This is a genomic window from Brevibacterium rongguiense (assembly GCF_009857845.1).
GTDB lineage: Bacteria > Actinomycetota > Actinomycetes > Actinomycetales > Brevibacteriaceae > Brevibacterium > Brevibacterium rongguiense.
In genome coordinates this window covers 54,738-106,915 of the sequence record NZ_WWEQ01000001.1, presented here as the reverse complement: position 1 = coordinate 106,915, position 52,178 = coordinate 54,738, and the positions used below count along the sequence as shown (strand labels likewise).

Below are 52,178 nucleotides of genomic sequence, written 5' to 3'. Positions count from 1 at the left end.
CTGCGGCGCGGCGGGCGTAGAGCACGGGCAGCGTCGGCACGCCCTCGCGCAGGTCCGTGCCCGGCGTCTTGCCGGTCTTCGCTCCATCGCCGCTGGGCCGCCGAGGCCGTCGAGGCGCTGGCCGCGCTGCCCGCGGGCGCCGTGCGCGACGAGCTCGAGGCGTTTGCCGCCTCGGTCGTCGAGCGGGTCGCCTAGACCGAGCGCCGTTCGCGGCTCCCGCGGTTCGCGCGCGCCGCGGCCGCCGCCGACCAGGCGTTCGGGCGTCACGGCGAAGATCGTCTGGTCGTCGCCGTGGGAGAGCCGCGGGAGACAGGAGAGGCGCCGTCGTTGCCAGCGGGGCTGGTGATCCGGGATGCGGAGGCGACGGCTCAGGGGCAGACGACGAGCTTGCCGCCGCCCCTGCCCGCTGCGGCATCCGCCCACGCCTGCGGCAGCTCTGCCAGGGGGCGGACGTCGGGCCGCACCTCGAGTTCGCCGTTGGCCAGCAGGGCGGCGACCTCGGCGTAGGCGGCGGTGCGCTCGGCCGAGGCGGCCAGGAAGTTCGAATGGCCGATGAAGGAGATGCCCCGATTGCGGAAGTCCGGGGCGGCGATCTCACCGCGTGCCCCGGCGGAGTTGCCCACCTGCGCGAAGCGCCCATAGCGGGCGGTGTGCTCCACCGCAGCGCCGGCGTAGTCGCCCCACAGGGTGTCCACGACGACGTCGAAGGGCTCGAGTCCTGCCAGGCCGGTGGACATCTCGTCCGCCGTGGTGGCGTGCACCGGCCGTCCTCCCGCACGCTCGATGGCGCTGCCGGCGCCGCGGGTGGTGGCCGCAACCTCCGCGGCGCCGAGTGCCCGGGCGAGCTGGACGGTGAGGCGGCCCACGCTGCCCGTGCCGCCCAGTACGAGCACCCGTTCGCCCGCCTGCATCCGCCCGGCCTTCGTGAGCGCCAGGAAGGCGGCGATGCCGGGCACCCCGAGCGCGGCGCCGGCGACCGGGTCGACGCCCGCCGGCAGCTCCACCGTCTCCGCACCGGAGAGGTCCACCCGCTCGGCGAACGAGCCGAACGGCGGAGCCGGTGCGGAGAAGTAGACGTGGGTGTCCGGGCCGGTCTGGGCGACGCCTTCGAAGCCCAGCACGTCACCGGCGGAGAGCGGGCGGAACGGGAAGCCGCCGGCGCCGATCGCGAGGTCCACGGGGTTGAGCGCCGCGGCCCGCACGGGGGCGAGCGCGGGTTCCGCAGTGGGCGGGTCCCAGTCGGAGAGGGCGGGAGTGCCGCCGGGCTGAGCGAGGAATGCCTGCATCGTGCCGCCTTTCGGTTCCGCTGCGACGGCGTGCGGCCCGCCGCCCGGGGCCCCCGTCCGAAGCCGGCGCTCGCCGGGGCGAGCCGGCGGCGAGCGCCGTGGTACAGCGAGAGGCTGTGCGCTCGGGTGAGCGGGAGCCCGAGTCTACGCCGGTGCGATGCGGGGGCAACCCCAGCGCTGCGCCATCAGCGGCGGCGGCCCCGCCGGGAGGCGCGCAGCATGTCCGCGATGATGAGTCCGACCGTGGCCCAGATGATGATGAAGCCGATCCAGCGGGTCGTCGACATCGCCTCGTGGAAGACGAGCGTGCCGAGGACGAATTGCATGGTGGGCGCGATGTACTGGAGCATGCCCACCCAGGACAGCGGGACCCGGCGCGTGGCCCCGGAGAACATGATGAGCGGGATCGCGGTAAGGGGGCCCAGGAGCATCATGATGCCCGCGTGGCCCAGGCCTGCGCTGCCGAAGTGGGAGTGGCCGGTGGCTGCGAGGACGCCGATGACGACGAGCGCGGGCGGGGTGAGGACCGCCGTCTCGATCGTCAGGCCCTCGAGGGCGCCCACCCGGCCGCCCACCCGGTTCTTCACCAGCCCGTAGGTCCCGAAGCTGAAGGCCACGGCCAGCGACAGCCACGGCATGTGGCCGTAGCCCGCCGCGATGACGACGACCGCCGCAGCGCCCAACCCCACCGCGGCCCACTGGAGCGGGCGCAGCCGCTCGTGCAGGAAGATGACGCCCAGCGCGATCGTGACGAGGGGATTGATGAAGTAGCCCAGCGAGATCTCGAGGACGCGGTTGACCTTCACCCCGTAGAGGAACGCGAACCAGTTGCACGCGACGATCGCGCTGGCCAGGGCCAGGGTGCCCAACAGGCGGGGGCTGCGAACCGCGGCCAGGACCCGGCCGAAGCCGCGGGCGCCGGTGAGCAGGATGAGGCAGAAGACCAGCGACCACACGATGCGGTGGGCGAGGATCTCGAGGCTCGAGGCGGGCGCCGCGAGCGCGAAGAACAGGGGCATGAAACCCCAGAAGACATAGCTGGCGGTGCCGAGGAGCAGGCCAGCGCGACGGCGGGCGGCCTCGTCCTCGGGGAGGGGAGTGTGGGTCACCCGCTCAGTCTAGGGAGGCCCCGGGTTCACGGGGCGAGTGCCCGCGGGCAGAGACGCCATCCGGCGCGCACCGGGCCTGCGTCGCTGCCGCTGCCGCTGCCGCAGTGATCCCCGGAGCCGCTGCCGCAGCGATCCTGGCCCGGGTCACAGTGATCCTGCACCGGGATTCGGCAACGAAATGCTGGGCCAATTAGACTGGTCCGCGGTGCCCGTGCGGGCCTCAGACCGCGCGCGGCCGACGCAGACGCTAAAGGAGTGACATGAGCCGAGCTCTCAGGGTGGCGATCGTGGGCGCGGGCCCCGCCGGGATCTACGCGGCGGACCTGCTGACGAAGGCCGAGCGCGACTTCGAGGTCAGCATCGACCTGTTCGAGCGGCTGCCCGCCCCCTTCGGCCTGGTGCGCTACGGCGTGGCCCCGGACCATCCGCGTATCAAGGGCATCATCAACGCGCTCATCAAGGTCCTCGACCGCGGCGACATCCGCCTTTTCGGCAACGTCGACTTCGGCACGGACATCACGCTCGAGCAGCTGCAGGACCACTACGACGCCGTCATCTTCTCCACCGGCAGCTTCGTCGATGCCCGCCTCGACATCCCCGGGGTGGACCTGCCGCGCTCCTACGGCGCCGCCGACTTCGTCAACTGGTACGACTCGCACCCCGATGTGGGCCAGGAGTGGCCGCTCGACGCGCAGCGCGTCGCGGTGATCGGCAACGGCAATGTGGCCCTCGACGTGGCGCGCATCCTCGCCAAGCAGGCCGATGACCTGCTGAGCACGGAGATCCCGGATCACGTGTACGACGGGCTCAAGAAGTCCGAGGTCACGGACGTCCACGTCTTCGGCCGCCGCGGCCCGGCGCAGACGAAGTTCACCCCGCTCGAGCTGCGCGAACTGGGCCACGTCAAGGACGTCGACATCATTGTCTACCCGGAGGACTTCGAGTTCGACGAGGCCTCCATGGCGGCGATCCACTCGAACAACCAGGTCAAGCAGGTCACCAAGACCCTCACGGACTTCACGCTGCGCGAGCCCACGGGCGCCCCCCGCCGCCTGCACCTGCACTTCCTCCACGCACCGGTGGCCGTGCTGGGAACCCAGGAGGAGGGGGTCACGGGCCTGCGCACCGAGCGCCAGGAGCTCGACGGCAACGCCGGGGTCACCGGCACTGGCGAATTCGTCGACTGGGGCATGGACGCGGTCTACCGGGCGGTCGGCTACTTCGGCTCGCCGCTGCCCGGCCTGCCCTTCGATCAGGCCCGCGGCGTCATCACGAACGTCGAGGGCCGCGTGGTGGACGGCGACGCACAGGCCACGGCCGCGCAGGCCGAGACCATTCCGGGCGTCTACACGACCGGTTGGATCAAGCGGGGCCCGGTGGGCCTCATCGGCCACACGAAGGGCGATGCGCTCGAGACGATCACGCACCTCATCGAGGACCGCGCTGCCGGTGCGCTGCCCGAGCCCGCGCACCCGGGCGAGGACGACATTGTGGACTTCCTCGACGCGGCGGGCGTCGAGTACGTCGACTGGGAGGGCTACCACCTCCTCGAGGCCGCGGAGAAGGCCGCGGGCGAGCCCCACGGCCGCGAGCGCATCAAGATCGCCACGCGGGAGGGCATGCTCGCGCAGGCCCGGCGCGCGGTGGAGTCCGCCGCCGAGGCGCCCGCGGGGCACTGAGCGGCGCCGCCTCGGGCGCGGGCCGGGGCGTGGGCCGGGCCCACACGCCCCTCAGCCGGCCCGGGGGAGGGCGCCCGGGCCCGAGGCCGCTCAGCGCGGGGCGTACATGATGAGCGCCACGCCGACCAGGCAGACGAGCGCGCCGCTGAGGTCCCAGGCATCGGGCCGGAAGCCGTCGGCGACCATTGCCCACGCGAGCGACCCGACGATGAAGACGCCCCCGTAGGCCGCGAGGACCCGCCCGAAGCCGCCGTCGGGCTGCAGAGCGGCGGTGAAGCCGTAGAGGCCCAGCGCCACGACCCCGGCGCCCAGGAACAGCCACCCGCGGTGCTCGCGGACGCCCTGCCAGATCAGCCATGCCCCGCCGATCTCGAGCACGGCGGCCAGTGCGAACAGGACGATCGACTTGAGGGTGTCCATGGGGCTCCTGAGCAGGGCGGCGGGCAATCGCCTCCCACCCTTGCAGACCGTCCGCCGGCGCGCACCGGGCAGGCCGGCCGCAGGCCCCAAACCCGTCGTCCACACGCCCGCCACCCCAGCCACGGACCACCAGCCCACCAGCCCCCCAGTCCCAGACCACCAGGAGCCCCCGCACCCGTGAACCACGTCCGCGAATTCTTCCGCCTGGCACCCGCCCAGCGCGACCACATCCCCGCCTTCCGCATCGCGCTGGGCGTGGGGGCCCCCCTCCTCGCGCTGCTGGCGCTCGGCCGGCTGGACCTCGCGATCTACGCCTCCTTCGGCGCGTTCACCGGGATCTACGGCCGGTTCGAGGCGCGCCGCGCGCGGGCGGCGCGCCAGGCGATCGCGGGCGGGCTGCTCACCGCCTCCGTGGCCGTCGGCGCCGTGCTCGCGGCGCTGGGGGCGGACGTCTGGGCGCTCACTGCCGTGACCGCGCTCGTGTCCGGGGCCGGTGCGGTGACCGCGGCGCGATTCGGGCTCAAGCCGTCCGGGTCGATCTTCTTCATCTTCGCCACCGCCGCGGTGGGCTCGGTGCCGCACGGGGCTCCGGTGTGGCTCGCCGCGGGCAGCGCGGCGGCGGCCGCGGGCTTCTGCATCCTGCTGGGCACCGGGGCCCACCTGCTGGGCGAGGGCCGCATCCACGAGCCCCTCGGCCGCCTGACCTCGAACCTCGCGGCCCGCGAGCTGGCGGGGCAGTTCGGCCGCTTCACCGCCGCGCCCCTGCTGGGCGGGGCCCTGGGGATCGCCGCAACGCAGCTGCTGCCGGGCCTCTCCCACTCCTACTGGGCGATGGTGGCGGCGGCCGCGCCCATCAGCGCGCCCCACCGCTCGGCGCGGGTGACCGCGGCCTGCACAGGATCGTGGGCACGCTGGCGGGGGTCGCGGTCACGGCGCTGCTCCTCGCGTTCCCGGCCCAGCCCTGGCAGCTCGTGCTCTACGTCATCGTCCTGCAGTTCGCCGCCGAGGTGCTGGTCACCCGCAACTACGCACTCGCTCTGCTCTTCATCACCCCGCTGGCGCTCACGATGACCCAGCTGGGCAGCCCCCAGCCGGTGGGCGGGCTCGTCGCCTCGCGGGCGGCGGAGACGGCGATCGGGGCCGCGGCGGGCATCGCCGTGGTGCTCCTGGGCTTCCGCACCGAGGGCCGCGAACGGCGCCGCGCCCGCGAGGCCGCCCGCGGTCCGGGACACAGCGCACAGGGCGACCGGCACGGGTGAGGGCCACCGGATGGGGGCGGCGCCGGGGTGCTCAGCGGTATTTCGTGAACTGCACGTCGACGTCGAGGTCCTTGCCCTTGAGCAGGGAGATGACGTCCTGGAGGTCATCGCGCTTCTTCGAGGTCACCCGCAGCTCATCGCCCTGGATCTGGGCCTTGACGCCCTTGGGGCCCTCCTCGCGGATGATCTTCGAGATCTTCTTCGCGTTGTCCTGGTCGATGCCGTCCTTGATCGAGGCCTCCAGGCGGAACTCCTTGCCCGAGGGGTACGGCTCGCCCAGGTCCAGCGACTTCAGGGAGATGCCGCGCTTGATGAGCTTGGACTCGAAGACATCGAGGACGGCCTTGACGCGGTCCTCGGAGACGGCCTTCATCATGACCTTCTCGCCCGACCAGGCGATCGAGGCGTCCGTGCCCTTGAAGTCGTAGCGCGAGCCGATCTCCTTGGCCGCCTGGTTGAGGGCGTTGTCCGCCTCCTGCTTGTCGACCTTGCTCACGATGTCGAAGCTCGAATCGCCTGCCATGTGTCATCCACTCCTTCGCGTCCGCCGCGGCCGCTGCTCGTCTTGGGTGTGCGGGGCCGGCCCCCAGCCGGGTCGTCGAGGCGCGGGGCCGGTGCTCGTGCGGCCAGTCTAGGGGCTCGGGGCGGCTGCGGGCTGCGCGGCGCGGTGCGGTGACAGCGGTATGCGCGGGCGCCGGCCCCGCAATTTCACAACGGCCGCGGCGCTATGTATGCTTTCTCTGGTGTTCATGCGGGCTGACCCGCACGAGCGCACCGCGGCAGGTTACCCGAGCGGCCAAAGGGGACTGACTGTAAATCAGTTGGCTTATGCCTACATAGGTTCGAATCCTATACCTGCCACACGGAAGAAGGGCCCCGCCACCAGCGAATACGCTGGGGCGGGGCCTTCGCCGTGGATGCCCGCGCGTGACCGGTGACGGGCGCGCCGCTCGGCGCCGTCGCCCGTCCCAGCGCTGCTGTCCACGCCGTGCCGTCCCTCACGCCGGTGCCGGGATCGAGGCATCGGCACCCCGGGGCCGTGCGGTCGGCTCAGTCGGCGGCGCCCACGCGGCCGAGCGCCTCGGCGGCCCGGATGAGGCCCAGGTGGCTGAACGCCTGGGGGAAGTTTCCCGCCATGCGGCCGGCGCGCCCGTCGTACTCCTCGCTGAAGAGCCCCAGGTCGTTGCCCGCGGCCACGACGCGCTCCATGAGAGCGTGCGCATCCGCGCGGCGCCCGGAGTCCGCGTACTGCTCGACGAGCCAGAAGCAGCAGACGAGGAACGGGTGCTCGATGCCCGCCAGGCCGTCTTGGCCCTGGGCGCGGTAGCGCAGCACCAGGCCGTCGGCGGTGAGCAGGTCGGCCTCGATCCGGGCAACCGTCGCGAGCATCCGCGGGTCATCGGCCGGCACGAAGCCCGTGTGCGGGATCTGCAGGAGGGAGGCATCGACCTCCGCGGAGCCGTAGGTCTGGGTGAACGCCCCATCCTCGTCGACCCCGTGCTCCAGCACCTCCTCCCGCAGCCGGGCGCGCATCCGCCGCCACCCCTCGACGTCCGCGGCGGGCGCGGTGAGTCCCTCGTCCTCGACGGCGCGGATCCCGCAGTCGAAGGCGGCCCACACCATGATCCGCGAGTGGGTGAAGTAGGCGGGCTCCCCGCGCATCTCCCACAGGCCCTGGTCCGGATCGTCGATGTGCGCGGCGCTGTAGCGCAGCAGCTCGCACTGCAGCGCCCAGGACCACTGCGATTCCGCGAGCCCCGCGCGCCGCATGTGCGCCAGTGCGATCATCACCTCGCCCACGACGTCGCCCTGGTACTGCGCGACTGCGGCGTTGCCCACGCGCACGGGCCGCGAGCCGTCGTAGCCGGCCAGGTGGTCGAGCTCGAGCTCGGTGAGGATGCGCTCGCCGCCCACGCCGTACATGATCTGCAGGCGCTCGGGATCGCCGGCGATGGCGCGCAGCAGCCAGTCCCGCCAGCCCGCCGCCGCCGAGGTGTGGCCGTGGGTGAGCAGCGCCTCGAGCGTGAGCGCCGCGTCGCGCAGCCAGCAGTAGCGGTAGTCCCAGTTGCGCTCGCCCCCGAAGTCCTCCGGCAGGCTCGTCGTGGGCGCGGCGACGATCCCGCCCGTGGTGCGGTGGGTGAGGGCGCGCAGGGTCAGCAGCGAGCGCTCCACGAGCTCGCACCACTCGCCGGCGACCTCGGAGCGCTCGAGCCACTGGCTCCACGCCGCGTGGGTGCGCTGCCGTGCCCAGTCCGGATCCGGCGGCTCGGGCGCGGTCGACCACGAGGGGAACCACGTGAGCGTCCACGTCGCACGGGCCTGTGCCTCGGCGCTCAGCTCGTGGCGGCCCTCGTGGACGGAGTCGTGCGGGTGCAGCGCGGGGCCGTGGAGGGCGAGCGCGCTGGGGCCGCCCACCGCGGTGAAGACCTCGGTGCCCGCGGCATCGGCCTGCTGGTGGACCCAGGGGACCACCGAGCCGTAGTCGAAGCGCACGCGCAGCTCCTGTTCGACCACCACGCGCCCGCGCGTGCAGGTCACGGTGCGCATGAGGTCGGAGTTCTCCGCCACCGGGGCGCCGCTGGGCGCGTGCCCGTCCGGGGGCACCGGCGCATCGAGGGCGACGTCCGCCGCGGCGGCCGCGCCGGCCGCATCGCAGTGGTCGCCCGGGGGATGGAGCACCGGCATGAAGTCGTGGACGACGGCGGTGCCGGTGGGGGAGCGCCAGGTCGTCTCGAGGATGAGCGTGCCGGGCAGGTAGCGGCGGGAGAGCACGCGGCCGTCGGCGATCGCCAGGCGCCACGCACCGTTGGACTCGTCGCCCAGGAGGGCCGCGAACGCGGCCGGCGAGTCGAAGCGGGGCAGGCACAGCCAGTCGACGACGCCCTGCGGGTGATGAGCGCGGCCGTCCGGTTGTCCGACAGCAGCGCGTGCTCGCCGATGGGCACGCTGTGCCCGGCCGCCCGCTCATCGCCCGCCGCGGCGCCCGAGTCGCCTGCACCCGCCTCGTGTCCCGAATCGCCCGCGCGCGAGCGCTCTGCGTCCGCGCGCCGGTGCCGTGTGCTGCCCGCTGTCCCATCGCCGGTCATCGTGCGATTCTCCCGCAGGGGTCCGCCCGGCGTCGATGCGTTCCGCCGACCGGTCCTGCGGTGGCGCACCGCAGCGGTACCGCCGTTACCGGGCGGGGGCGTCCCGGCACCCGTCTCAGCCCGCGGTGAGCGGGAGGCGGCCCGCGGTCCGCGGATGGCAGACTGGGACCGGCACGGCCACTGCCCCGCGCCTCGGCGGCGGTGGGCACCGCGCGCCCGAGGCCCGGGTGGCCCGGCCGCTGCCGCGCCCGGCCCAGGCACGCCCGACGAACCGCCGACGAATGGAGAGACGATGGCCCGCGAGTCGATCGACGACCTGCTGGAGCGGGTGCTCGCCCGCAATCCCAACGAGCCGGAATTCCACCAGGCCGTGCGCGAGGTGCTGGGCTCGCTGCGCGCCATGGAAGGCCGCCATCCGGAGTACGAGGACGCGCGGATCGTCGCGCAGATGTGCGAGCCGGAGCGCCAGATCATCTTCCGGGTGCCGTGGATCGACGATGCGGGCACCGTGCAGATCAACCGCGGCTACCGCGTCGAATTCAACTCCGCGCTGGGCCCCTACAAGGGCGGCCTGCGCTTCCACCCGAGTGTCAACCTCGGCATCGTGAAGTTCCTGGGCTTCGAGCAGATCTTCAAGAACGCGCTCACCGGGCTGCCGATCGGCGGCGGCAAGGGCGGCAGCGACTTCGATCCCCACGGCAAGTCCGATGACGAGGTCATGCGGTTCTGCCAGTCGTTCATGACGGAGCTCTACCGCTACATCGGCGAGTACACCGATGTGCCGGCCGGTGACATCGGAGTGGGCGCGCGGGAGATCGGCTACCTGTTCGGCCAGTACAAGCGCATCACGAACCGCTACGAGTCCGGCGTCCTCACCGGCAAGGGCCTGAGCTGGGGCGGCTCGCTCGTGCGCACCGAGGCCACGGGCTACGGCGCGGCCGCGTTCGCGCAGGAGATGCTGGGCACGCTGGGGATGTCGTTCGACGGCCTGACCGTGGGCGTCTCCGGGTCCGGCAACGTCGCGATCTACGCGATCGAGAAGGTCCAGCAGCTGGGCGGGCGGGCCATCACCGCCTCCGACTCCTCCGGCTACGTCGTCGACGAGGCCGGCATCGACTTGGAGCTGCTCAAGCAGATCAAGGAGGTCGAGCGCGGGCGGATCGGCGAGTACGCCGAGCGCCGCTCCGGCGCCCGCTTCGTCAAGGGCGGCTCCGTGTGGGAGGTCCCCATGGACGTCGCGCTGCCGTGCGCCACCCAGAACGAGGTCGACCCCGACGATGCCCGCGCGCTCGTGCAGAACGGCGCGAAGGTCCTCGCCGAGGGCGCGAACATGCCCACGCAGGCCGATGCGGTGGAGATCCTGCGCGATGCGGGCGTCGCGTTCGGCCCCGGCAAGGCCGCCAACGCAGGCGGTGTGGCCACGAGTGCGCTGGAGATGCAGCAGAACGCCGGGCGCGATACGTGGACGTTCGAGCACACAGAGGAGCGCCTCGTGGAGATCATGAAGAACATCCATGCGGACTGCCTCGCCACGGCCGAGGAGTACGGGCACCCCGGCGACTACGTCGCGGGCGCCAACATCGCGGGCTTCCGGCGGGTCGCGGACGCGATGCTCGCGTTCGGCGTGGTGTGAGCCCCGCGGTGTTCGCCGAGTACCTCGAGGCCAGCGGCGCCGAGCGCGTGCCGGGCGCCGATGCGCCGCCGTGGGTGATCGCCCACCGCGGGTACTCCGGCGTGGCGCCGGAGAACACGCTGGCCGCCGTGGACGCCGCCCGGGCGCTGGGCGTCGACCTCATCGAGGTCGACATCAACCTGAGCGCCGACGGCACGCCGATCGTCATCCACGACCAGACGCTCAGCCGCACGACGGGCTCGCACGGGACGATCGCCCAGCTCAGCGACGAGCGGATCTCGCTCGCCGATGCCGGCGGCTGGCTGGGGCCGGGGTATGCCGGGCAGCGCGTGAGCCCGCTGCGCACGGTGCTCGCCGCGCTGCGGGCCCACGGGGGCAGCCTGCTCCTCGAGCTCAAGCACGACTGGTCGCCGGGCGCCGTCAGCCGGGTGGCCGAGGAGATCATCGCCGCGGGGATGTCCGATCGCACGATCGTCCAGAGCTTCTCCGCGCGCACGGTGGGCGCCTGCCGCGACCTCGCCCCCATGGTGCCGCGCTGCCTGCTGCGCATGGTGCCCAAGGAGGGCGACCTGGAACTGGCGGCGGAGCTCGAGGCGATCGGCATCAACGTCTCCATGCGCGGCTACGGCCTGCGCCGGGAGCTCGTCGAGGAGGCGATGCGGGCGGGGTTCGGCGTCTTCGTCTTCACCGTCGACACCGCCCGGGAATGGGAGCGGCTGCTGGCAGCCCGGGTCCACGGCCTCATCACGAACCAGCCGGGGCGCCTGCAGGGCTATCTCGCGGCGAAGTACGAGGCGGTCTGAGGCACCCGCCTGCCGGCTGGGAGAGGGCCGCGGCGGCGGGCCCCGGGGGCGGTGCCGATGGTCCCGGCGAGGTTTTGCCAACAGCCGAGTGGCTCATGTACAGTTCTTTCTCGTTGCCCCGATAGCTCAGTCGGCAGAGCATCTCCATGGTAAGGAGAAGGTCAAGGGTTCGATTCCCTTTCGGGGCTCTCGCACGTTCAGCGTGCCGAGGCGGGGTAGCTCAGCTGGTTAGAGCGCACGACTCATAATCGTGAGGTCGGGAGATCGAGCCTCCCCCCCGCTACCGCCCACACGGCCGCCGGATGCCCTCCGGCGGCCGTGTCCATTCACGGCCGGGCGACCCGTTGGCCGGCAGCCCCCTCAGCGCGAGCGCAGCTCCCGGCGCAGGATCTTGCCGGTCGCGGTCTTGGGCAGCTGCTCGAGCACCTCGACGCTGCGCGGGTACTTGTAGGCCGCCATGTTCGCCCGGCAGTAGTCGACGATCTCCTCCCCGCTGGCCTGTGCGCCCTCCTTGAGGGTCACGTACGCCTTGACCGTCTCACCGCGGTACTCGTCGGCCACGCCCACGACGGCCGCCTCGCTGATCGCCGGGTGGCCGTAGATGACGTCTTCGACCTCGCGGGGCCACACCTTGTAGCCGGCGGCGTTGATCATGTCCTTCTTGCGGTCGACGAGGAAGATCCAGCCGTCGGCATCGGCGAAGCCCACGTCGCCGGTCCTGAGGAAGCCGTCGTCAAACGCCTCTTGCGTCGCCTCCGGGCGCTCCCAGTAGCCGGGCACCACCTGGGGCCCCGCGCACAGCAGCTCGCCGTATTCACCGGCCGCGCAGTCGCGGCCGTCCTCGCCCACGACGCGCACCCGGGTGCCGTAGACGGGCCGCCCGATCGACAGGGCGCCGGAGGCGGGGTCGACCGGGGCGCGCGCGTCGCGCGGCACGCCGATGGCCGCGGAGGTCGTCTCGCTCATGCCGAAGATGTTGTGCACGTAGGCGCCGAAGACGCCCTCGAGCCTGTCCGCCAGCGCGGGGGCCACGGGGGCCCCGCCCGTGTAGACGACGTCGAGGCCGGCGAAGTCCTCGGGTCCGTTCTCACTCGCGTCCGCGAGGGCCATGAGCGCGGTGATGGCACCGATCGTGAAGACGGGGCGATGGGCGCGCGCGGCCTGAAGCATCGCCTTCGGGTGGAACCGGTGTGTCAGCGCGATGGGATGGGCGCCGCGGATGCCGAGCATGAGGTGGGCGACCATGCCGGTGATGTGGAACAGCGGGGCGACGCCCAGGATCGGCTGGCCCGGGCGCAGCCCGGTGAGCGCCTCGAACACCTCGGCGTCGAAGGCCAGGTTGCCGTGGGTGTTGCAGGCGCCCTTGGGCTTGCCCGTGGTGCCCGAGGTGTAGGTGAGCAGTGCGACATCGTCCGGCCGCGCCTGCGGTGGGGCGGGCACCGACGGCGGGTCGGCGAAGACGTCCTCGGCGAGCACGCAGCGCGGCTCGGCGGCGAGCTCGGCCGGGGCTGCGACCTCGGCGACCTCCGTGCCGTCGCCGCGCCATTCGCGGTGCCCGCCCACGATCGTGAGCGCGAGCCCGGCGCTCACGACGACATCGCGGGCGACCTCCGCAAAGAGCCCCGGCAGGGTGATGAGGGCCCGGGCCCCGGAATCGGACAGGTGGTAGGCAAGCTCGCGGGCCGTGTTCATGGGGTTGACGGGCACCGCGATGCCGCCGATCTTCCAGGCCGCGATGAGCCCGGCGACGAACAGGGGGTCGTTCTGTGCGAAGAGGGCGATGCGGTCGCCCGGGCCCAGCCCGGCCCGGGACAGTGCACCGGCCAGGGCGGCGGCCCGCTCGTCGAGTTCGCGGAACGTCAGCGGCTGTGCGAAGTCGTAGAGGAAGGGCACGTCCCCGTATTCCGCCACCGCCGCGTCCCACATGGCGACGGCGGTGGGGAAGCGGGAGCCGAGGGGCTCGTCGAACGGCTGGGCCGCGCGCAGCTCCGGGGCGGGGGTATCGGCGGTCATCGCGCTGCTCCTTCGCTGCGGACTCCGGTGTCCGCCTCGACGCCAGCCGAGCGACCGCTCGGCTCGTGTGAAAGCGTAGCGCAGGACGCCTCAGCGCCGCTGGGCTGAACCGCCCGTGCCCGCATCGCCCGTGCCCCCACTGTCTGCGGCAGAGTCCGGGGACGCGGCAGGGCCCTGGGACGCGGCTGAGCCCGGGAGTGGGGAATCGGCATCGGACCCCGCCCCGTGGCCGCCTGCCCGGTCCCGGCGGGGCGGCGGGGAGCCGATGGGGCGGAAGTCGGAGAACGGGTGGGCCCGCACGGCCTCGCGGGCCTCGCGGAGGCTCCGGGCGCCCACCGTGCGCGGGTCGCGGGCGATCATCATGGCCCGCGCGGTGCTGGGGATGAGCAGCGCGATGACCGCCAGGCCGGCCCACAGGGCAAGCGGCCAGCCGGTGCCGCTGCCGAGCACCTCGGCGGAGCTCCAGCTCAGCGGCACGCACACGGCGGCCAGCACCGCGCAGACCGCCGCCACAGCCCAGTGCGCCCAGGCAACGGCGCGCACGGTGCGCGGCGGGCGCACGAGCGCGCACGCCTGCATGGGCCACAGGAGGAAGAACGGGGCGAACAGCGAGCCCGCCCCCAGTCCCAGCACCCAGGCAAGCGCCCACTCCGGGCGCACGTTGAGCAGGTGGACCATGAGCGGGAACCCGGCGATGGCACCGCCGGCGGCGAGCCCCGCGAGCAGCCACATGCGCCCGGGAGCGGCGACGGTGCGCGCGGCGGCACCGGCCGCCTCAGGCAGCGCGGCGCTCGCACCGGCCAGCTGGGCGAAGCGCTGGGGCTCGATGATGCCCATGTCCTCCCAGCGCAGGCCGGAGCGCGCGCAGAAGCGCTTGACCGCGTAGGCGTGGTAGAGCGGCTGCGGGTCACCGCCCAGGTAGGCCAGCGGCTCCCCGGCCCCATCGAGGACGAACCAGCACCGCCGCCAGGCGGTGCGCCGCGGCTGGCCGCGCTCGGGATCGCCGCTCATGCTCCCGCCCGCGCGCAGGCGCAGGTCCGCGAACCCGATCACCGCGGGGGCCCGCGCACCGGTGCGCGGCAGCTCCACCGCGGGTCCGCGCGGCGGGCGCACGATGAGCGCACCGGCGGTGGCCTCGACGAGCGGGGCGCGCGCGGTGGGCTGCGGCTCGAGCGCGAAGCGGCGATCGGCCACGGCCCCTCCTCTTGCGGCGGCGGCCGGGGCACTCCCGGCGCACGGCACGATTCTCGCACGGCTCCGGCGGGCGGGCTGTGCCGATCGTCTACCCTGGCAGGATGACCTCGTCCCCACCGGGCGGCGCCCGCGACACGATCGGCCAGGGCATCCGCCGCGCCCGCAACGCCCGCGGCCGCACCCTGGAGCAGGTGAGCGAGGAGATCGGCGTGAGCCCGGCAACGCTCTCGCTCATCGAGCGCGACAAGGTCTCCGTCACCCGCGCGCGCCTGAAGGAGATCGCCGCCGCGCTCGGCGCGGATCCCGCGGAGCTGGGCTGGGGGACGGACCCGGAGCACGAGGCGCAGCTGCGGGTGGAACCGGAATCCGAGCGCCCCCACGTGCTCGGGGCGGCCATCGAGTGCTTCACGCGGCGCGGGTACCACGGGACGTCCATGCGCGAGATCGCCCAGGCCGGGCACATGAGCGTGGCCGGGGTCTACCACTACTACGAGTCGAAGCAGCAGATGCTCGTCTCCGCGCTCGAACCCGCCATGGTCGAGCTGCGCGATGCCGTCGTCGCCGCGGGTCAGCGCCACCCGGAGGACGAGCCGGAGAAGCGCTTCGCCGCCATGATCGAGGTGCTCGCGATCTTCCACATCACGGAGCGCGACATCGCCTTCCTGGGCGGCAGCGAGCTGCGCAGCCTGGAGGGCGCGAACCGCGAGCGCGTCGTACAGCTGCGCCGCGGCGTCCAGCACCTCGTGGACGCCGAGGCGCAGGCCGCCGCGGCTGCCGGCGCGTTCGCCAATCCGGACATCCTCTTCGCCAGCCGCATGGTCGTGAACATGTGCGTGTCCCTGGCGCGCTGGTATGACCCGGAGGGCCCCGTGGGCCCCGATGACGCGGTGGCCAATGCGGTCGCCTACGCGCTCGCCGTCATGAAGTCCACCGCCGTGGGCGCCTGAGCGCGCCCCGCGCTGCAGCCCACCCGCGCGCGTTCTGCCCTGAGGTCCTCCCGCCGCTAGACTCGGCCGCGGGAGCCCCCGCGCCGCGTGCCGGCGCCGGCGCCGCGCCGGGCGCGGCCCCCAGCCGTTGAGCGGAGAGGATGAGAATGGCAGTCAACACCGAGCTGCAGGGCACGAGCTACGCCCTGCCGGAGCCCTACGAGGTCTCCCGGGAGGCGATCGCGGCCTTCGCGCGCGCCACCCAGTCACATGATGCCGCGCACACGGACCCGCAGGCCGCCCGCGCCCTCGGCTACGCCGATGTCGTCGCGCCGCCCACGTTCGCCGTCATCCCCGCCCAGCGGGCCGAGGCGCGCTACATCTCCCTGCCCGAGGCCGGCATCGACTTCTCGCGGGTCGTCCACGGCTCCGAGCAGTTCTCCTACACCCGCCCGATCGTCGCCGGGGACGTCCTCAGCGCCGTCTGCCACGTCGACGGCCTGCGCGAGGCCGGCGGCCACGCGATGATCACGACGCGCACGGAGATCGCCGATGCGCACGCCGCGCCCGTCGTGACGGTCACGTCCACGATCGTGGTCCGAGGAGGAGACGATGACTGAATCCGCCGCGCCCCGGGACATGCCCGCCCAGTTCGCCCCCGTGGCCGCCCAGCTGCAGGTGGGCGCGCAGGTCGTCACGGCCGACGTCGAGTTCTCCCGCGCGGACCTGATCCGCTACGCGGGCGCCTCGGGCGACTTCAACACGATCCACTGGAACGAGCGCTTCGCCAAGGAGGTCGGCCTCGACGGCGTGATCGCCCACGGCATGCTCACGATGGGCGCGGTCATCGCCCCGATCGTGGAGTGGGCGGGCGCCCCCGGCGCCGTCCTCGACTACCGCACCCGCTTCACCGCTCCGGTCCTCGTGCCGGATGCCTCCAGCGGCTCGCCGGAGCAGCCCACCGCCTTCCTCACGGTGATCGCGAAGGTCGGCGCGATCGACGAGGACGCGAAGACCGTGCGCCTCGACATCGAGGTCGCCGACGGCGAGGCGAAGGTGCTCGGCCGCACCCAGGCCAAGGTGCGGGTGAAGTGAACTTCTCCGAGCTGACGACCATCCGGGTCGGCGGCCCGGCGGCCTCCGTCACCGAGGCCCGCACGCGCGCCGAGCTCATCGCCTTCTGCCGCGCTCACCCGCTCACCGCAGGCGCCGGCACCGCGCCGCCGGCCCTGTTCGTCGCCGGCGGGTCGAACCTGCTCGTCGGCGACGAGGGCTTCGCGGGCGATACGTGCCTCGTGCGCTCCCGCGGCGTGGACACGGAGCCCGGGGCCGACTCCGTGCTCGTCACTGCCGAGGCCGGCGAGCACTGGGACGACTTCGTCGCCTCGTGCGTCGAATACGGCCTGGCCGGCCTCGAGGCGCTCTCCGGCATCCCCGGCACCGTGGGCGCCGCGCCCGTCCAGAACGTGGGGGCCTACGGCGCCGAGGTCTCGGACACGATCGAGTCCGCGCTCGTCTTCGACCGGCTCACGGGCGACGCGCTGCGCCTCCTCGCGCGCGACCTGCACTTCGGCTACCGCACCTCGCTGCTCAAGCGGACCGCCGCCGAGTTCGGCCAGCCCCGCTTCGTCGTGCTCGCGGTGAGCTTCCGCCTGGCGCGGGCGGGGGAGTCCGCCCCGGTGCGCTACGGGCAGCTGGCCGGCCGGCTGGGCGTCGAGGTGGGCCAGGGCGCTCCGACCGACCGGGTGCGCGCGGCCGTGCTGGAGCTGCGCCGGTCCAAGGGCATGGTGCTCGACGAGGCCGACCACGACACCTGGTCGCTGGGCTCGTTCTTCACCAACCCCATCCTGCGGGGCCGCCCGGTGCCCGAGGGCGCGCCGGCCTACCCGGTGACCGACCCCACGACGGGCCGCGCCGAGGAGGGGGCGGTCAAGACCTCGGCGGCCTGGCTCATCGACCGTGCGGGCCTGGCCCGCGGCTACAGCGTGGGCAGCGGCCGGGCGGCCCTGTCCGGCAAGCACACGCTGGCGCTGACGAACCGGGGCGGGGCCACGGCCGCCGATGTCCTTGAGCTCGCCGCCGCCGTGCGCGACGGCGTCGAGGAGCGCTTCGGCATCCGGCTGGTCCCCGAGCCCAACCTCGTGGGCGCGACCCTGCCCGCGTAGGGCGCGGTCGGACGGCAGGGGGCGGCCGGGCGCCTGGGGCGGCCCGGCCCGGCGGTGCCGGTCTCAGCCGGCCGTCCGTGCCTCCCACGCCTCGATGTCGGCGAGCGCGGCTGCCCGGATCCGCTCCGGCGCCAGCGAGGCGCTAAAGCTCATCCGGGCCAGCTGGGCGAGACCGTGAGCGTCGAAGCCGGCCGCGTGGGCCACTGCGTACTGGTCGGTCAGCCGCGCGTCGAAGATGAGCGGGTCATCGGCCCCCAGGGCAACGGTCGCGCCCGCGTCGACGAGCGCGCGCAGCGGGACATCGCCGGCGGCGGGGTAGACGCCGAGCCGCTCATTGGATACCGGGCACGCCTCCAGCGCGATCCCGGCCTCGACGAGCGCCGCCAGCAGCGCGGGATCCTCGGCGGCCCGCACGCCGTGGCCCAGGCGCGTCGGCCGCAGCTCGCGGACGACCTCGCGGATGTGCGCGGGCCCCAGCAGCTCACCGCCGTGGGGCAGGGCCGCCAGGCCCGCCCGGCGCGCGATCGCGAAGGCGGGGCCGAAGGCGGCCGTCGAGCCGGCCCGCTCATCGTTGGACAGCCCGAAGCCCACCACCTGGCCCGCCCCGCTGCCGGCGTGCTGGGCGGCCAGGCGGGCGAGCGCGCGGGCGTCGAGGGGGTGGCGGGTCCGCGAGGCCGCGACGATGAGCGCCATCCCGAAGCCCTCGTCAGACACGGCCCGGGCCTCGTCGAGCGCGATCTCGAGCGCCGGGGTGATGCCGCCGACGAACGGCGCATAGGAGGTCGGGTCGAGCTGGAGCTCGAGCCACCGGGACCCCTCGGCCCGGTCGAGGGCGGCAGCCGTGCGGATGACCTCGCGCATCGCCTCCTCGCCGCGCACCACGGCGCGCGCAGCATCGTAGAGCCGCTGGAAGCGGAACCAGCCGCGGGCATCGGGCGACACGCGCACCGCCTGGGCACCGCTCAGCGCGGCGGGCAGGCGCACACCGGCCCGCGCGGCGAGCGCAGCGAGGGCCGCGGGGCTCAGCGAGCCCGTGAAGTGCAGGTGCAGGTGGGCCTTGGGAAGCGCGTCCAGCTGGGCTCGGGTCGCCATCGCCCCAGCATACGAGCCCGCGGTGCGAGCCCGCCGAGCCGGCGCGGTTCGACGCGCGCGCCCGGGACCGGTATGCTCGTATGCGTCTCCGGTCCGCGGATGCGCATCCGCGCGCTCCGAGGCGAAGGGGTGTGGCGCAATTGGTAGCGCAACGGTCTCCAAAACCGTAGGTTGCAGGTTCGAGTCCTGTCACCCCTGCTCTGGTCTGCTGCCGGGTCCGGCCGGGCTCCGGCAGACCGAAGCACAACGACGACCGAGTGAGGGCGAGTGGCACAGACACCGGCGCAGGCCGACGGCGCGACGAGCGCCCCCGAGCGCACGAAGCGCGGGTTCTTCGCAACGATCGTGCAGTTCTTCCGCGAGGTCTTCTCCGAGCTCAAGAAGGTCGTCACCCCCACCCGCAAAGAGCTCATCAACTACACCCTCGTGGTGCTGGGCTTCGTCATCACCATGATGCTGCTGGTCACCGTGCTGGACTTCGCGTTCGGCAAGCTGTCGGCCTTCGTCTTCGGCGGCGCGGCCCTGTGGCCGCTCTGGTGACGCACCCCTGCCGCCCGGCGCCCGCCGCCTAGCCGCAGCGCCCGCCCCGCATCACCGAGCACAGACCACAAGGAGAACTGGTGTCGGACAACACCCCGGAAACCGAGAACCCCGACGCGGCCGAGACCGCACAGGCGGACACCGCAGCCGCGGCGGCCCAGCCCGCCGAGGAGGCCCAGCCCGCCGCGCAGGGCGCGGACGAGGCCGGCGCCGGCGGCTCGCTGCCGGATGACGAGGCCTCCGCTGAGGCGACCGGGGCCGTCGAGGGCGAGCAGGCCTCGGCAGAGGCCGACGGCACGGCCGCTGCCGAGTCAGAGGCCGATGCCGATGCGGCCGATGCCGAGCCTGAGGTCGATCCCGCCGAGGAGTTCAAGGCCGAGCTGCGCATGCAGGACGGCGACTGGTACGTCATCCACTCCTACGCGGGCTACGAGAACCGCGTGAAGACGAACCTCGAGAACCGTGCGGTCAGCCTCGACATGGAGGACCACATCTTCGAGGTCCAGGTCCCCATGGAAGATGTCGTGGAGATCAAGAACGGCCAGCGCAAGCAGGTGCGCCGCGTGCGCATCCCCGGCTACGTCCTCGTGCGCATGGAGCTCACCGATGAGTCGTGGGGCGTCGTGCGCAATACGCCCGGTGTGACGGGCTTCGTGGGCAATGCCTACGATCCGGTGCCGCTGCGCCTCGATGAGGTCTTCTCCATGCTCGCCCCCGTCTTCGAGGAGAAGCAGGCGGCCGCGGCCAAGGAGTCCGGCGCCGCCCAGCAGACCGCCGACGGCCGGCCCTACGAGGTCGACTTCGAGGTGGGCGAGTCCGTGCTCGTCAAGGAGGGCTCCTTCGAGGGCCACCCCGCGACCATCCAGGAGATCCGCCCGGATCAGCAGAAGCTCGTCGTGCTGCTGTCGATCTTCGAGCGCGACGTGCCGGTCGAACTGGGCTTCAACCAGGTCGAGAAGGTCTGACCGCCGTCCAAGCTTCCGGGCCGCCCGCGCGGCGGTCCGGCACAGCCCCGCCAGGGGTGCGCGGCGCCCGGGTCCGCCCGGGCGCCGCGCGCTTCCCTTCCGCATGCGTTCGTGGAATAATGGTGTGGTTTGACTGTCGGGATCTCATCGGAGCCCGGCGGGAACGCCCCCGCGGCACGAGCCGCGGGATGTCATACGAACGAGAAGGACCAACATGCCTCCCAAGAAAAAGGTTGCTGGCCTGATCAAGCTCCAGATCCAGGCTGGTGCCGCGAACCCGGCACCGCCCATCGGCCCGGCGCTCGGTCAGCACGGCGTCAACATCATGGAATTCTGCAAGGCGTACAACGCCGCGACGGAATCCCAGCGCGGGAACGTCATCCCCGTCGAGATCACCGTGTACGAGGACCGCTCGTTCACGTTCATCACGAAGACGCCGCCGGCCGCGGAGCTCATCAAGAAGGCCGCCGGAGTGAAGTCCGGTTCCGCGACCCCGCACACCGTCAAGGTGGCCCACCTGTCCAAGGACCAGGTGCGCGAGATCGCCCAGACGAAGATGCCCGACCTCAACGCGAACGACCTCGACGAGGCCGATCGCATCATCGCCGGCACCGCCCGGTCGATGGGCATCACCACCGACATCGAAGTCTGATCGCAGACACCAATCCCGTGGCAGGGTCGGCGGACCCGCACCACGACTGCAAGGAGTTAGCAGATGGCTAAGCGCTCAAAGGCCTACGAGGCCGCTGCCGAGAAGATCGCGGCAGACACCCACTACGAACCGGCCCAGGCGATCGCCCTGGCCAAGGACACCTCCGTGGCGAAGTTCGACGCAACCGTCGAGGTTGCGCTGCGCCTGGGTGTCGATCCGCGCAAGGCGGATCAGATGGTGCGCGGCACCGTCAACCTCCCGCACGGCACCGGCAAGACCGCCAAGGTCCTGGTGTTCGCCGCCGGCGACCGTGCAGAGGCAGCCCGCGAAGCAGGTGCCGACTTCGTCGGCTCCGATGACCTGCTGGAGAAGGTGGCCGCAGGCTTCACCGACTTCGACGCCGCGGTTGCGACCCCGGACATGATGGGCAAGGTCGGCCGGCTGGGCAAGGTGCTGGGCCCCCGCGGCCTCATGCCGAACCCCAAGACCGGCACCGTGACGATGGACGTGGCGAAGGCCGTCAAGGACATCAAGGGCGGCAAGATCGAGTTCCGCGTGGACAAGCACTCGAACCTCCACTTCATCGTGGGCAAGGTGTCGTTCTCGGAGCAGGATCTCGAGGACAACTTCAACGCTGCGATCGAAGAGGTGCTGCGCCTCAAGCCGTCCTCCTCGAAGGGCCGCTACATCTCCAAGGCGACGCTGGCGACGACGAACGGCCCGGGCATCCCGCTCGACACGAACGCGCTGCGTCCGTGAGCTAGCCGCTCACCGCTCACCGCACAAGGGGCCGGGACGATCCGCTGGGATCGTCCCGGCCCCTTGTGCATCCCGGCGCCCGAGGCGCCCAGCAGGCGGGCGCCTCGGGCGCGGGAAAGCGGCGCGGCTAGAGTGGCTGGCGAATCCCCGCGGCGGCCCGCGCCGCGGCCGGCAGGGGGAGTGGCATGCAGCGGTACGCACCGGAGTCCGTCCGAGCCCAGATCGACTCGATCATGGGCGGCCTGGGGGCCGATGAGCACACGCGCGCCGTGTGCACGGAGGTCATGTACGACACGGACCTCATGGGCGTGGACTCGCATGGGATCTCGATGCTCGCCTACTACGCCCACGAGGTGCGCGCCGGCCGGATGGTCCCGGACGCGCGCCCGGAGGTGGTCCGCGACTTCGGCGCCGTGGCCCTCGTGGACGGTCGGCGCGGCTTCGGCCACCCCGCGGCGCACCTGGCCATGAGCCTCGCGATCGAGAAGGCTAAGCGCCTCGGCGTGGGGCTGGGCTCGGTGCGCGAGACCAACCACTACGGCGCCGCCGGCTACTACGCCCGCATGGCCGCTGCGGAGGGGCTCATGGGCCTCTCGCTGTGCTCCACCGCGAACGCCCTGCAGATCCCGCACGCCGCCAGGCGCCCGCTCATGGGCACCAACCCCATCGGCTTCGCCGCCCCCGTGCCCGGTGAGGACCCGCTGCTCGTGGACATGGCGACTTCGGTCGTGCCGCTGAACAAGGTGAAGGTCTACGGCCTCAAGGGCGAGGACCTGCCGGCCGATTGGGTGGCAGATGAGAGCGGCAGCGTGCTCACCGACGCGGGGGAGATCTACCGCAAGCTCGAGATCGACAAGGACGGCGCCCTGGGCCTCCTGCCGCTGGGCGGGGCGACGTTCTTCGAGGGCGGCCACAAGGGCTCCGCGCTCGCGACCATGGTCCAGGTGCTCTCCGCCGCGCTGTCCGGGGCGGCCCAGCCCGGCAATGTGGACGGCTACCAGAGCATCGGCTACTTCTTCCTCGCCATCGACCCGCAGGTGGTCGACCCGGACGGCGACGCCGGCGCCTATGTCCGCGAGCTGCGCGACACGATCCGGGCCATGGCGCCCGTGGACCCCCAGGTGCCCGTCCAGGCCACCGGCGACCGCGACTTCGCGACCCGCGCGCTGCGGTTGGCGGAGGGCGTGCCCCTGGCCCCCGCGCTGGTCGAGCAGCTGCGCGAGATCAGCGCCGACCTCGGCGTGGGCTTCGAGCTGCGCGAGCAGGGCTGACCGGCCGCGCGTGACCGGGCGCGGCTGCGCCCGCGGTCGGCCCGGGCCGGCCGCCCGCCTTGCCCGCCGGTACCTCGCCCGCCGGCCGGCGCCGTCGGCGCCCGAAGCGGGCGAGCCATGCATCGCCCAGACGGGAGAGCAGCGCGCCCAAGAGAAGCGAGACGACGATCGCGAGGCCCACCGTGAGCCATGTGGGCAGCGGGACCCAGCGGCCGGACGCCCAGCCGACCCCCACGGAGTACACCGCCCAGACGAGGGAGGCGGCGACGGCCTGACCGGCGAAGGCGCGTGCGGGCACCGCACCGGAGCCCGCCACCAGCGCGATCGTCGTGCGCCCCAGGGGGATGAAGCGGGAGATGAGGGTGAGCACGAGCCCATGGCTGCTGGCCCGCGCCTCCATCCGGTCGATGCGCTCGCGCGTGCGCTGGCCCGACAGCAGGCGCCAGGACCGGAAGCGCAGCCTGCCCGCCAGGCCACACAGGCCCATATCGCCCAGCCACGAGCCGGTGGCCATGGCGGCGATGAGTGCCCACGCCGAGGGGGCGGCGTGCGCCGCGCTCAGCGCCCCCAGTGCCACGAAGAGCGAGGTGGTGGGGATGAAGGGCGCGATGATCGAGACGAGGACGCAGAGGCCCGCAAGGGGATAGACGAGGGGATCCGCGGCGAAGCCGAGCACCCACTGGGCGAGGTTCTGCATGCGCCCAGGCTAGCCGCGTGCGGCGCGGGCCCCGCCGCCCGCGCCCGCCGGCTTCGGCCGTAGCGGCCGCCGGCGCAGCCCCCGATGGCTGTGGCGCCCGGTTCGATTTGGTCCCGTCGGCCACCTGGTCTATGCTGGTCTCTGCCCAAGACCGTCGGTCTCCGCGGGCACACCCGTTGCGAAGCGATTCGCGCCGGGCACCCGCGGGCGAAGACTCGTGAGAGTGACCTGCGCAGGTGTGAGGAGAATGCAGCCGGAGCAATCCGGTGCCAGCGTTCCGCGCCCCTGTGCGGAGCGCTTTTTTCGTGTCCGAGTCGGACCGGCATTTACGAAAGGACAACCATGGCGAGGCCTGACAAGGCAGCCGCGGTCGCGGAGATCAAGCAGCAGTTCGCTGATTCCCACGCCGCGTTGCTGACCGAGTACCGCGGTCTCACCGTCGCGCAGCTCAAGGAGCTGCGCGTCGCACTGGGTGAGAGCGCCTCCTACGCCGTGGTGAAGAATACGCTGACCGCAATCGCTGCTAAGGAAGCCGGCGTCGAGGGACTCGACGACCTGCTCTCCGGGCCGACGGCAATCGCCTTCGTCTCCGGTGAGATCTCCGATGCAGCGAAGGCGCTTCGTGACTTCGCCAAGGCGAATCCGCAGCTGGTCATCAAGGGAGGCTACTTCGACGGCAGCCTCCTCGCCGCTGAGGATGTAACGAAGCTCGCCGACCTCGAGTCGCGGGAGGTTCTGCTGGCCAAGGCCGCCGGTGCCATGAAGGGCGGCCTGTACAAGGCTGCCTACGTGGTCCAGGCTCCGCTGGTCAAGAACATCCGCACGATCGACGCCCTGCGCGAAAAGCGCCAGGGCGAAGAGGCCGCCTGAGCTTCACCCCGAACAACCACCCGGCCGCCCCGTGCGGCCACCACACGGAAGGACTAAGCCACCATGGCTAAGCTCACCCCCGAAGAGCTCATCGAGGCTTTCAAGGAGCTCACGCTCATCGAGCTCAACGACTTCGTCAAGAAGTTCGAAGAGGAGTTCGAGGTCGAGGCCGCGGCTCCGGTCGCCGCCGCTGCCGCCCCCGCCGCCGGCGGTGCCGATGCCGGCGCCGCCGCCGAGGAGAAGGACGAGTTCGACGTCGTCCTCGAGTCGGCCGGCGACAAGAAGGTTCCGGTCATCAAGGAGGTGCGCGCCCTCACCTCGCTCGGCCTCAAGGAGGCCAAGGAGCTCGTCGACGGCGCCCCCAAGGCCGTCCTCGAGGGCGTCAACAAGGAGACGGCCGACAAGGCCAAGGAGCAGCTCGAGGGCGCCGGCGCGACCGTCACCCTCAAGTGATCCCCCGTCGCTGACGGCTCGCGCCGTCCGCGACCGGCTCACCGCGAACCCCGCCGTGCATCGCACGGCGGGGTTCGCCGCGTCCGCGGGGTTCGCTGCGTCCGCGGGGGTGTGCGGACGCAGAGCCGTGCGGACGTGGAGCCATGCGGACGCCCCGCTCACGAGGCTGTGCCTGCGCCGCCGTGTGCGAGCGGGGAGGGGGCGCCCTCGAGCGCGGCACGCGGTCTTCGCGAGGCTGTGGCAGCGGGGGATATCGCGTGCCTGCGGTCTCCGGGGATCAGGCGATCAGGGGATCACGGGATGGGGCGCACCATGACAGGATGAGGCCATGTCCGCCGCATCGCCCTCGCCGGGCCCCTCGTCTTCCCCCTCCGCTCAGCCCGTGCGCACCGGCCGCGGAGGGCGCCCCGGCGGCGCGTCCACCCGGCTGAGCGCGGTGGCGCTGGCGCTGAGCATCGTGGCGCTGGTGGGATTCGCGGCCGCCGGCGCCGCCATGGGGTTCGTGACCACCCGGTGGCAGCAGTCCTCCGGGCGGTACATGAGCGACCTGCCGCCGGACTACTTCCTCGTGGCCAACGGCATCTGGCTGTCCTTCGCGCTGTGGGGTGCGCTGGGCACCGCCGGGCTCGTGTGCGCCATCGTGGCGCTCGTCAAGCGGCAGCGCAAGGGCCGGCCCATCGTCGCGATCGTCTGCAGCGTCCTGGCGCCCGGGGTGGGCTTCGCGGCCTTCGCGCTGGTGGCCCTCGTGTCGGCCTCCGCCTCGTAGCCCGGAATCACCCGGAACGGAACCGTTCGCGCCGGCCGCCCGAGTGCAGGCGCCCGCTCACCGGCGCGGGGCGCTTGTGGCCGCGGGCCGCATTCCGGCCGGCGCGGCTGGATCCCCGGTCTCGGCACCGCTGCCCCCAGCTCGAGGTGCGACCCCCAGCTCGAGGTGCGATGGGTCCGGTCACGGGGCGGCCGTGCTCCCGGGGACGGGTGTGCTGCCAGAACCGAGCCTGCGGTGCGGGCCCGGGGCCCGGCGCCGCCAGGGCCGCGCCCAGCGGCGACGAGCTCGGCCTGGGCCGCGGCGGCCCCTCTGTGGGCCGTGCGTCCGGCATCGCCCCCCGCGACGGGCGCCTGCCCGGCTCGCAGGCTCAGCGCAGGCGACGCAGGCCGGCGGTGCCCGTCTCCTCCGCCCAGGCGAAGGGCGCGGTGGCGAGCTCGCGCACCTCGGCGGCCGGATCCGCGGCCAGCTCCGCGAGGTTGGCGGCCTGCTCCTGGACGAAGGCCCGGTCGACCGGCTGGCCGTGGCCGGGGCAGAACACCGCGATGCCGGGCAGCGCCAGGACGTCGCGCAGCGCCTGCGCCCAGCGCCCGGGTGTCGCGTCCTCGCCCACGGAGGGCGGGGCGCCCTCCTCCACGAGGTCGCCCACGAGCGCGACATCGTCCACGATGAGCACGAGGTCGCTGTCGGTGTGGCCCGCCAGCTCGCGGGCGACGACGCTCGCCCCGCCCAGCTCGATCGCCTCACCGGCCCCCAGGGGGCGGACGTCCACGATGAGCTGTCCCGGATCCGGCGGCAGGTCGGGCTCGGCCTCGAGCGGCACGGAGTGGTACTGGTACCACGCGGAGCCCGCCTGGTCGCGCACGAAGCCGACGCCGGCGCGGAAGTCCTCCACCCCGGCCGCTCGGAACGTCGCGTTGCCGAAGAAGTGGTCCCAGTGGTCGTGGGTGTTCACCACCGTCAGCGGCAGCTCGGTCACGGCGCGAACGGCCGCAAGGATCCCGGCCGCCTGGCGCGGTCCCGCTCCCGTGTCGACGACGAGGGCGCGCTCCGCACCCACGACCAGGTAGCTGTTGAGGGCGGCCGGGTCGCTGGTGAAGGCGTAGACGCGGCTCACCGCGATTCCTCCGTGGCAGGACCGCCCTGGGTGCCGGGGGGCTGTGCACCGGGGCTCTGCGCTCCGGCACCCTGCGCTCCGGCACCCTGCGCACCGGGATCATGCGCGCCCGGTGCCTGGGTCCCGGGAGCGTGTGTGCCGCTGCCCGGGGCCCGGGGTGTGCCGGGGCGCCGCACTGCGCCCGGGCGCGGGGGAGCGGCCTGCGCGCCCGGGTCCGCCGGAGCCGGGCGCGCACCGGGGTTTGGCTGCCCATCGTCGTGCACGAGGCCGCGGCGGGGATCCATCCCCTGTGGGCGGGGACCCGGCCCCGCCTGCTCACGGTGGTCGGTCCGGTAGGGTGCCGGCGCTCGCCCGCCCGCCAGTCTGGGATCCCCGGCCTGCGGGGGCGCCGGGGGCGGCGTGGGCGGCGTGGCGCCGTGGTGACCGGCGGTCTGCGGATGCTGCGGCGGGTTCGCCCACTCGCCGGGCCGGCCGCTCACCGGCCCGGCGAGGGGGCCGGGTGGGATCTCCGGCGGACCCGCCGACGGCCGCCGAGGCTCCCGCGGGTCTCCGGCCCCTGAGGGCGCCATCCCCGCGGGCGGACCCTGCTGCTGGCCACGATCACCGCCCGGCACCGCACCGCCCGGTCCGCGCGGGGCCGGCGCTGGCGGCCGGAACCCGGGCGCAGGGGCGCCTGCGGGCCGCGGGGCCCAACGAGTGTGAGGATCCTGGCGCGCGCCCCCGGTTGCCGCGGCGGCGTCCCGGCGCGCCTGAGCGCCCCAGTGCGCGGCCCCGCCGTGAGGTCCCCCGGTTCCCCCGCCGGTGCCATCGCTCTGGGGGCCGGGGTCGAAGGCGGGGGGCGACTGCGGCTGCGGCTTGCGCTGTCCGCGCAGCAGCAGCCAGACGACCACCCCGATGAGCACGAGCGCCAGCACGATGAGCGCCAGCCACACGAGGTCGCGCAGGAACCAGACGATGGCCGCGACGGAGGCCGCCAGTCCCCACCACAGCGCCCACGGCCGGGAGCGAAGCGCCCCGTAGACGAGCAGCGCCACGTGGTCGGCGAGGAAGACGACCGTGTACCAGCCGCCGCCGGCCAGTGCGGCGACGAGCCCCAGCAGGGTGAGCGCGGCGAACGGGACGATCAGCCGGACGAGCGCACCGGTGCGCTCGCCCCGCGCTTCGGCGCGCAGTCCCCAGAACCAGGCGACGGCCACGACGAGGTGCCAGCCGATGACGGCGCGCACGTCGACGATGCCGTGGACCACGAGCATCGCGCCGAAGGCCATGACGTAGCTCGCCGCCTCCGGCAGCACGCGCCGGGCCATGGGGCTGCGCATGCGCACGCCGAGCAGCGCGAGCATGAGCGCCGGCGCCATGACGGTGAGCCCGGCGGCCGCCTGCGGCAGGGAGTGCAGCCAGGGCACCGAGGCGCTCAGCGTGAGGGTGGCGAGCACCGCGATTCCCACCGCGCAGAACGCCATGATGAGGAGGGTGAGACTGGGGCGCCCCAGGCGCACGAGCAGCCAGTAGGCGCCGTAGGTGACGGCCCACGCACCCCAGGCGCCCACCAGCAGCTGCACGGACCCGTCATCGGTGATGAGCTGCGCCGGCAGCGTGAACATGATGAGCAGGGGCAGGCCCCCCAGGGCGAAGAGGCCGCCCAGCCGTTCACCCAGTGCCGTCGCGGCGCTGATCGCGACGACCACGCCGCAGGCCACCACGGCCAGCGGCAGGGCGGCGGCCGAGGAGCCGAACACCACGACCGCCGCACCGGCCAACGCGCCGATGCCCAGCGAGAAGGCCGTCGTGTATCCGGTGGCCCCGGCCAGCCGTGGGCGCGGGCCCCATCCGGCCGGCGGCGCCGGTTCGGGCCGTCGCGCGGCCGGCGCCCCCGGCTGCCGCGGAGCGGCGGGCCGCTTGACGGCACCGGGGATGGCCACGGTGGCCGGCGCGGTGGTGAGCACGCGGCGCTGCACCCAGCGCGCGGCCCCCAGGACGGCTACGATTCCCGCCCCGGCGAGCACCGCCTCGCTGGGGGCCAGCTGCGTGCGCGCGGAGATGAGGGACATCGCAAGGCCGGACAACAGCATGGGCTGGGCACCGGCCGTGCACAGCATGGCGGCTGTGGCGCACGAGAGCGCGCGCTGCGCTCGCCCCCTGCGCACGAGGGGCGCGGCGGCCAGGACGAGTCCCGCCGTTATGAGCGTGAGAACGACCGCGGTGATGAGCGCCGTGCGGGCCGGCGCCTCGGACGCGGGGCCGAGCGCGCGCGCAATGCCGCTCCCGAGCGCGAAGCTGAGCGGCATCGCCCCGGTGAGGAGCAGACCGGACTTCGCGGCGCACGCGCACCCCGCAAGCGCGAGCAGGAGCGCGAGGGCGATGGCGGCGGCCACCAACGGCATGCCGGCATCCGGGGCGATCGCCGCGGGCAGGAGGAGGACGAACGGCGCACCGCCGCTCATCCAGGGGATGGCCCGCCGCGTGCGCGGCAGGCGGCGCCCGGCGCGCGAGGCGGCGAAGGTCTGCACGGCGATGACCCCGGCCAGCACGATCGTGAAGCCCGCTGCGGCGACGAGCACCCAGCGGGCCCCGCCGCCCGGCAGTGACGGGGACAGCGGCAGGAGCCTGCCGACCCATGCCACGGCGCCCAGCGCGCAGGCCGCGGCCACACCCTGTGCGGGCGGGAGGTCGAAGGCGAGGGCGATGAGGAGCGCGCATGCGGCCGCGCTCGCGCAGGCGAGGGCGAGCGCGATGGCCAGCGCCGGGACATCGGCGCGCAGCATCCCCTCGGCCGCGAAGTGCGCGGCGATCAGCAGCACTCCGCCCGTGCCCAGGCACAGGAGGGAGAACAGCCGGTTGCGGCGGCGGACGAGCACCGCCTCGGCGCCCACGGCGACGGCGGCGATCAGCGCGGTGACGGCGCCGGCGCCGGTGCGCCCCGCGAAGCCCTCGTGACCGTGAAACCACAGCGCCCCGGAGCACGCCACGACGAGGGCGACGAGGGCGGCGATGGCAGCGGCCTGGGCGGCGGCGATCCGCCACATGGCGGGGAAGAGGAGCGCCGCGACGGCGTAGTGCACGGCGAGCGCGCCGAAAAGCCCAGCCCAGGCCCCCGCGGAGGGGAACGGCATGATCGCCGTCGCGGCGAGCACGGCTGCCGGCGCGACGACCTCGCCGATGAGCACGAGGGGCTCGGTCGTCAGGGCGCTCGCCCGGCCGCGGAGCACCCGCGCTGCCAGCGCGAGGAGCGAGGTGGCGAGGATGAGCACGGCGAAGTACCAGACCACCGGCGCGGCGGTGAGGCTGGCGGCGGACATGAACAGGGAGAGGCAGAACAGCCCGGCGAACCAGGTGATCGTCGCCGAGCGCAGCAGCCATGCGGCGAGGACGAAGCACGCGAAGCCCACCAGCGAGGAGACGAACCAGGCGAGGCTGGGGGAGGTCAGCGACAGGCCGCCCAGCAGGGAGCCCGCGATCGGCACGAGGGCGAGGCCGAGCCCGGTGAGCGCGCTGCCGACGGGCCGCAGGCGCCGGGTGAGCGTGTAGATGAGCAGGCCGGTGCCGTAGACGACGAGGGCAACCGCCCAGATGCAGACCGCACGGATGCCCGGTGAGCGGGCGATGCTCGCGAACACGATCGCGGCGGCGAGCACGAAGAGGCAGGCGACGCCCAGGAGGATGTTCGGGTAGAGGGCGCTGCGGTCGGCGGCGGGGCGGGCAGCCGGCCGCTGTCCCGCGGGCGCGTAGGCCGCGGGCGCGTAACCGGCGGGAGCGGCCGCGGAGCGCGGAGTGCCGAGGGCACGGTCCGAGGGCACGGGCCCGCCCGGGTACGGCTGGCTGGCGATGGGCTGCTGCCCGGGGCCGGGGCCCCAGGCGCGGGATGCGCTCGGCCGTGGTCCTCCCGCTTGGGGCCCGCGAGGGCGGGGGCCCTGAGGCCGTGGACCCTGGGCCGCGGGGTTCGGTGCCGTGGGGTTCACGGCTGCGGGGCGTGGGGGCCCGGGGGCGGCGGCTCGTCGGCTCCCGCGGCTCCCGGGCCCCGCAGCGCGCCCGGCGGCACGCTCGGCGACGCGCCCGCCGGGGCGCCGCGAACCCGTGCCGCCCGTGGGGATCAGCCCCAGGCAGGAGACGCCGATCAGCGCGAAGGCCGCGGCGGAGGCGGCGAAGTGCAACCAGAAATACGACCCGTCCATGCTGGCAAGCTATCAGCGCGCACCGGTTCGCCGGCGAGAATCCACAGGGCCGCCGCCCGTTGTTCCCAAACCGCTACGAGGGACGCGGCGCCGCGCCCTCACCGTGCGCGGACACGCGGGGCAGCGTCCAGGGGCGCGGAGCCCAGCCGGCTCGCACCTCGCATCGGGCCCGCTGCTGGCCGGGTGCCGCCCGCGGCCCTCGCGTCGCCCCCGTGCCCTCGCATCAAACCCGCGCCCGCCGGTACCATCGCGCACATGACGAGAGCGGACGCGGCAGCACAGCCCGTGACGCTGCCGCCGGGGATGCGCCTTTTGCGAACCGCGGACTGCGGCGACCCGCGCCGCCCGGCCGGCCGCGCGCGACTCGCCGCGCTCCTGGACGGCATCGCCGGACTCGACCGGGCGCAGGAGGAGCGCCTGAGCGGCCTGCCCGCCGCGGTGGCCACCGGGGCGGAGCGACTGGCGAGGTGGCTGACGGACACGAGCTACACGCGCACGGGGGCGGTCATCGTCGGCCCCGGCGGGCGTCCCATCGCCGCCGGCCTCGCGCTGTTCTCGCAGCTGGAGAACCTCGACTTCATGGACTCGGAGGTGATCGTCGATCCGCGCGCCGCGCCGCAGCGGGCCGCGGCGGCCGTCGGCGCGCTCGAGGCGTTCCTCACCGCGGCGCGCGAGCGCGCCGGCCGGACGAAGGACCTGCGCTTCACCGAATCCGGTGCGGTGCCCGCGAGCGCGTTCAGCGAGCTCGCCCTGCCCGCGGTCCACCGCACCGGGCCGGTGTGGTGGAGCCCGGGGCTGCGCGGCAGCGGGCCGTCGGAACCCGGTGGCCGTGCTGCCGGTCCGGCCGGGCCGCGGGACCCGGCCGCGCGGGCGGTCCGGCCCGGCTCGGGCGCCGGCGCGCTGGGGGCCGATGCGACGACCGCGAGGATGCTCGCCCTCGGGTACCGGCTCATCCAGGTCGAGCGCCGCTCACTGCTGGCCCTCGCGGCCGTCTCCGCTCCCGAGGCCCCGGCCGGCCTCACCGCGCGCAGCTGGGCCGGCCTGCCGGGGGATGGGGACATGGCGGCACTGCTCGAGCTGCTCACGACGTTCAGCGCGGACGTCCCGGCCGGCGATGGGTCCTTCGAGCACGAGGCCGTTAGCGCCGACCGGCTGCGCAACGACCTCGACGTCGTGCGGGCCCAGGGCGGCGAGCGCTACTGGACGGCGCTGTTCGACACCGCAGGGCGCTGCACCGCGGCCACCGCGTTCGCCGCCGGCCCGCGGCCGGTGGCCCAGCAGGAGGAGACGGTGACGGCGCGCGCCCACCGCGGCCGGGGGCTGGCGGGCACCGTCAAGCGCCTGAATGCGGCGCACCTGCGGGAGCGGCGCCCCGATGTCGCATGGGTGCAGACGTACAACGCGTGCGAGAACGACGCGATGCTCGCCATCAACAACGCGGTGGGCTTCGAACCGGTCGCGTTCACCGGCCTCTGGGAGCGCTCCTGAGCGCCGACGACAGCCTCACCACCGCAAGCGGGGCACCATATCACAGCCGGACTTGCGCGCGGGGGCATTCGGGTCTAATGTAGATCCTTGCGTTGCTGTAGCTTGTGGTGCCTTCAAATAGCGGTGGGCCAGCAAGGACTTCACCTCCGGAGACGATCGGAGCCCGCACACCAGGGCGGGCTCGCGCACTCGATTGAGCCCACGCCGGCAATGCTCCCGGGGTGAGCGCGGCAGCGCAGGAGAGACAACCACGTGGAAGGATCCCATTGGCCGCCGCCAACGAAAACATCAGGACCGCTAACCCGCCCAAGCGCATCTCCTTTGCGAAGATCCACGAGCCCCTCGAGGTCCCCAATCTGCTGGGCCTCCAGACCGACAGCTTCGACTGGCTGATCGGCAACGAGCGCTGGCAGGACCGCGTCGCCGAGGCCATCGAGACGGGCGACGACTCGGTTGCCACCACCTCGGGCCTCGAGGACATCTTCGAGGAGATCTCTCCCATCGAGGACTTCTCCGGCGCGATGAGCCTGTCGTTCCGCGAGCACCGCTTCGAGCCGCCCAAGTACTCGATCGACGAGTGCAAGGAGCGGGACATGACCTACTCGGCCCCGCTGTTCGTCACCGCCGAGTTCATGAACAACAACACGGGCGAGATCAAGAGCCAGACGGTCTTCATGGGCGACTTCCCGCTCATGACCGACCAGGGCACCTTCGTCATCAACGGCACCGAGCGCGTCGTCGTCTCGCAGCTCGTGCGCTCCCCGGGCGCCTACTTCGAGGCCGCCGCGGACAAGACGAGCGACAAGGACATCTACACCGCGAAGATCATCCCCTCGCGCGGCGCCTGGCTCGAGTTCGAGATCGACAAGCGCGACCAGGTGGGCGTGCGCCTCGACCGCAAGCGCAAGCAGTCCGTCACCGTGCTGCTCAAGGCGCTGGGCTGGACTGAGTCGAAGATCCTCGAAGAGTTCGGCGAGTTCGAGTCCATCCGCGAGACCCTCGCGAAGGACACCGTCGAGACCCGCGAGGAGGCGCTGCTCGACATCTACAAGAAGCTGCGCCCGGCCGAGCCCGCGACCGTCGAGGCCGCGGAGACCCTGCTGCGCAACCTCTACTTCAACAACAAGCGCTACGACCTGGCGAAGGTGGGCCGCTACAAGCTCAACCGCAAGCTCGGCATCGACGCGCCGCTGTCGGACTCCGTGCTCTCCGTCGACGACATCGTCGCGACCATCCGCTACATCGTCTCGCTGCACGCCGGCAAGGACTCCATGCCCGGGCGCCGCGACGGCGAGGAGACGGAGATCCGCGTCGCGCTCGACGACATCGACCACTTCGGCAACCGCCGCATCCGCGCGGTGGGCGAGCTCATCGAGAACCAGGTCCGCACGGGCCTGTCGCGCATGGAGCGCGTCGTGCGCGAGCGCATGACGACGCAGGACGTCGAGGCGATCACGCCGCAGACGCTCATCAACATCCGCCCGGTCGTCGCCGCGATCAAGGAGTTCTTCGGCACCTCGCAGCTGAGCCAGTTCATGGATCAGAACAACCCGCTCGCGGGCCTGACCCACAAGCGCCGGCTCTCCGCGCTGGGCCCCGGCGGCCTCTCCCGCGACCGCGCGGGCATGGAGGTCCGCGACGTCCACCCCTCGCACTACGGCCGCATGTGCCCGATCGAGACGCCGGAGGGCCCGAACATCGGCCTCATCGGCTCGCTCGCGTCCTACGCGCGCATCAACCCGTTCGGCTTCATCGAGACCCCGTACCGCAAGGTCGTCGACGGCGTCGTGACGGACCAGACCGCGTACCTCACCGCGGACGACGAGCTGGAGTACAACATCGCGCAGGCCAACGCGCCGCTCGACGACGACAGCCGCTTCGCCGAGGACCACGTGCTCGCCCGCCCCAAGGGCGGCGGCGGCGAGGCCGAGCTCCTGCCGGTCTCCGAGATCGACTTCATGGACGTCTCGGCCCGCCAGATGGTCTCCGTGGCCACCGCGCTCATCCCGTTCCTCGAGCACGACGACGCCAACCGCGCCCTCATGGGCGCGAACATGCAGCGCCAGGCGGTGCCGCTGGTCATGAGCGAGGCCCCGTTCGTGGGCACCGGCATGGAGTACCGCGCGGCCGTCGACGCCGGCGACGTCATCGTCGCGCAGAAGCCGGGCGCCGTCACCGAGGTCTCCGCGGACCACGTCACCGTCATGAACGACGACGGCACCACCTCGACCTACCGGGCCGAGAAGTTCCGCCGCTCGAACCACGGCACGTCCTACAACCAGCGCATCATCGCCAACGAGGGCGACCGGGTGGAGATCGGCGCAGTGCTCGCCGACGGCCCGGCCACCGAGAACGGCGAGATGGCGCTCGGCAAGAACCTGCTCGTGGCGTTCATGTCCTGGGAGGGCTACAACTTCGAGGACGCCATCATCCTGTCCCAGCGCATGGTCCAGGACGACGTCCTCTCCTCGATCCACATCGAGGAGCACGAGGTCGACGCCCGCGACACGAAGCTGGGCGCCGAGGAGATCACGCGCGACATCCCGAACATCTCCCCGGACGCGCTGGCCGACCTCGACGAGCGCGGCATCATCCGCATCGGCGCCGAGGTCACGGACGGCGACATCCTCGTCGGCAAGGTCACGCCCAAGGGCGAGACCGAGCTGACCCCGGAGGAGCGCCTGCTGCGCGCGATCTTCGGCGAGAAGTCCCGCGAGGTCCGCGACACATCGCTCAAGGTGCCCCATGGCGAGTCCGGCACCGTCATCGCCGTCAAGGTCTTCGACCGCGACGAGGACGACGAGCTGGCTCCCGGCGTCAACCAGCTGGTCCGCGTCTACGTCGCCCAGCGGCGCAAGATCACGATCGGCGACAAGATGGCCGGCCGCCACGGCAACAAGGGCGTCATCTCGCGCATCCTGCCGGTCGAGGACATGCCGTTCCTCGCCGACGGCACGCCTGTCGACGTCATCCTCAACCCGCACGGCGTGCCCCGCCGCATGAACATCGGGCAGGTCTTCGAGGTCCACCTCGGCTGGATCGCCAAGCAGGGCTGGAAGATCGAGGGCAACCCCGAGTGGGCCCAGGAGCTCAGCCACCTGCACTTCGAGCGCGAGGCCGAGCCCGGGACGAACGTCGCCACCCCGGTGTTCGACGGCGCCCACGAGGAGGAGCTGCGCGGCCTGCTGGACTCGACGCTGCCCAACCGCGACGGCGACCGCCTCATCGACTCCTCGGGCAAGGCGCGCCTGTTCGACGGCCGCTCCGGCGAGCCGTTCCCGTACCCCATCTCCGTGGGCTACATGTACATGCTCAAGCTGCACCACCTGGTCGACGACAAGATCCACGCGCGCTCGACCGGGCCGTACTCGATGATCACCCAGCAGCCGCTGGGCGGCAAGGCGCAGTTCGGTGGACAGCGCTTCGGCGAGATGGAGGTGTGGGCGCTCGAGGCGTACGGCGCCGCGTACACCCTCCAGGAGCTGCTCACCATCAAGTCCGATGACATCCCGGGCCGCGTGAAGGTCTACGAGGCGATCGTCAAGGGCGAGAACCTGCCGGACCCGGGCATCCCCGAGTCCTTCAAGGTCCTCATCAAGGAGATGCAGTCGCTGTGCCTCGACGTGGAGGTCCTCTCCGCGGACGGCATGTCGGTCGAGATGCGCGATTCCGATGACGAGGTCTTCCGCGCCGCGGAGGAGCTCGGCATCAACCTCTCGCGCAACGAGGCCAACACCGTCGAAGAGGTCTGAGACCCGCTGACACCAGCAAACCCGAACTCACCTGAGATTTACGACGGCCCCGAGGCCGTCAATGAGAAAGAGGTTCTACGTGCCTGACGTCAATTTCTTTGATGAGCTGCGCATCGGCCTGGCGACCGCCGAAGACATCCGCCGCTGGTCGTACGGCGAGGTCAAGAAGCCCGAGACCATCAACTACCGCACCTTGAAGCCGGAGAAGGACGGCCTCTTCTGCGAGAAGATCTTCGGACCGACTCGCGATTGGGAGTGCTACTGCGGCAAGTACAAGCGCGTGCGCTTCAAGGGCATCATCTGCGAGCGCTGCGGCGTCGAGGTGACCCGCGCCAAGGTGCGCCGCGAGCGGATGGGCCACATCGAGCTCGCCGCCCCGGTCACCCACATCTGGTACTTCAAGGGCGTGCCCAGCCGTCTGGGCTACCTGCTCGACCTGGCGCCGAAGGACCTCGAGAAGGTCATCTACTTCGCCGCCTACATGATCACCTCGGTCGACGAGGAGTCGCGCCACCGCGACCTGCCCACGCTGCAGAACCAGATCGACGTGGAGAAGAAGCGCATCGTCGACCGCCGCGACGCGGACGTCGACCGCCGCGCCAAGAAGCTCGAGGAGGACCTCAAGGCCCTCGAGGCCGACGGTGCCACCGCCGCCGCCAAGAAGAAGCTCGAGGCGCAGGCGGAGAAGGAGATGGGCAATCTGCGCCGCAGTGCGGATCGCGAGCTCGACCGCATCGAGAAGGTGTGGGACCGCTTCAAGGGCCTCAAGGTCTCCGACCTCGAGGGCGATGAGCAGCTCTACCGCGACATGGTCGAGCGCTTCGGCATCTACTTCACCGGTGCCATGGGCGCCGAGGCGATCCAGAAGCGCCTGCAGGACTTCGACCTGGACGCCGAGTCCGAGGCCCTGCGCGAGCTCATCAAGACCGGCAAGGGCCAGCGCAAGACCCGCGCGCTCAAGCGCCTCAAGGTCGTCAACGCGTTCATGACCACGGACAACTCGCCCGAGGGCATGGTGCTCGACGCGATTCCGGTGATCCCGCCGGAGCTGCGCCCCATGGTCCAGCTGGACGGCGGCCGCTTCGCGACCTCCGACCTCAACGACCTGTACCGCCGCGTCATCAACCGCAACAACCGCCTCAAGCGCCTGCTCGACCTGGGCGCCCCGGAGATCATCGTCAACAACGAGAAGCGGATGCTCCAGGAGGCCGTGGACTCGCTGTTCGACAACGGCCGCCGCGGCCGCCCGGTCACCGGGCCGGGCAACCGCCCGCTCAAGTCGCTGTCCGACATGCTCAAGGGCAAGCAGGGCCGGTTCCGCCAGAACCTGCTCGGCAAGCGCGTGGACTACTCGGGCCGCTCGGTCATCGTCGTCGGCCCGCAGCTCAAGCTGCACCAGGCCGGCCTGCCGAAGACCATGGCGCTCGAGCTGTTCAAGCCGTTCGTCATGAAGCGGCTCGTGGACCTCAACCACGCGCAGAACATCAAGTCCGCCAAGCGCATGGTCGAGCGCCAGCACCCCCAGGTGTGGGATGTCCTCGAAGAGGTCATCACCGAGCACCCGGTGCTGCTCAACCGCGCGCCCACCCTGCACCGCCTGGGCATCCAGGCGTTTGAGCCGCAGCTCATCGAGGGCAAGGCCATCCAGATCCACCCGCTCGTCTGCTCGGCGTTCAACGCCGACTTCGACGGCGACCAGATGGCCGTGCACCTGCCGCTGGGCACCGAGGCGCAGGCCGAGGCCCGCATCCTCATGCTGTCCGCGAACAACATCCTCAAGCCCTCCGACGGCAAGCCCGTGACCATGCCCAGCCAGGACATGATCATCGGCATCTACCACCTGACGTCGCAGCGCACGGATGTCCCCGGCATCGGCCGCGAGTTCGGCTCGATCGCGGAGGCCATCATGGCCTTCGACCGCGGGGAGCTGGACCTGGGCGCCGAGTGCAAGATCCGCATCGACGACGTGGTCCCGGGCAAGGACCTCGAGGTCCCGGCCGGCTGGGCGCCGGGTGATCCGCTGGTCGTGCAGACCACGCTGGGCCGCGCGCTGTTCAACGAGACGCTGCCGGCGGACTACCGCTACGTCAACCGCACGGTGGACAAGAAGACGCTGTCGAAGATCGTCAACCGCCTCGCCGACCTGTACCCCAAGGTCGACGTCGCCGCGACCCTCGACAACTTCAAGGCCACCGGCTTCTACTGGGCGACCCGCTCCGGCCTCACGGTCGCGATGTCCGACATCGTGTCCCCGGCCGTCAAGGAGTCCATGCTCTCCGCGGCTGAGGACCAGGCGGCGAAGGTCCAGGACCAGTTCGACTTCGGCGCGCTCACGAACGATGAGCGCCGCTCGGAGCTCGTGAAGATCTGGTCGGACACGACGGACGAGGTCGCCGAGGCCATGCAGCACAACTTCCCCGAGGAGAACTCGGTGCTGCGCCTCGTCGAATCCGGCGCCTCGGGCAACTGGACCCAGGTCCGGCAGCTCGCGGGCATGCGCGGCCTGGTGACGAACCCCAAGGGCGAGATCATCCCGCGTCCCATCAAGTCGAACTACCGCGAGGGCCTCTCGGTGCTCGAGTACTTCATCGCCAGCCACGGCGCCCGCAAGGGCCTGGCCGACACCGCGCTGCGCACGGCGGACTCGGGCTACCTGACCCGACGCCTCGTCGATGTGTCGCAGGACGTCATCGTGCGCACGGAGGAGACGGACTCGAACAAGGGCATCACGCTGCCCGTGGCGCAGGAGACCGCCGACGGCGGCCTCGAGCCCCACGAGTACGTGGAGACCAGCGTCTACGGCCGCCTGCTCGTCAGCGATGTCCTCGACGCGGACGGCAACGTCGTCGTCGAGGCCAAGACGGACATCAACGCGGACGTCGTGGACCGGCTCGTCGCCGCGGGCATCCGCGAGGTCAAGGTCCACTCGGTGCTCACCGCCGATTCGGACGTGCAGATCTCCGCGATGCACTACGGCCGCTCGATGGCCACGGGCAAGCTCGTGGACATCGGCGAGGCGATCGGCACCGTCGCGGCGCAGTCGATCGGCGAGCCCGGCACGCAGCTGACAATGCGCACCTTCCACACCGGCGGCGTGGCCGCCGGCGGCGGGGGCGACATCACGCAGGGCCTGCCGCGCGTCACTGAGCTGTTCGAGGCGCGCACGCCCAAGGGCTTCGCGCCCATCGCCGAGGCCACCGGCCGGGTGAAGATCGACGACAGCCGCAAGACGCGCTTCGTCATCGTCGTCCCGGACGACGGCGCCGAGGAGATCGAGCACGCCGTGGGCCGCCGCTCGCAGCTGCTCGTCGAGGACGGCCAGCACATCACCGCGGGAGACAAGCTCGTGGCCGGTGCGGTCGACCCCAAGCAGGTGCTGCGCATCCGCGGTCGCCGGGAGGCCGAGCGCTTCCTCGTCGACGAGGTGCAGAAGGTCTACCGCTCGCAGGGCGTGGGCATCCACGACAAGCACATCGAGGTCATCGTGCGCCAGATGCTGCGCCGCGTGACGGTCATCGAGTCCGGCGACACGAACCTGCTGCCGGGCGAGCTGGTGGACCGCGGCCGGTACCAGGCGGAGAACCGCCGCGTCGTGGCCGAGGGCGGCACGCCCGCCAGCGCCCGCGATGAGCTCATGGGCATCACGAAGGCGTCGCTGGCCACGGACTCGTGGCTGTCGGCCGCATCGTTCCAGGAGACGACGCGCGTGCTCACCGAGGCTGCGATGGAGGGCAAGTCCGACCCGCTGCTGGGCCTCAAGGAGAACGTCATCCTGGGCAAGCTCATCCCGGCGGGCACGGGCATGCACAAGTTCCGCGACATGGTCGTGGAGCCCACGGAGGAGGCGAAGGCGGAGATGTTCAACAACTCCTACGGCGACTTCTACCCGGCGCTGGCCGGCGAGGGCTCGGCGATCGCGCTCGAGGACTACGACTTCGGGGGCTTCTCCGGCGTCTGATCCGCCCGGGGCCGGCCGCCGCGCCGGCCCCGGCAGCCCGAGGGCCCCGCCTCCACTCACGTGGAGGCGGGGCCCTCTCGCCTGTCCGGTGGGGCGCGCGGCGCACGGTTGTGCCCGGTGCGCGGGCGCACCCGGTGTGCCTGCGCCGAAACGGCCTATCCGAGCAGCACCTGCACCTCATCCCAGCGCTGCTGAGGGACGAGCTTGAGCTTGTCCACCGCGGACTCCATGGAGACGGAGACGATGTCCGTGCCGCTCAGGCTGGCCATCTGGCCCCAGCTCCCGTTGGCGGCGAGGTCCACCGCGGCCATGCCCAGGCGGGTGGCCAGCACGCGGTCGTAGGCGGTGGGCTGGCCGCCGCGCTGCAGGTGGCCCAGCAGCGTCGAGCGCGTCTCGATGCCGGTGGCGTCCTCGATCATGGGCGCCAGGTGGTTGCCGATGCCGCCCAGGCGGATCCGCCCGTCGCGGTCGCGGCCCTTGTCGGCGACCTGCTCGTCGGCGCCCGCGGGCATGAAGCCCTCGGAGACGACGACGAGCGGGGCGCGGCCGCGGTCGTGGGCGGAGCGCACCCACGCGTAGATCTGCTCGTAGTCCACGGGGAACTCGGGGATGAGGATCGCGTGGGCGCCCCCGGCCATGCCCGAGTGCAGCGCGATCCAGCCCACGTTGCGGCCCATGACCTCGACGACCATGCAGCGGTGGTGCGATTCGGCGGTGGTGCGCAGCCGGTCGATGGCCTCGGTGGCGATCTCCGCGGCCGTGTCGAAGCCGAACGTGTAGTCCGTGTTGTCCAGGTCGTTGTCGATGGTCTTGGGCACGCCCACCACCGGCAGGCCGTCGTCGCGGACCAGGCGCGCCGCGCCGGCGAGCGTCCCCTCGCCGCCGATCGCGATGATCGCGTCGATCCCGCGCGCGGCGATGACGCGCTTCATCTGCTCGGGCCCGCCCTGCGAGTACGGGTGGGTGCGCGAGGTGCCGAGGATTGTGCCGCCGCGCCCGGAGATGCCGCGCACGTCGTGGGTGGTCAGCGGGGCGATGTCGTCCTCGAGCAGCCCGCGCCACCCGTCGCGGATGCCGCTGAACGTCATGTGCTCCGAGCGCACGCCCTTGCGCACGGCCCCGCGGATCACCGCGTTGAGGCCCGGGCAGTCGCCGCCGGAGGTGAGGATGCCGATGTTCATGTGCGTCCTTTGCGTTGAGTCCACGGGGTCCCAGGTGCGATGCGCGGGCGGTTGGGCCACGGCGGGTGCCTCCTGCGAGCATACGTGCTGAGCGCGGGCCGCGGGCCCCATGCGGCCGGGTCGGGCTGAGCGCCGGGGGAGGGCCTAGGACCGGGCCGGCGGCAGTGCGGCGGCCTCGTCGAGGCGGATGTCGTGGCCCGCCATGATGCTCACGCCCTTGAGCACGAGCGTGCCGTTGGAGCCATCGCCCTTGGCCTCCGGGTGGACGTCGCTGCCGGCCAGGATGTTGACCGTCCGGTCGATGATCCGCACGCCCGGGGGCACGTAGATGTCGTGGCCGGCCATGAGGGCGTAGCAGTCGAGGACGTACTCGACACCGGGGCCCATGGCTTCGGCCAGGTAGATGTCGTCTCCGGCCATGACCGCATAGGCGCGCCGGCTGGTCTCGCCCTCCGGCACGTGGGTGGTGGAGCCCGACAGCACGGCGACCGAGGTGGAGTGCGCTCCCGCGCCCGCGCGGCCCTGCACGGTACCGGGCCCCTGCACCGCCGGTGCGCCCGTCGCTGCGCCGCGGGGCGCGGTGCCCTGAGCTGCAGCGCCCTGAATCGCAGTGCCCGGAACCGCAGGGCCCTGAGCCGCGGGGAGCCCCACGGTGGCGCGCATGTCCGCGGCGAGGCCATCGCCCTCGGGCACGTCGTCGATGGGGGCGATGAGCTCGTGGACGAACCTCGCCCCCAGCACCGCGGACTGGCGCTCGTCGAACTCCCCGGCGTCCAGCCGGCCGTGCGCGTGGGCCTGTCCCAGCACGGCGAGCACCGCGTCGCGGTCCGCGTCCGAGGCGCGCACCCGCCGCGCCGCCGCGTCACCGGCGGGCGCAGGGTCGCCCCCTACGGCGCGCTCGGGTTCAGCATCGCCTCGCTCGGCGCGCTCGGGTTCGGCATCGCCCCGCTCGGTGGGCTCGGGCACGGCACCGTCCTGCTGGGAGCGCTCGGTCGCGGAGTCGCCCTGCCCGGCGCGCTCGGGCTCTGCCGCGCTGCCGCCGGCCGGAGTATCCGGCTCGCGCGCTGCGGCGGTGCCGGGGGAATCGGGATTCTCAGTCGCCATGGTCCCATCCTACGAAGGCCCGGCTCCGCGTGCCGGTGCCACCGTGCCCACCCGGCTGCGGGGATGGACCGCACTGCGCTCCCGCCCAGCATCCCCGCGCCGCCGGCCGCCCACTCACAGCCCCGGCATAGCTGCGCCCCACAGCCGCCCTAAGCCACCGGACTGTACTGAGCGGCATGAAGACGACGCGCGATACCCACCTCGAACGCCAGCAGCCCGATTTCGATGCGCCGGATGCCGCCCCCACGAGCGGCGCGGCGCGGGATCCCGCGGCACGCGGCGACACCTCCGGCCCACGATGGGCGGGCGCACCGGCACGGCGGCCCGGTCCGGCACAGGATCCGGCCCCGGGCGCGCCCCGGACCGCGACCACCGTCGACCTCGTGGTGCCGGTCTTCAACGAGGAGGCCCAGCTCGTCGCCAGTGTCGACCGGCTCCTCGCCGCGACCGCGCACTCACCCCACGCGGTGACCATCGTCATCGCGGACAACGCGAGCACGGACGACACCCCCGTCCTGGCCTCCCACCTCGCCACCAGCCGCGAGCGGGTGCGCTGGGTGCGCCTGGGGCTCAAGGGGCGCGGCCGGGCGCTCAAGCAGGTGTGGTCCGATTCGAGCGCGGACGTCGTCGCGTACACGGACGTCGACCTCGCCACGGATGTCCGCCTGCTCGATCCCATGATCGCGGTCCTCGCGAGCGGGCACAGCGACGTGGCCATCGCCTCGCGCCTGCGCCGCGACGCCCGGGTGGAGCGCGGGGCCAAGCGGGAGATCATCTCGCGCTGCTACAACCGCCTGCTGCGCGGGTTCCTCGACGTCAACTACTCGGACGCGCAGTGCGGGTTCAAGGCGATGTCGCGGCGCGCCGCGGATGCCGTCCTGCCCCATGTGGAGGACACGGGCTGGTTCTTCGACACGGAGGTCCTCACGCTCGCGCAGTGGTCGGGCCTGCGCATCCACGAATTCGCCGCCGACTGGACCGATGACCCGGATTCCTCCGTCGACGTGGTCCGCACGGCCCTCGACGACCTGCACGGGATGTGGCGGATGCGCCGCGAGCTGCGCCGCAACACGGTCCCGCTCGAGCGGATCGCGGCCCTCGTGGGGCGCCCGCCCGCCGTGCCGAACACGGGCACCCAGCTCCTCCACTTCGTCGACGTCGGCATCCTCTGCACGGTCGTCTACTCGCTGGGCTTCCTGGTCCTCGGCCACCTCATGCCGCTGGGGGCCGCGAATCTCACGGCGCTGCTGGGCTCGGCGATCCTCAACACCGCGCTCAACCGCCGCTACTCGTTCGGGGCGCAGAACCCGCGCAACACCCTGGGCCACCACATCAAGGGGCTCGCGGTGTTCGCCCTGTGCTGGGCGCTGACCTCCGCGGCCATCGCACTGACCGCGGGGCAGCCTACGATCTGGGTACTCGTCGCCGTCACCGGCGCAAACGTGCTGGCCACGGTCGTCCGCTTCGCGCTGCAGCGGCTGTGGGTCTTCGCCGATGCCGTCCGCCCGGGCCGGCGGCGCGGCAGCGTCCTGGCCCGCGTGCGCGCCGCGCTCGCCGATCCCAGCCGCGAGGCCGAGGCACAGGTCCGCGCCCGCCAGGCCGGCGCCTCGGGCGCGGATGGGCGCACGGCGACGGGACCGGGCGCACAGGACCGGGAGGCCTGAGATGCTGCAGATGAAGAACGATCACGCGGCCCCCGCCCGCACCCCGGGTGGCAGGCTTGTCCCGTACCGCTCCCGCGCCGCGGGCTTCCTCGCCACCCGCTGGTACGGCATTGCGCTCGCAGTGCTGGCCCTCGGCACGGTCGGCGCGTACCTCCTCAACCTGGCGGCGAACGGGTGGGCCAACGCGTTCTACTCCGCTGCGGTCCAGGCCGGCAGCCAGAGCTGGGAGGCGTTCCTCTTCGGCTCGTCGGACGCCGCGAACGCCATCACCGTCGACAAGCCACCGGCCGCGCTGTGGCTCATGGAGCTCAGCGTCCGGCTGTTCGGGCTGGGCAGTGTGCAGATCCTCGCGCCGCAGGTCATCCTCGCCGGGCTGACCGTGCTCATGCTCGCCCGCTCGGTGCGGGTGGCGCTCGAGGCCAGGGCCGGCACCGCGCCCGCGCGCTGGGCAGCGCTGGGCGCGGGGCTCATCTTCGCCCTCAGCCCCGTCGCGGCGCTCATGTTCCGCTTCAACAACCCGGATGCCCTGCTCGTGGCGCTCATGGCCGCGGCCGTGCTCGCCACCCAGCAGGCGGTCCGCGCCCAGCTCGCACGCGCCGACGCCGGCCGTGCCGAGTCGGCTCGCACCGACTCCGCACGCGCCGAGTCCGCACGTGCCGAGCCCGCGAACCCCGAGCTGCGCGCGGCCGGTTCGCGGCGCGCACCTCTCGTGCGCCGGGCGCTGGGCACACCGGCCCTCTGGCTCGTGCTCGCCGGCGTGGCGCTGGGCCTGGGGTTCCTCACCAAGCAGCTCCAGGTGCTGCTCATCGCGCCGGGGCTCGTCGCCGCATGGCTCGTCGCGGCGCGCCTGCCGCTGCGCCGCCGTATCGCGAGCCTGGGCTGGCCGCTCGCAGGCCTCATCGTCTCCGCCGGCTGGTGGATCGCGCTCGTCGAGCTGCTGCCGGCCTCCCTGCGCCCCTACGTCGGCGGTTCGCAGACGAACTCCTTCCTCGAGCTCACCTTCGGCTACAACGGCCTGGGGCGGCTCACGGGCGACGAGGAGGGCTCCGTGGGCGGGGGCATGGGCGGCGGCTGGGGCACGACGGGCATCGCCCGGCTCCTCACCGGTGAGTACGCCACGCAGATCGCCTGGCTGCTGCCCGCGGCCCTCGCACTCCTCGTCCTCCTCGCGGTCGCCGGCCTGCAGGACCGCGCCGCGCGGCGGACCCGCCCGGCGCTGCCGGGCCGTTCCCCGGCCCCGGCCCACACCCCGCCCGCCGAGCACGTCACCGGCCGTGGGCGGGCAGCCGAGGCGCGACCGGAGCGGGCCGCTGCCCCGCGGCTGCCGCGCGCCGCGGGCGATCCCCAGCTGCGCGCTGCGCTCTTAGCGTGGGGCGGTTGGCTGGTCGTGACGTGGCTGACGCTGAGCTACATGAGCGGCATCGTGCACTGCTACTACACGGTGGCGCTCGTGCCCGCGATCGCCGCGGTCATCGCCATCGGCGCGCCCGCCCTCCTGGCCCGCCGCCGCGTGTGGACGCTGCCCGCGCTCGCCGCGGTCCTCGCGATCACCGGCGGCTGGCAGTTCTGGCTCCTGGCGGATGTCTCGGGTGTGCCGGAGTGGCTGCGCTGGGGCGTCCTCATCGTGGGCGTCGCCGGGGCGCTCGCGCTCATCGTCGCGAGCCTGGCCGGCCCGCGGCTGCGGCGCACGCTGGCAGCCGGAGCGCTCGCCGCAGCGCTCCTGACGGGGCTGGCCGCGCCCGCGGTGCTGACCGCCAATACGATCGGCTCGGCCGCGACCGGCTCGCTCGTCTCCGTGGCGGGCACGGGCGGCATGGGCGGCGGCCCCGGCGGCGGGGGCGGACAGGGCGGCGGCGGCCGGACGGGCACACCACCCGGCCAGACCTCGCAGGGCGGCCAGAACTCCCAGGGCGGCCAAAACTCCCAGGGCGGTCAGACCGCGAAGGGGGGCCAGGCATCCCAGGGCGGCCGCTCCCAGGGCGGACCCGGCGGCGTGGGCGGGCTGCTGAGCGGCTCCGAGCCCAGCGCGGAGCTCACGGCCCACCTGTCGGCGAACAGCGGCGACTACACGTGGATCGCGGCGACGACCGGTGCGAACAGCGCGGCCGGCTACCAACTGGCTGCGCGCTCGCCGGTCATGGCGATCGGCGGGTTCAACGGCACCGATCCAGCGCCCACGCTCGCGCAGTTCCAGCAGTACGTGGCGGAGGGCGAGATCCACTACTACATCGCGGGGCAGTCCATGGCGTCCGACGATTCGGCCGCGGGCCAGATCGCCGACTGGGTGGCGGCGAACTTCTCCTCCACCACCGTCGACGGCACCGTCGTCTACGACCTGAGCGCGGGAGCGCAGTCGTGAGCGGCGGGCGGGCGGCGGCCGCGGCGACCGTGGATAATGAGCCCATGAGCGCCAACCTCGAGCACCCGGACGGCACCCCCATGCGGATCCTCGTCGTCGACGACGAGGCCAACCTCGCCGAGCTGCTCGCGATGGCCTGCACGGTGCAGGGATGGCAGCCCACCGCGGTGGGCACGGGCCGCGAGGCCGTGCGCGAGGCGCGCGCGGAGGCGTTCGATGCGATCATCCTCGACGTCATGCTGCCCGACCTCGACGGCTTCGCGGTGCTCGAGAAGCTGCGCGCCGAGGGCATCGACACCCCCGTCGTGTTCCTCTCCGCGCGCGACGGCGTCGACGACCGCCTCACCGGCCTGCGGCTGGGCGGGGACGACTACGTGACGAAGCCGTTCAACCTCGACGAGGTCATCGCCCGGGTGGCGGCGCGCCTGCGCCGCGGCTCGGCGCCGGTGCCAGAGAAGACCTCGGTGCTCACGGTGGGCGACCTCACCCTGGACGAGGACAGCCACGACGTGGCCCGCGGCGGCACGCCGATCGAGCTCACGGCCCGCGAGTACGAGGTGCTGCTGCTCTTCATGCGCAATCCGCGCGTGGTGCTGTCGAAGTCCCAGATCCTCGACCGCGTGTGGGACTACGACTTCGGGGGCAACGGCAACATCGTCGAGCTCTACATCTCCTATCTGCGCAAGAAGATCGACGCGCCGTTCCCCGACCGCCCGGCGCTGCTCACCACCAAGCGGGGCGCCGGCTACATGCTCCGCGCCGCGGATGACTGAGCCGGGGGTGGCCGCGCAGGCGCCCGCGCGGCCGCGCCGACGCGTGACGCTGCGCGCCCGGCTCATCATCACCACCGTCGCCATCCTCGCCGTCATCGGCGTGGGCATCGGCGCCGCGGCGGTGCTCGCCGTGCGCGGCTCGCTCATGGACGACCTCGACGGCCAGCTCGAGCAGCTGTCCGCGCGCGCCCAGGCCTCGCCCCGCGGCGGCGACGCCGGCCGCCACCCGTTCCAGGACCCCCTGCGCTTCCTGTCGCTGCCCGGCCAGGGCGACGGCACGATCGCCGCGGTGACGGACGGCAGCACGGTGCAGGGCCAGATCGCCCGCGCCGGCCGCGGCGCCTCCGAGTCCCTCGACGCGCAGACCCTGCGGGGGCTCATCGGCGTCTCCCCGGACGGCGAGCCGCGCACGGTGCGCCTGGCGGGCCTGGGCGACTACCGCGTGGTGGCGGTCGAGGCCTCCGGCATGCGCGTCGTCTACGGGATCCCCCAGACGGGCGTCAACGCGGCCATGGGCGCCACGCTGTGGCGCACCGCGCTCGTCGTCGTCATCGGCGTGGCCGCCGCGGCGGTGCTCGCCGGGCTGCTCATCTCCCGGGCCCTGCTGCCCCTGCGCCGGGTGGCGCAGACCGCCGCCGAGGTCTCGCGCCTCGAACTCGAGCAGGGCGAGTCCGCGCTGCGCACCCGCGTGCCGGATGACCTCTCGCAGCCCGGCACCGAGGTGGGCGACGTGGGCTCGGCGGTCAACCACATGCTCGACCACGTCGACGCGGCCCTCCAGGCGCGCTACGACAGCGAGCTCCAGGTCCGCCGGTTCGTCGCCGATGCCTCGCACGAGCTGCGCACGCCGCTCGCGACGATCCGCGGCTACGCGGACCTCACGAAGCCGCTGCGCCCGGACTCCCCGCCCCAGGTGGCGCAGGCCCTCGAGCGCATCGACGCGGGGGCCGTGCGGATGACCGGCCTCGTCGACGACCTGCTGCTGCTGGCCCGCCTCGACGCGGGGCGCGAGCCCGTCGAGCCAGAGCCCGTGGACCTCTCCGCCCTGCTCCTCGAGATCGTCGACGATGCGCACGTCACGGCCCGCGAGCACCAGTTCGCCCTCGACCTGCCGGCCGAGCCGGTCATGGGGATGGCGGTGCCGGCCCGGGCGGTGCAGGTCATCGCCAACGTGGTCGCCAATGCCCGCGTGCACACCCCTCCCGGCACCACCGTGACGGCCAGCGCGGCCTACGAGGGCCCGTGGGCCGTGGTGCGGATCGCCGATGACGGGCCGGGGATCGCCCCGGAGATCGTCGACCGGGTCTTCGACCGGTTCGTGCGCGCGGGCGCCGACCGCGCCCGCTCGAGCAGCGCGCAGGCAGCGGGCGGTTCGAGCGGCCTCGGCCTGGCGATCGCCAAGGCGCTCATGGGCGCCATGGGCGGCGACATCTCCGTGGTCTCGCGCGACGCGGGGGAGGACCGCGGCACCGTCTTCGCGCTCCGCTTCACAGCCGCGGCATAGCTCCGCCTGCCCGGTGCTCTAGGTTGCGCGTCCAGAGTGGGTCCCACACGAGGAACCGACGCACACGAGGAGACGACAGTGAGCGACTCGAACAACCGATACGACGACGCACAGCCCTACTTCGACGGCCACCGCGAAGAGCCCACGCGGGTGCAGCCCACCGCGGACGAGGCGCCCACCCGCGCGCAGCCGGCCGCGGGCACCGCTCGCGACTGGGAAGGCGCGGGCTACGGGCCACGCACGGGCAATGGGGAAGGCACGGGTCACGGGGAAGGCGCGGGCGGGTTCGCCTCGGCGGCCTCCGGCGCCCCCAGCGGTTCCGCGCCTGCAGACGCGGGAGAGTTCGGCGGGGACGGGGGAGCCGGCCGCCTCGCGCACGGCGCCTCGGGTGCTGCCTACGGTGAGCAGCGCGGCCGCGGCACGTCCGGCGGCCCCGAAGCCCACACGGCCGGGGCAGGCGCGGACGGCATCGCCGGCTACGGCGCCGCGGCGGGCCCCGGCACTGCAAGCGGGAGCGCCCCGCAGGGCGCCTACGCCCAGGGCGGTGCCGGTGAGGACGGCGGGTTCGGCGCGACCGGTGGGTACGGCGCGGCCGGTGCCCCCGGGGAGCCCGGCCCATACGGCCAGCCCGGCCCCTACGGTGCGGCCGGGCTGCCGGCCCAGGGTCGGCCCAAGCGCAAGCGCACCGTCCCCATGCTCCCGGCCATTGCGGCCGGAGCCGCGCTCTTCGTCGTGGGCGGGGCGGCGGGCGGTGCGATCGGCGCGGCGGCCGGCCACGCGAGCGGCGCGGACTCCGGCTTCAGTCGGCAGGGCCCCGGCGGCCGCGGCGGTGGAATGCCGGGCGGCGGCCAGGGCGGGATGCCCGGCGGCTCCCAGGACGGCTCCGGTTCCCAGGACGGCTCGGGGACGGATGCCCAGGGCGGCGCCGACTCCGGCACCGGCGCCGACTCCGGGGCGGGCTCCGGTGCCGCCGGCGGCCAGCAGGTGCCCGGCGCTCCCGGCGGCCAGGATTCCTCGAGCGGGGACGACTCGTCCAGCAGCCAGAGCGGCACGGGTGCGCAGGGCGGTTCTGACGGCCAGGACTCCTCCGGTACGCAGGACGGCGCCGCGAGCGCCGACCAGACCGGCGCCTCGGCGGCTCAGACCGCCACGGCGCAGGCGGGTGCGAACCTCGCGGACGCAGCGAACCTCGGCACCGCGGTGGCCTGACCGCACGCGGGAGCCGTCCCGCCGGTCGGCGCCGGCGGGAACCCCAGGGGCCCGGGCCCTCCGATCACGCGGAGCGCCCGGGCCCGCCCGCGCCTCCGGACGGGCACAGCAGGCACGGGCAGGCGCCGACGGGCCGGGAATAGGGGCCGCCACTCCGACGTTCGAGCACCCAGAGGCTGCGCCCCCGCGGCCGACCGCGGACCGGATGCGCACCCGATGCGGACCGGGCGCGGACGAGCCCGGCGCGGCGCGCACCGTGCCCCGAGCATTTTGACCGCGCGCCGATCCCCGTCTACGCTGGACGATGACTGATTGACATCAGCCATGTCCGCGTGCGCGCAATCGAGCGATCGGCCCGGTGCCGCGAAGCCCGATGGGCGAATCGCCCCGTGCGCACGCCGACCGCGCGGAGCTCCGCGTCGGCAGGAGTTCGCTCCTTCCGACACACCCGACCTCGGGTGCGGGGAGCCCGTGCGAATGCTGCGATTGGGAAGGCAGCTTCACCCAGTCGGAGGGGACATGCTCCCCGCCGCTCGGCCCCGGCCGACGGCGGGAAGCTTAGGAACATCGAGAAGCAATGGAGAACTCTTAAGTGCCCACTATCCAGCAGCTCGTCCGCAAGGGACGGCATTCGAAGGCCGCGAAGAATGCGACGCCTGCCCTCAACGGCAGCCCGCAGCGCCGCGGCGTCTGCACCCGCGTCTACACCACCACTCCCAAGAAGCCGAACTCGGCGCTGCGCAAGGTCGCCCGCGTCAAGCTGTCCTCGCAGATCGAGGTCACGGCCTACATTCCGGGCGAGGGCCACAACCTGCAGGAGCACTCGATCGTGCTCGTGCGCGGCGGCCGCGTGAAGGACCTGCCGGGCGTGCGCTACAAGATCGTCCGCGGCTCGCTCGACACGCAGGGCGTGAAGGGCCGCCAGCAGGCCCGCAGCCGCTACGGAGCCAAGAGGGAGAAGAAGTAATGCCGCGCAAGGGACCCGCACCGAAGCGCCCGGTCGTCATCGACCCGGTGTACAACTCGCCCGTCGTCACGCAGCTGATCAACAAGATCCTGCTCGACGGGAAGCGCTCCACCGCCGAGCGCATCGTCTACGGCGCGCTCGAGGGCGTGCGCGAGAAGGGCAACTCGGACCCGGTCCAGCTGCTCAAGAAGGCGCTCGACAACATCCGCCCGTCGCTGGAGGTCCGCTCCCGCCGCGTCGGCGGCGCCACCTACCAGGTGCCGATCGAGGTGCGCCCGGGCCGCGCGACGACGCTGGCCCTGCGCTGGCTGGTCGGCTACTCGCGCCAGCGCCGTGAGAAGACGATGACCGAGCGCCTCCAGAACGAGATCCTCGACGCCTCGAACGGCCTGGGTGCCGCGGTCAAGCGCCGCGAGGACACCCACAAGATGGCCGAATCCAACAAGGCATTCGCTCACTACCGCTGGTAATATCCACGGTCCGGCCGCGGCAGCCCGCCGCGGCCGGACCGCGGGCATCACTTCACACGAGAGAGAGACACCGTGGCACTCGCAGTGCTCAGCGACCTCAACAAGGTTCGCAACATCGGCATCATGGCCCACATCGATGCCGGCAAGACAACCACCACCGAGCGCATCCTGTTCTACACCGGTGTGAACTACAAGATCGGCGAGACGCACGACGGCGCCTCGACGATGGACTGGATGGAGCAGGAGCAGGAGCGCGGCATCACCATCACGTCCGCCGCGACGACCTGCTACTGGGGCGATAACCAGATCAACATCATCGACACCCCGGGCCACGTCGACTTCACGGTCGAGGTCGAGCGCTCGCTGCGCGTCCTCGACGGCGCCGTCGCGGTGTTCGACGGCAAGGAGGGCGTCGAGCCCCAGTCGGAGACCGTCTGGCGCCAGGCCGACAAGTACGACGTGCCCCGCATCTGCTTCGTCAACAAGATGGACAAGCTGGGCGCCGACTTCTTCTTCACCGTGCAGACGATCATCGACCGCCTGGGCGCGAAGCCGCTCGTCATGCAGGTGCCGATCGGCTCCGAAAGCGAGTTCCGCGGCGTCGTCGACCTCGTTGAGATGAAGGCCTACGAGTGGCCGGACACGTTCCCCGTGGACGTCCCCGAGTTCAACGCGAAGGCCGGCGACGAGGCCCGCGGCCAGTACCAGGTCGAGGTGCCGATCCCGGACGAGCTGGCCGACAAGGTCGAGGAGTACCGCAGCAAGCTCGTCGAGGACGTCGCCGAGAGCTCCGAGGAGCTCATGGAGGCCTACCTCGAGGAGAGC

At 72.9% G+C, this 52,178-nt stretch carries 41 protein-coding genes, 4 tRNA genes and 1 pseudogene (1 of these 46 only partly in view); 31 read left to right on the top strand and 15 right to left on the bottom strand.

All coding sequences use genetic code 11. The features are described from left to right. Positions 1 to 368: 368 nt before the first annotated feature. Both GSY69_RS00530 and rarD read right to left on the bottom strand, forming a co-directional pair. Positions 369 to 1,286, bottom strand: a complete 918-nt coding sequence (locus GSY69_RS00530; protein ID WP_160951961.1) for a quinone oxidoreductase family protein — start codon at positions 1,284 to 1,286, stop codon at positions 369 to 371. Between the two features lie 185 nt (positions 1,287 to 1,471). Further along, on the bottom strand, positions 1,472 to 2,395 hold the full coding sequence (gene rarD, locus GSY69_RS00525) for an EamA family transporter RarD (RefSeq protein ID WP_160951960.1): 924 nt from the start codon (positions 2,393 to 2,395) through the stop codon (positions 1,472 to 1,474). Between the two features lie 260 nt (positions 2,396 to 2,655). On the opposite strand from rarD, the gene GSY69_RS00520 reads away from it, so the two are divergent. After that, a complete protein-coding gene (locus GSY69_RS00520; protein ID WP_160951959.1) occupies positions 2,656 to 4,074 on the top strand; it encodes an FAD-dependent oxidoreductase in 1,419 nt (472 codons plus the stop codon). 90 nt (positions 4,075 to 4,164) lie between these two features. On the opposite strand, the gene GSY69_RS00515 is transcribed toward GSY69_RS00520, so the two are convergent. Beyond that, complete coding sequence (locus GSY69_RS00515) at positions 4,165 to 4,494, bottom strand: YnfA family protein (protein WP_160951958.1); 330 nt, start codon at positions 4,492 to 4,494, stop codon at positions 4,165 to 4,167. A 338-nt stretch (positions 4,495 to 4,832) separates the two neighbouring features. Beyond that, on the bottom strand, positions 4,833 to 5,042 hold the full coding sequence (locus GSY69_RS15065; protein ID WP_328698699.1) for a hypothetical protein: 210 nt from the start codon (positions 5,040 to 5,042) through the stop codon (positions 4,833 to 4,835). Between the two features lie 45 nt (positions 5,043 to 5,087). Between GSY69_RS15065 and GSY69_RS15060 the strand changes: the two genes are divergently transcribed. After that, on the top strand, positions 5,088 to 5,753 hold the full coding sequence (locus GSY69_RS15060) for an FUSC family protein (RefSeq protein ID WP_328698698.1): 666 nt from the start codon (positions 5,088 to 5,090) through the stop codon (positions 5,751 to 5,753). A 31-nt stretch (positions 5,754 to 5,784) separates the two neighbouring features. Here the strand turns inward: GSY69_RS15060 and GSY69_RS00505 are convergent, their stop codons facing one another. Next, a complete protein-coding gene (locus GSY69_RS00505; RefSeq protein WP_160951956.1) occupies positions 5,785 to 6,276 on the bottom strand; it encodes a YajQ family cyclic di-GMP-binding protein in 492 nt (163 codons plus the stop codon). Between the two features lie 255 nt (positions 6,277 to 6,531). Between GSY69_RS00505 and GSY69_RS00500 the strand changes: the two genes are divergently transcribed. Then, positions 6,532 to 6,614 (top strand) — tRNA-Tyr (locus tag GSY69_RS00500). A gap of 189 nt (positions 6,615 to 6,803) precedes the next feature. Here GSY69_RS00500 and GSY69_RS00495 read toward each other — a convergent pair. After that, the gene (locus GSY69_RS00495) at positions 6,804 to 8,525 is read right to left on the bottom strand and encodes a glycoside hydrolase family 15 protein (protein WP_407924995.1); all 1,722 of its coding nucleotides are present in this window, start codon (positions 8,523 to 8,525) and stop codon (positions 6,804 to 6,806) included. Next, positions 8,526 to 8,615 (bottom strand): annotated as a pseudogene (locus tag GSY69_RS15300) (hypothetical protein); the annotation flags it as partial. It abuts the gene before it with no gap. A gap of 516 nt (positions 8,616 to 9,131) precedes the next feature. Between GSY69_RS15300 and gdhA the strand changes: the two are divergent. From gdhA to GSY69_RS00475, 4 genes are all read left to right on the top strand, one after another. Beyond that, entirely contained in the window at positions 9,132 to 10,472 is a 1,341-nt protein-coding gene (gdhA, locus tag GSY69_RS00490) for an NADP-specific glutamate dehydrogenase (RefSeq protein ID WP_160951955.1), read from the top strand. Then, a complete protein-coding gene (locus GSY69_RS00485; protein WP_328698697.1) occupies positions 10,469 to 11,275 on the top strand; it encodes a glycerophosphodiester phosphodiesterase in 807 nt (268 codons plus the stop codon). The genes gdhA and GSY69_RS00485 overlap by 4 nt, the downstream gene beginning before the upstream one ends. A 115-nt stretch (positions 11,276 to 11,390) precedes the next feature. Then, positions 11,391 to 11,463 (top strand) — tRNA-Thr (locus GSY69_RS00480). 21 nt (positions 11,464 to 11,484) lie between these two features. Beyond that, positions 11,485 to 11,558, top strand: a tRNA-Met gene (locus GSY69_RS00475). A gap of 77 nt (positions 11,559 to 11,635) precedes the next feature. Here GSY69_RS00475 and GSY69_RS00470 read toward each other — a convergent pair. Together GSY69_RS00470 and GSY69_RS00465 are read right to left on the bottom strand one after the other, a co-directional pair. Continuing rightward, positions 11,636 to 13,288, bottom strand: coding sequence for an AMP-binding protein (locus GSY69_RS00470; RefSeq protein ID WP_160951954.1), 1,653 nt, complete (start codon positions 13,286 to 13,288; stop codon positions 11,636 to 11,638). Between the two features lie 90 nt (positions 13,289 to 13,378). Then, the gene (locus GSY69_RS00465; RefSeq protein WP_160951953.1) at positions 13,379 to 14,482 is read right to left on the bottom strand and encodes a hypothetical protein; all 1,104 of its coding nucleotides are present in this window, start codon (positions 14,480 to 14,482) and stop codon (positions 13,379 to 13,381) included. A gap of 101 nt (positions 14,483 to 14,583) precedes the next feature. On the opposite strand from GSY69_RS00465, the gene GSY69_RS00460 reads away from it, so the two are divergent. From GSY69_RS00460 to GSY69_RS00445, 4 genes are all read left to right on the top strand, one after another. Further along, on the top strand, positions 14,584 to 15,429 hold the full coding sequence (locus GSY69_RS00460; RefSeq protein WP_160951952.1) for a TetR family transcriptional regulator: 846 nt from the start codon (positions 14,584 to 14,586) through the stop codon (positions 15,427 to 15,429). Positions 15,430 to 15,575: 146 nt separating this feature from the next. Continuing rightward, positions 15,576 to 16,028: an FAS1-like dehydratase domain-containing protein gene (locus tag GSY69_RS00455; protein ID WP_160951951.1), complete on the top strand. Its 453-nt coding sequence runs from the start codon at positions 15,576 to 15,578 to the stop codon at positions 16,026 to 16,028. Beyond that, positions 16,021 to 16,503 carry a MaoC/PaaZ C-terminal domain-containing protein gene (locus GSY69_RS14325; protein WP_235936167.1) on the top strand — a complete coding sequence of 161 codons (483 nt, stop codon included), beginning with the start codon at positions 16,021 to 16,023 and terminating at the stop codon, positions 16,501 to 16,503. Before GSY69_RS00455 ends, GSY69_RS14325 begins: the two co-directional genes overlap by 8 nt. After that, positions 16,500 to 17,573 (top strand): UDP-N-acetylmuramate dehydrogenase, encoded by a 1,074-nt coding sequence (locus tag GSY69_RS00445; RefSeq protein WP_160951950.1) that lies wholly within the window; start codon positions 16,500 to 16,502, stop codon positions 17,571 to 17,573. Before GSY69_RS14325 ends, GSY69_RS00445 begins: the two co-directional genes overlap by 4 nt. Before the next feature lie 63 nt (positions 17,574 to 17,636). Here GSY69_RS00445 and GSY69_RS00440 read toward each other — a convergent pair whose 3' ends face one another. Further along, on the bottom strand, positions 17,637 to 18,665 hold the full coding sequence (locus tag GSY69_RS00440; RefSeq protein WP_160951949.1) for an adenosine deaminase: 1,029 nt from the start codon (positions 18,663 to 18,665) through the stop codon (positions 17,637 to 17,639). Between the two features lie 125 nt (positions 18,666 to 18,790). Here GSY69_RS00440 and GSY69_RS00435 point away from each other — a divergent pair. The 6 genes from GSY69_RS00435 (at position 18,791) to GSY69_RS00410 (ending at position 22,852) form a co-directional block, all read left to right on the top strand. Beyond that, positions 18,791 to 18,863: transfer RNA gene (locus tag GSY69_RS00435), tRNA-Trp, on the top strand. 69 nt (positions 18,864 to 18,932) lie between these two features. Next, the gene (gene secE, locus GSY69_RS00430) at positions 18,933 to 19,205 is read left to right on the top strand and encodes a preprotein translocase subunit SecE (RefSeq protein WP_160951948.1); all 273 of its coding nucleotides are present in this window, start codon (positions 18,933 to 18,935) and stop codon (positions 19,203 to 19,205) included. 80 nt (positions 19,206 to 19,285) lie between these two features. Then, complete coding sequence (gene nusG, locus GSY69_RS00425; protein WP_328698696.1) at positions 19,286 to 20,170, top strand: transcription termination/antitermination protein NusG; 885 nt, start codon at positions 19,286 to 19,288, stop codon at positions 20,168 to 20,170. Between the two features lie 214 nt (positions 20,171 to 20,384). Next, entirely contained in the window at positions 20,385 to 20,822 is a 438-nt protein-coding gene (gene rplK / locus GSY69_RS00420; protein WP_160951947.1) for a 50S ribosomal protein L11, read from the top strand. A gap of 63 nt (positions 20,823 to 20,885) precedes the next feature. Beyond that, entirely contained in the window at positions 20,886 to 21,581 is a 696-nt protein-coding gene (gene rplA / locus GSY69_RS00415; RefSeq protein WP_160951946.1) for a 50S ribosomal protein L1, read from the top strand. Positions 21,582 to 21,766: 185 nt separating this feature from the next. Continuing rightward, complete coding sequence (locus GSY69_RS00410) at positions 21,767 to 22,852, top strand: Ldh family oxidoreductase (RefSeq protein WP_160951945.1); 1,086 nt, start codon at positions 21,767 to 21,769, stop codon at positions 22,850 to 22,852. Here GSY69_RS00410 and GSY69_RS00405 read toward each other — a convergent pair. Beyond that, on the bottom strand, positions 22,806 to 23,549 hold the full coding sequence (locus GSY69_RS00405) for a DedA family protein (RefSeq protein WP_160951944.1): 744 nt from the start codon (positions 23,547 to 23,549) through the stop codon (positions 22,806 to 22,808). The genes GSY69_RS00410 and GSY69_RS00405 overlap by 47 nt on opposite strands. Before the next feature lie 342 nt (positions 23,550 to 23,891). On the opposite strand from GSY69_RS00405, the gene rplJ reads away from it, so the two are divergent. From rplJ to GSY69_RS00390, 3 genes are all read left to right on the top strand, one after another. Next, positions 23,892 to 24,419 (top strand): 50S ribosomal protein L10, encoded by a 528-nt coding sequence (gene rplJ, locus GSY69_RS00400; RefSeq protein WP_160951943.1) that lies wholly within the window; start codon positions 23,892 to 23,894, stop codon positions 24,417 to 24,419. Positions 24,420 to 24,482: 63 nt separating this feature from the next. Continuing rightward, positions 24,483 to 24,872, top strand: a complete 390-nt coding sequence (gene rplL / locus GSY69_RS00395; RefSeq protein ID WP_160951942.1) for a 50S ribosomal protein L7/L12 — start codon at positions 24,483 to 24,485, stop codon at positions 24,870 to 24,872. A 328-nt stretch (positions 24,873 to 25,200) separates the two neighbouring features. Further along, positions 25,201 to 25,638, top strand: a complete 438-nt coding sequence (locus GSY69_RS00390; protein ID WP_160951941.1) for a hypothetical protein — start codon at positions 25,201 to 25,203, stop codon at positions 25,636 to 25,638. Between the two features lie 367 nt (positions 25,639 to 26,005). On the opposite strand, the gene GSY69_RS00385 is transcribed toward GSY69_RS00390, so the two are convergent. Further along, positions 26,006 to 26,752 (bottom strand): MBL fold metallo-hydrolase, encoded by a 747-nt coding sequence (locus GSY69_RS00385; RefSeq protein ID WP_160951940.1) that lies wholly within the window; start codon positions 26,750 to 26,752, stop codon positions 26,006 to 26,008. Further along, positions 26,749 to 30,549, bottom strand: a complete 3,801-nt coding sequence (locus GSY69_RS00380; protein ID WP_160951939.1) for a hypothetical protein — start codon at positions 30,547 to 30,549, stop codon at positions 26,749 to 26,751. The genes GSY69_RS00385 and GSY69_RS00380 overlap by 4 nt, the downstream gene beginning before the upstream one ends. A gap of 630 nt (positions 30,550 to 31,179) precedes the next feature. Here GSY69_RS00380 and GSY69_RS00375 point away from each other — a divergent pair. From GSY69_RS00375 to GSY69_RS00365, 3 genes are all read left to right on the top strand, one after another. Further along, the gene (locus GSY69_RS00375) at positions 31,180 to 32,412 is read left to right on the top strand and encodes a GNAT family N-acetyltransferase (protein WP_160951938.1); all 1,233 of its coding nucleotides are present in this window, start codon (positions 31,180 to 31,182) and stop codon (positions 32,410 to 32,412) included. 266 nt (positions 32,413 to 32,678) lie between these two features. Continuing rightward, the gene (rpoB, locus tag GSY69_RS00370; protein WP_160951937.1) at positions 32,679 to 36,164 is read left to right on the top strand and encodes a DNA-directed RNA polymerase subunit beta; all 3,486 of its coding nucleotides are present in this window, start codon (positions 32,679 to 32,681) and stop codon (positions 36,162 to 36,164) included. A gap of 79 nt (positions 36,165 to 36,243) precedes the next feature. Then, positions 36,244 to 40,122, top strand: a complete 3,879-nt coding sequence (locus GSY69_RS00365; RefSeq protein ID WP_160951936.1) for a DNA-directed RNA polymerase subunit beta' — start codon at positions 36,244 to 36,246, stop codon at positions 40,120 to 40,122. Positions 40,123 to 40,277: 155 nt separating this feature from the next. Here the strand turns inward: GSY69_RS00365 and GSY69_RS00360 are convergent, their stop codons facing one another. Both GSY69_RS00360 and GSY69_RS00355 read right to left on the bottom strand, forming a co-directional pair. Further along, positions 40,278 to 41,303, bottom strand: a complete 1,026-nt coding sequence (locus GSY69_RS00360) for a 6-phosphofructokinase (protein ID WP_160951935.1) — start codon at positions 41,301 to 41,303, stop codon at positions 40,278 to 40,280. A gap of 144 nt (positions 41,304 to 41,447) precedes the next feature. After that, positions 41,448 to 42,407 carry a DUF1707 SHOCT-like domain-containing protein gene (locus GSY69_RS00355; protein WP_160951934.1) on the bottom strand — a complete coding sequence of 320 codons (960 nt, stop codon included), beginning with the start codon at positions 42,405 to 42,407 and terminating at the stop codon, positions 41,448 to 41,450. Between the two features lie 176 nt (positions 42,408 to 42,583). On the opposite strand from GSY69_RS00355, the gene GSY69_RS00350 reads away from it, so the two are divergent. The 8 genes from GSY69_RS00350 to fusA all read left to right on the top strand — a co-directional run. Continuing rightward, entirely contained in the window at positions 42,584 to 44,071 is a 1,488-nt protein-coding gene (locus GSY69_RS00350; protein WP_160951933.1) for a glycosyltransferase, read from the top strand. A gap of 10 nt (positions 44,072 to 44,081) precedes the next feature. Continuing rightward, positions 44,082 to 46,430 (top strand): ArnT family glycosyltransferase, encoded by a 2,349-nt coding sequence (locus tag GSY69_RS14320; RefSeq protein ID WP_160951932.1) that lies wholly within the window; start codon positions 44,082 to 44,084, stop codon positions 46,428 to 46,430. A 44-nt stretch (positions 46,431 to 46,474) separates the two neighbouring features. Beyond that, positions 46,475 to 47,203: a response regulator transcription factor gene (locus GSY69_RS00340; protein WP_160951931.1), complete on the top strand. Its 729-nt coding sequence runs from the start codon at positions 46,475 to 46,477 to the stop codon at positions 47,201 to 47,203. Continuing rightward, a complete protein-coding gene (locus GSY69_RS00335; RefSeq protein WP_160951930.1) occupies positions 47,196 to 48,707 on the top strand; it encodes a sensor histidine kinase in 1,512 nt (503 codons plus the stop codon). Before GSY69_RS00340 ends, GSY69_RS00335 begins: the two co-directional genes overlap by 8 nt. Before the next feature lie 78 nt (positions 48,708 to 48,785). After that, positions 48,786 to 49,916 (top strand): hypothetical protein, encoded by a 1,131-nt coding sequence (locus GSY69_RS00330; RefSeq protein ID WP_160951929.1) that lies wholly within the window; start codon positions 48,786 to 48,788, stop codon positions 49,914 to 49,916. A 592-nt stretch (positions 49,917 to 50,508) separates the two neighbouring features. Then, entirely contained in the window at positions 50,509 to 50,883 is a 375-nt protein-coding gene (gene rpsL / locus GSY69_RS00325; RefSeq protein ID WP_160951928.1) for a 30S ribosomal protein S12, read from the top strand. Continuing rightward, positions 50,883 to 51,353 carry a 30S ribosomal protein S7 gene (gene rpsG / locus GSY69_RS00320; protein ID WP_160951927.1) on the top strand — a complete coding sequence of 157 codons (471 nt, stop codon included), beginning with the start codon at positions 50,883 to 50,885 and terminating at the stop codon, positions 51,351 to 51,353. Before rpsL ends, rpsG begins: the two co-directional genes overlap by 1 nt. Before the next feature lie 72 nt (positions 51,354 to 51,425). Further along, on the top strand, positions 51,426 to 52,178 hold the start of the coding sequence (gene fusA, locus GSY69_RS00315; RefSeq protein ID WP_160951926.1) for an elongation factor G. It continues 1,395 nt past the right edge of the window; 753 of the gene's 2,148 nt are visible here — the first part of the coding sequence; the start codon lies at positions 51,426 to 51,428; the stop codon falls past the right edge of the window.

Coding starts and splice junctions, on each gene's coding strand:
- rplA (WP_160951946.1), top strand. CDS start 20,886: ATGGCTAAGCGCTCAAAGGCCTACGAGGCCGCTGCCGAGAAGATCGCG.
- GSY69_RS00405 (WP_160951944.1), bottom strand. CDS start 23,549: ATGCAGAACCTCGCCCAGTGGGTGCTCGGCTTCGCCGCGGATCCCCTC.
- rpsG (WP_160951927.1), top strand. CDS start 50,883: ATGCCGCGCAAGGGACCCGCACCGAAGCGCCCGGTCGTCATCGACCCG.
- GSY69_RS14325 (WP_235936167.1), top strand. CDS start 16,021: ATGACTGAATCCGCCGCGCCCCGGGACATGCCCGCCCAGTTCGCCCCC.
- GSY69_RS00375 (WP_160951938.1), top strand. CDS start 31,180: ATGACGAGAGCGGACGCGGCAGCACAGCCCGTGACGCTGCCGCCGGGG.
- GSY69_RS00350 (WP_160951933.1), top strand. CDS start 42,584: ATGAAGACGACGCGCGATACCCACCTCGAACGCCAGCAGCCCGATTTC.
- gdhA (WP_160951955.1), top strand. CDS start 9,132: ATGGCCCGCGAGTCGATCGACGACCTGCTGGAGCGGGTGCTCGCCCGC.
- GSY69_RS00360 (WP_160951935.1), bottom strand. CDS start 41,303: ATGAACATCGGCATCCTCACCTCCGGCGGCGACTGCCCGGGCCTCAAC.
- rplJ (WP_160951943.1), top strand. CDS start 23,892: ATGGCGAGGCCTGACAAGGCAGCCGCGGTCGCGGAGATCAAGCAGCAG.
- GSY69_RS00355 (WP_160951934.1), bottom strand. CDS start 42,407: ATGGCGACTGAGAATCCCGATTCCCCCGGCACCGCCGCAGCGCGCGAG.
- GSY69_RS00505 (WP_160951956.1), bottom strand. CDS start 6,276: ATGGCAGGCGATTCGAGCTTCGACATCGTGAGCAAGGTCGACAAGCAG.
- GSY69_RS00460 (WP_160951952.1), top strand. CDS start 14,584: ATGACCTCGTCCCCACCGGGCGGCGCCCGCGACACGATCGGCCAGGGC.
- GSY69_RS00390 (WP_160951941.1), top strand. CDS start 25,201: ATGTCCGCCGCATCGCCCTCGCCGGGCCCCTCGTCTTCCCCCTCCGCT.
- GSY69_RS15065 (WP_328698699.1), bottom strand. CDS start 5,042: ATGAAGAAGATCGACCCGGACGGCTTGAGCCCGAATCGCGCCGCGGTC.
- rplL (WP_160951942.1), top strand. CDS start 24,483: ATGGCTAAGCTCACCCCCGAAGAGCTCATCGAGGCTTTCAAGGAGCTC.
- GSY69_RS00530 (WP_160951961.1), bottom strand. CDS start 1,286: ATGCAGGCATTCCTCGCTCAGCCCGGCGGCACTCCCGCCCTCTCCGAC.
- GSY69_RS00410 (WP_160951945.1), top strand. CDS start 21,767: ATGCAGCGGTACGCACCGGAGTCCGTCCGAGCCCAGATCGACTCGATC.
- GSY69_RS00520 (WP_160951959.1), top strand. CDS start 2,656: ATGAGCCGAGCTCTCAGGGTGGCGATCGTGGGCGCGGGCCCCGCCGGG.
- GSY69_RS00455 (WP_160951951.1), top strand. CDS start 15,576: ATGGCAGTCAACACCGAGCTGCAGGGCACGAGCTACGCCCTGCCGGAG.
- GSY69_RS00470 (WP_160951954.1), bottom strand. CDS start 13,288: ATGACCGCCGATACCCCCGCCCCGGAGCTGCGCGCGGCCCAGCCGTTC.
- rplK (WP_160951947.1), top strand. CDS start 20,385: ATGCCTCCCAAGAAAAAGGTTGCTGGCCTGATCAAGCTCCAGATCCAG.
- GSY69_RS00340 (WP_160951931.1), top strand. CDS start 46,475: ATGAGCGCCAACCTCGAGCACCCGGACGGCACCCCCATGCGGATCCTC.
- GSY69_RS00515 (WP_160951958.1), bottom strand. CDS start 4,494: ATGGACACCCTCAAGTCGATCGTCCTGTTCGCACTGGCCGCCGTGCTC.
- GSY69_RS00440 (WP_160951949.1), bottom strand. CDS start 18,665: ATGGCGACCCGAGCCCAGCTGGACGCGCTTCCCAAGGCCCACCTGCAC.
- GSY69_RS00335 (WP_160951930.1), top strand. CDS start 47,196: ATGACTGAGCCGGGGGTGGCCGCGCAGGCGCCCGCGCGGCCGCGCCGA.
- GSY69_RS14320 (WP_160951932.1), top strand. CDS start 44,082: ATGAAGAACGATCACGCGGCCCCCGCCCGCACCCCGGGTGGCAGGCTT.